General features: G+C 67.1%; 52 protein-coding genes, 2 tRNA genes and 2 riboswitches. Of the genes, 21 read left to right on the plus strand and 33 right to left on the minus strand.

Annotated elements, in window-relative coordinates:
- Positions 1-104: 104 nt before the first annotated feature.
- The 7 genes from RTK35_RS03495 to RTK35_RS03525 form a co-directional block, all read right to left on the minus strand.
- A tRNA-Thr gene (locus RTK35_RS03495) sits at positions 105-180 on the minus strand.
- A 234-nt stretch (positions 181-414) separates the two neighbouring features.
- On the minus strand, positions 415-1674 hold the full coding sequence (locus RTK35_RS03500; RefSeq protein WP_316907401.1) for a methyltransferase: 1260 nt from the start codon (positions 1672-1674) through the stop codon (positions 415-417).
- Positions 1675-1743: 69 nt separating this feature from the next.
- Positions 1744-2433 carry an ABC transporter permease gene (locus RTK35_RS03505; RefSeq protein WP_044405365.1) on the minus strand — a complete coding sequence of 230 codons (690 nt, stop codon included), beginning with the start codon at positions 2431-2433 and terminating at the stop codon, positions 1744-1746.
- Positions 2430-3125, minus strand: coding sequence for an ABC transporter permease (locus RTK35_RS03510; protein WP_044405367.1), 696 nt, complete (start codon positions 3123-3125; stop codon positions 2430-2432). Before RTK35_RS03510 ends, RTK35_RS03505 begins: the two co-directional genes overlap by 4 nt.
- Before the next feature lie 56 nt (positions 3126-3181).
- Positions 3182-3934 carry an ABC transporter substrate-binding protein gene (locus tag RTK35_RS03515; protein ID WP_316907402.1) on the minus strand — a complete coding sequence of 251 codons (753 nt, stop codon included), beginning with the start codon at positions 3932-3934 and terminating at the stop codon, positions 3182-3184.
- 18 nt (positions 3935-3952) lie between these two features.
- Positions 3953-4726, minus strand: a complete 774-nt coding sequence (locus tag RTK35_RS03520; protein ID WP_044405371.1) for an ABC transporter ATP-binding protein — start codon at positions 4724-4726, stop codon at positions 3953-3955.
- Between the two features lie 238 nt (positions 4727-4964).
- Entirely contained in the window at positions 4965-5372 is a 408-nt protein-coding gene (locus RTK35_RS03525) for a response regulator (RefSeq protein WP_268193484.1), read from the minus strand.
- Positions 5373-5713: 341 nt separating this feature from the next.
- On the opposite strand from RTK35_RS03525, the gene RTK35_RS03530 reads away from it, so the two are divergent.
- From RTK35_RS03530 to RTK35_RS03545, 4 genes are read left to right on the plus strand one after another with little or no spacing between them, the layout of a single operon-like run.
- Complete coding sequence (locus RTK35_RS03530) at positions 5714-9205, plus strand: response regulator (protein WP_316907403.1); 3492 nt, start codon at positions 5714-5716, stop codon at positions 9203-9205.
- Complete coding sequence (locus RTK35_RS03535) at positions 9206-10024, plus strand: CheR family methyltransferase (RefSeq protein ID WP_044405374.1); 819 nt, start codon at positions 9206-9208, stop codon at positions 10022-10024.
- Positions 10021-10605: a chemotaxis protein CheB gene (locus RTK35_RS03540; RefSeq protein WP_316907404.1), complete on the plus strand. Its 585-nt coding sequence runs from the start codon at positions 10021-10023 to the stop codon at positions 10603-10605. The genes RTK35_RS03535 and RTK35_RS03540 overlap by 4 nt, the downstream gene beginning before the upstream one ends.
- On the plus strand, positions 10595-11779 hold the full coding sequence (locus tag RTK35_RS03545; RefSeq protein WP_316907405.1) for a hybrid sensor histidine kinase/response regulator: 1185 nt from the start codon (positions 10595-10597) through the stop codon (positions 11777-11779). The genes RTK35_RS03540 and RTK35_RS03545 overlap by 11 nt, the downstream gene beginning before the upstream one ends.
- A gap of 6 nt (positions 11780-11785) precedes the next feature.
- On the opposite strand, the gene RTK35_RS03550 is transcribed toward RTK35_RS03545, so the two are convergent.
- The 11 genes from RTK35_RS03550 to RTK35_RS03600 all read right to left on the minus strand — a co-directional run bounded on the left by RTK35_RS03550 (position 11786) and on the right by RTK35_RS03600 (position 21977).
- Positions 11786-13165: an ATP-binding protein gene (locus RTK35_RS03550; protein ID WP_142013631.1), complete on the minus strand. Its 1380-nt coding sequence runs from the start codon at positions 13163-13165 to the stop codon at positions 11786-11788.
- Positions 13162-13824, minus strand: a complete 663-nt coding sequence (locus tag RTK35_RS03555) for a response regulator (protein ID WP_044405381.1) — start codon at positions 13822-13824, stop codon at positions 13162-13164. The genes RTK35_RS03550 and RTK35_RS03555 overlap by 4 nt, the downstream gene beginning before the upstream one ends.
- Before the next feature lie 2 nt (positions 13825-13826).
- The gene (locus RTK35_RS03560) at positions 13827-14468 is read right to left on the minus strand and encodes a tetratricopeptide repeat protein (protein ID WP_044405383.1); all 642 of its coding nucleotides are present in this window, start codon (positions 14466-14468) and stop codon (positions 13827-13829) included.
- Positions 14465-15271 (minus strand): SDR family oxidoreductase, encoded by an 807-nt coding sequence (locus RTK35_RS03565; protein WP_316907406.1) that lies wholly within the window; start codon positions 15269-15271, stop codon positions 14465-14467. Before RTK35_RS03565 ends, RTK35_RS03560 begins: the two co-directional genes overlap by 4 nt.
- A complete protein-coding gene (locus RTK35_RS03570; RefSeq protein WP_282887425.1) occupies positions 15258-15944 on the minus strand; it encodes a TenA family transcriptional regulator in 687 nt (228 codons plus the stop codon). Before RTK35_RS03570 ends, RTK35_RS03565 begins: the two co-directional genes overlap by 14 nt.
- Before the next feature lie 11 nt (positions 15945-15955).
- Complete coding sequence (locus RTK35_RS03575; protein WP_222900490.1) at positions 15956-17422, minus strand: AMP-binding protein; 1467 nt, start codon at positions 17420-17422, stop codon at positions 15956-15958.
- Entirely contained in the window at positions 17412-18086 is a 675-nt protein-coding gene (locus RTK35_RS03580) for a thermostable hemolysin (protein ID WP_253122142.1), read from the minus strand. The genes RTK35_RS03575 and RTK35_RS03580 overlap by 11 nt, the downstream gene beginning before the upstream one ends.
- 194 nt (positions 18087-18280) lie before the next feature.
- Positions 18281-18356 (minus strand) — tRNA-Phe (locus RTK35_RS03585).
- A gap of 77 nt (positions 18357-18433) precedes the next feature.
- Entirely contained in the window at positions 18434-18706 is a 273-nt protein-coding gene (locus RTK35_RS03590) for an oxidative damage protection protein (RefSeq protein ID WP_044405395.1), read from the minus strand.
- Positions 18703-19770: an A/G-specific adenine glycosylase gene (mutY, locus tag RTK35_RS03595; protein WP_044405396.1), complete on the minus strand. Its 1068-nt coding sequence runs from the start codon at positions 19768-19770 to the stop codon at positions 18703-18705. Before mutY ends, RTK35_RS03590 begins: the two co-directional genes overlap by 4 nt.
- Complete coding sequence (locus RTK35_RS03600) at positions 19767-21977, minus strand: AsmA family protein (RefSeq protein ID WP_316907407.1); 2211 nt, start codon at positions 21975-21977, stop codon at positions 19767-19769. The genes mutY and RTK35_RS03600 overlap by 4 nt, the downstream gene beginning before the upstream one ends.
- Before the next feature lie 195 nt (positions 21978-22172).
- On the opposite strand from RTK35_RS03600, the gene RTK35_RS03605 reads away from it, so the two are divergent.
- On the plus strand, positions 22173-23387 hold the full coding sequence (locus RTK35_RS03605; RefSeq protein ID WP_316907408.1) for a sterol desaturase family protein: 1215 nt from the start codon (positions 22173-22175) through the stop codon (positions 23385-23387).
- Here RTK35_RS03605 and RTK35_RS03610 read toward each other — a convergent pair.
- On the minus strand, positions 23384-23785 hold the full coding sequence (locus RTK35_RS03610) for an acetyl-CoA sensor PanZ family protein (protein WP_316907409.1): 402 nt from the start codon (positions 23783-23785) through the stop codon (positions 23384-23386). The genes RTK35_RS03605 and RTK35_RS03610 overlap by 4 nt on opposite strands.
- Positions 23786-23955: 170 nt before the next feature.
- Here RTK35_RS03610 and RTK35_RS03615 point away from each other — a divergent pair, with 170 nt between their 5' ends.
- The 9 genes from RTK35_RS03615 (at position 23956) to RTK35_RS03655 (ending at position 30891) form a co-directional block, all read left to right on the plus strand.
- A complete protein-coding gene (locus RTK35_RS03615) occupies positions 23956-25614 on the plus strand; it encodes an OFA family MFS transporter (protein WP_316907410.1) in 1659 nt (552 codons plus the stop codon).
- Positions 25615-25745: 131 nt separating this feature from the next.
- Positions 25746-26339, plus strand: a complete 594-nt coding sequence (gene hisB / locus RTK35_RS03620) for an imidazoleglycerol-phosphate dehydratase HisB (RefSeq protein ID WP_069559962.1) — start codon at positions 25746-25748, stop codon at positions 26337-26339.
- On the plus strand, positions 26339-26977 hold the full coding sequence (hisH, locus tag RTK35_RS03625) for an imidazole glycerol phosphate synthase subunit HisH (RefSeq protein ID WP_044405402.1): 639 nt from the start codon (positions 26339-26341) through the stop codon (positions 26975-26977). The genes hisB and hisH overlap by 1 nt, the downstream gene beginning before the upstream one ends.
- 4 nt (positions 26978-26981) lie before the next feature.
- The gene (locus tag RTK35_RS03630) at positions 26982-27239 is read left to right on the plus strand and encodes a DUF2164 domain-containing protein (protein WP_316907411.1); all 258 of its coding nucleotides are present in this window, start codon (positions 26982-26984) and stop codon (positions 27237-27239) included.
- Between the two features lie 40 nt (positions 27240-27279).
- Entirely contained in the window at positions 27280-28017 is a 738-nt protein-coding gene (gene hisA / locus RTK35_RS03635) for a 1-(5-phosphoribosyl)-5-[(5-phosphoribosylamino)methylideneamino]imidazole-4-carboxamide isomerase (protein WP_044405404.1), read from the plus strand.
- 4 nt (positions 28018-28021) lie between these two features.
- On the plus strand, positions 28022-28318 hold the full coding sequence (locus RTK35_RS03640; RefSeq protein WP_142013648.1) for a chorismate mutase: 297 nt from the start codon (positions 28022-28024) through the stop codon (positions 28316-28318).
- A 22-nt stretch (positions 28319-28340) separates the two neighbouring features.
- Positions 28341-29111: an imidazole glycerol phosphate synthase subunit HisF gene (hisF, locus tag RTK35_RS03645; RefSeq protein ID WP_044405405.1), complete on the plus strand. Its 771-nt coding sequence runs from the start codon at positions 28341-28343 to the stop codon at positions 29109-29111.
- 134 nt (positions 29112-29245) lie between these two features.
- Complete coding sequence (locus RTK35_RS03650) at positions 29246-30001, plus strand: substrate-binding periplasmic protein (protein WP_172434883.1); 756 nt, start codon at positions 29246-29248, stop codon at positions 29999-30001.
- A 134-nt stretch (positions 30002-30135) separates the two neighbouring features.
- Positions 30136-30891: a substrate-binding periplasmic protein gene (locus RTK35_RS03655; protein WP_069559958.1), complete on the plus strand. Its 756-nt coding sequence runs from the start codon at positions 30136-30138 to the stop codon at positions 30889-30891.
- Between the two features lie 46 nt (positions 30892-30937).
- Here RTK35_RS03655 and RTK35_RS03660 read toward each other — a convergent pair whose 3' ends face one another.
- From RTK35_RS03660 to gpmI, 5 genes are all read right to left on the minus strand, one after another.
- Positions 30938-32437: a hypothetical protein gene (locus RTK35_RS03660; protein WP_316907412.1), complete on the minus strand. Its 1500-nt coding sequence runs from the start codon at positions 32435-32437 to the stop codon at positions 30938-30940.
- A gap of 70 nt (positions 32438-32507) precedes the next feature.
- On the minus strand, positions 32508-33491 hold the full coding sequence (locus RTK35_RS03665) for a divergent polysaccharide deacetylase family protein (RefSeq protein ID WP_316907413.1): 984 nt from the start codon (positions 33489-33491) through the stop codon (positions 32508-32510).
- A 1-nt stretch (position 33492) separates the two neighbouring features.
- The gene (locus RTK35_RS03670) at positions 33493-34827 is read right to left on the minus strand and encodes a S41 family peptidase (protein WP_316907414.1); all 1335 of its coding nucleotides are present in this window, start codon (positions 34825-34827) and stop codon (positions 33493-33495) included.
- A gap of 31 nt (positions 34828-34858) precedes the next feature.
- On the minus strand, positions 34859-36121 hold the full coding sequence (locus RTK35_RS03675) for a murein hydrolase activator EnvC family protein (protein ID WP_074973840.1): 1263 nt from the start codon (positions 36119-36121) through the stop codon (positions 34859-34861).
- A gap of 126 nt (positions 36122-36247) precedes the next feature.
- Entirely contained in the window at positions 36248-37783 is a 1536-nt protein-coding gene (gene gpmI, locus RTK35_RS03680; RefSeq protein WP_316907415.1) for a 2,3-bisphosphoglycerate-independent phosphoglycerate mutase, read from the minus strand.
- Positions 37784-37926: 143 nt separating this feature from the next.
- On the opposite strand from gpmI, the gene RTK35_RS03685 reads away from it, so the two are divergent.
- The 3 genes from RTK35_RS03685 to secB are packed head-to-tail and all read left to right on the plus strand — an operon-like array spanning position 37927 to position 39103.
- A complete protein-coding gene (locus RTK35_RS03685) occupies positions 37927-38340 on the plus strand; it encodes a rhodanese-like domain-containing protein (protein WP_044405412.1) in 414 nt (137 codons plus the stop codon).
- Between the two features lies 1 nt (position 38341).
- On the plus strand, positions 38342-38596 hold the full coding sequence (gene grxC / locus RTK35_RS03690; protein WP_044405413.1) for a glutaredoxin 3: 255 nt from the start codon (positions 38342-38344) through the stop codon (positions 38594-38596).
- A gap of 36 nt (positions 38597-38632) precedes the next feature.
- Entirely contained in the window at positions 38633-39103 is a 471-nt protein-coding gene (gene secB / locus RTK35_RS03695) for a protein-export chaperone SecB (protein ID WP_044405414.1), read from the plus strand.
- A 66-nt stretch (positions 39104-39169) separates the two neighbouring features.
- On the opposite strand, the gene RTK35_RS03700 is transcribed toward secB, so the two are convergent.
- Positions 39170-39631 (minus strand): tRNA (cytidine(34)-2'-O)-methyltransferase, encoded by a 462-nt coding sequence (locus RTK35_RS03700; protein ID WP_044405415.1) that lies wholly within the window; start codon positions 39629-39631, stop codon positions 39170-39172.
- Between the two features lie 64 nt (positions 39632-39695).
- Between RTK35_RS03700 and RTK35_RS03705 the strand changes: the two genes are divergently transcribed.
- Complete coding sequence (locus RTK35_RS03705; RefSeq protein ID WP_232060772.1) at positions 39696-40070, plus strand: hypothetical protein; 375 nt, start codon at positions 39696-39698, stop codon at positions 40068-40070.
- 719 nt (positions 40071-40789) lie between these two features.
- Here the strand turns inward: RTK35_RS03705 and ntrC are convergent.
- From ntrC to glnA, 5 genes are all read right to left on the minus strand, one after another.
- Complete coding sequence (gene ntrC, locus RTK35_RS03710; RefSeq protein WP_044405418.1) at positions 40790-42226, minus strand: nitrogen regulation protein NR(I); 1437 nt, start codon at positions 42224-42226, stop codon at positions 40790-40792.
- Positions 42223-43308, minus strand: coding sequence for a nitrogen regulation protein NR(II) (glnL, locus tag RTK35_RS03715; RefSeq protein ID WP_044405420.1), 1086 nt, complete (start codon positions 43306-43308; stop codon positions 42223-42225). The genes ntrC and glnL overlap by 4 nt, the downstream gene beginning before the upstream one ends.
- A gap of 189 nt (positions 43309-43497) precedes the next feature.
- Positions 43498-44115, minus strand: coding sequence for a DUF4124 domain-containing protein (locus RTK35_RS03720; protein ID WP_074973834.1), 618 nt, complete (start codon positions 44113-44115; stop codon positions 43498-43500).
- A gap of 8 nt (positions 44116-44123) precedes the next feature.
- Positions 44124-44663, minus strand: a complete 540-nt coding sequence (locus RTK35_RS03725; RefSeq protein WP_284547413.1) for a DUF4124 domain-containing protein — start codon at positions 44661-44663, stop codon at positions 44124-44126.
- A gap of 197 nt (positions 44664-44860) precedes the next feature.
- A complete protein-coding gene (gene glnA, locus RTK35_RS03730; protein WP_316907416.1) occupies positions 44861-46264 on the minus strand; it encodes a glutamate--ammonia ligase in 1404 nt (467 codons plus the stop codon).
- A gap of 331 nt (positions 46265-46595) precedes the next feature.
- Here glnA and thiI point away from each other — a divergent pair, with 331 nt between their 5' ends.
- From thiI to RTK35_RS03745, 3 genes are all read left to right on the plus strand, one after another.
- Positions 46596-48050 carry a tRNA uracil 4-sulfurtransferase ThiI gene (gene thiI / locus RTK35_RS03735; protein WP_222900480.1) on the plus strand — a complete coding sequence of 485 codons (1455 nt, stop codon included), beginning with the start codon at positions 46596-46598 and terminating at the stop codon, positions 48048-48050.
- Positions 48051-48179: 129 nt separating this feature from the next.
- Entirely contained in the window at positions 48180-49997 is a 1818-nt protein-coding gene (gene typA / locus RTK35_RS03740) for a translational GTPase TypA (protein WP_044405428.1), read from the plus strand.
- 144 nt (positions 49998-50141) lie between these two features.
- The gene (locus RTK35_RS03745; protein ID WP_160480253.1) at positions 50142-50414 is read left to right on the plus strand and encodes a hypothetical protein; all 273 of its coding nucleotides are present in this window, start codon (positions 50142-50144) and stop codon (positions 50412-50414) included.
- A 16-nt stretch (positions 50415-50430) separates the two neighbouring features.
- Here RTK35_RS03745 and RTK35_RS03750 read toward each other — a convergent pair whose 3' ends face one another.
- The 3 genes from RTK35_RS03750 to RTK35_RS03760 all read right to left on the minus strand — a co-directional run bounded on the left by RTK35_RS03750 (position 50431) and on the right by RTK35_RS03760 (position 54663).
- A complete protein-coding gene (locus tag RTK35_RS03750) occupies positions 50431-51051 on the minus strand; it encodes a trimeric intracellular cation channel family protein (protein WP_316907417.1) in 621 nt (206 codons plus the stop codon).
- A 21-nt stretch (positions 51052-51072) separates the two neighbouring features.
- Positions 51073-51172, minus strand: a riboswitch (glycine riboswitch).
- Positions 51173-51263, minus strand: a riboswitch (glycine riboswitch).
- Positions 51264-51310: 47 nt separating this feature from the next.
- Positions 51311-52954 (minus strand): methyl-accepting chemotaxis protein, encoded by a 1644-nt coding sequence (locus RTK35_RS03755; protein WP_316907418.1) that lies wholly within the window; start codon positions 52952-52954, stop codon positions 51311-51313.
- A gap of 224 nt (positions 52955-53178) precedes the next feature.
- A complete protein-coding gene (locus tag RTK35_RS03760; RefSeq protein ID WP_208275219.1) occupies positions 53179-54663 on the minus strand; it encodes a M4 family metallopeptidase in 1485 nt (494 codons plus the stop codon).
- Positions 54664-54797 lie beyond the last annotated feature (134 nt).

Raw genomic sequence — 54797 nt, forward strand, 5'->3', positions numbered from 1 at the left:
TAAGGACGCTACGGGATGGAGTGTGTTCGAGATTTTTTGTACGTCAAATTGTACGTCTAGCGGAAAAAACAAAGGCCTGCATCGCTGCAAGCCTTTGATTTATATGGTGCCGGCACCAGGAATCGAACCCGGGACCTACTGATTACAAGTCAGTTGCTCTACCTGCTGAGCTATACCGGCGAGGGGCGCCATTATAGCGATTGGCTGGGCCGAGTAAACCTCCCTCAGAGGGAGGGTGTGATGTCGGCCGATGCTTATGCACAAAAGGCATGAAGCTGGGACGATCGTGCAGCAAGCCTGTGACGCTGTTCATGGAAATGCCGCAAGTGGCTGTTTCACAGGCGCTTTGCCGACCTGGCCAGAAAATGACCGACTCGACCGGCGTGGCGGCTTGAAGGCGTTCCGGGGTGTTGCTCAGAAAGCATCAACAGAGTTATCCACAGGTCCTGTGGGCAACTTTCCGCGCTCGGCCAGGAGCATCAGGTTGCGTGGGGTCAGGTGGTGGGCGCAGAAGGGGCCGGCCTTGACCCGGTAGCCCTGCTCCTCCAGGTACAGCGCCCGGTCCAGCAGCAGCCAGCATTCCAGGGGACGCCGGTAGAGGGCCCGCAGCAGCTCCAGGTTGCGTACCTGGGCCAGGCGTTGCCAGCCGAGGGCTTCCAGCGCTGCCCAATCCGGTTCGGTGGTGATGGTGAGTGCGCGAAGGGCTGCCAGGTCATGGCAGTACCGGTCGAACGGCTTGTCCAGCCAGGCGACCGGCAAGGAGGGCGTGGTCAGGTAGGTGTCGCTGCCGCGCAGTTGCCGCTGCAGGTGGTCGAAGGCCAGGCGGCGGGCCATGGAGCGGTCGCGCTGGCGGCGGACGCGCGCGCCTGCGGTGACGGTCTCGCTCTGCACCAGGCGCAGGTCCCGGCGGTCCAGGTGGAGTGTGCTGTCCTGCGCGGCGGCGGAGAGCGGGGTGTAGGCCTCGTTGGCGATGCGGTTGTAGCAGCAGGGGGCAATGGCGAGCTGTTGGCAGCCGGCCTGGCTGGCCAGCTGCATCAGGCGCACGTGCAGGTCGCCGCAGGCATGCAGGGCGACGGTGGTGTGTTCCGGAGCCAGGCAATGGCCCGTGTCGGGGGCCAGTACGTCCTGCTGGCGGTGCAGGGCCTTGATCGGTACGCGATCACTCAGGCGTTGCCCGTCCTCCACCAGCTGCGGGTCCAGCTCCAGGGCTGTGAGCTCGCCGTGGCGCCAGGCCAGGGCGCGGCCGAGGTGGCCCTTGCCGGCGCACCAGTCCAGCCAGTGCCGGGGTTGGCGCTGGAAGGCGAGGTGATCGGCAAAGGCGCGGATCTGCTGCCACTTGCGCCCGGGTACATCCAGTTCCAGTTTGGCCGGCCATTCGCCGTTGCCCAGGCTGTCCAGTGGCGGCAGTGCGGTCAGGGCGCGGGCTGTGGCGGCCAGTTCGGCGAAGGGCGTCGGTGCGTCGGGCAGGTCCAGCTCTCCGTGGGCGGCCTCGGCCTGTTCCAGTGTCCGGCAGCGCAGCCAGGCCGCGAGTTCGGGAAGCTCGGACTCCCAGGCCAGGGCGGGCTCGGTGAAGGGCTCGGGTTGCCAGAAGCGCTGCCCGTCGACGAGGAAACGGTCGAGCGCCTGGAAGCGTTCCAGCAGTTCGGCGCCCTGGAGCGGGGCGGGATGAGGCATCTGGGAGGACGTGGGTGATGACGGGGAGCCGGAGTATACGCCGCTCCCGGGTGGGAGCGGCGCTCAGGGTCAGCGGCCCTGGCAGGCGTCGACCCGCAGCCATTTCTCCAACAGGCGGAAGGCGCGGACCAGTACGAAGGCGATCACCAGGTAGAAGACCCCGGCGGCGAAGAAGATCTCCACCGGCAGGTAGGTGCGGGCGATGATGGTGCGCGCCATGCCGGTCAGCTCCAGCAGGGTCACTGTGCTGGCCAGGGCGCTGGCCTTGAGCATCAGGATCACCTCGTTGCTGTAGGCCGGCAGGCCGATGCGCGCCGCGCGCGGCAGGATGATGTGCACCAGCGTCTTGGCCTGGGACATGCCCAGGGCCCGAGCCGCCTCGATCTCGCCCGGCGGGATGGCCTGGATGGCCCCGCGGATGATCTCGGCGATGTAGGCGGCGGTGTGCAGGGTCATGGTGATGACCGCACACCAGAACGGGCTGCGCAGGTACTGCCACAGGTCGCTGTGGCGCACCGCCTCGAACTGGGCCAGGCCGTAGTAGATCAGGAACAGCTGGACCAGCAGCGGCGTGCCGCGGAAGAAGAAGATGTAGCCGTAGGGCAGGGCGCGCACGTACCAGTGGCGGGAGGCGCGGGCGATGCCCATGGGCAGCGCCAGGATCAGCCCGGCGACCACGGCGATGGCCACCAGCTCCAGGGTCAGCAGCGCCCCGTCGAACAGGCGCGGCAGGTACTTGATGATCACGTCCCAGTTCATGCCGCGCTCCTCTTGAAGCCGCGTCCGGCGCGTTTTTCCAGCCAGTGCATGCCGATCATGGCGAGGACGGTCAGGCCCAGGTAGATGAAGGCCGCCACCAGGTAGAAGGTGAAGGGCTCCTTGCTGGCGGTCACGGCGATCTGCGAGCGGCGCATGATTTCCTCGAGGCCGATCACCGAGACCAGCGCGGTGTCCTTCATCAGGATCATGAACAGGTTGCCCAGGCCCGGCAGGGCGATGCGCCACATCTGCGGCAGGATCAGGCGCCAGAGGATGCGCCCGTTGGACAGGCCCAGTGCCAGGCCGGCCTCACGGTGCCCCTTGGGGATCGCCAGGATGGCGCCGCGGAACACCTCGGTGGCGTAGGCGCCGAAGCACAGGCCGAGGGCGATGGTACCGGCGGCGAAGGCCGACAGCTCCAGGCCGGGCACGCCGATCTTGTCGCCGATGGCGCGCATGAGGTTCACGGTGCCGAAGTAGATCAGCAGCACCCAGAGCAGCTCGGGCACCCCGCGCACCAGGGTGGAGTAGGTCCCGCCAAGCCACTGCAGCGGCTTCTTGGGGGAAGTCTTGGCCAGCGCACCGAGCAGACCCAGCACCAGACCGAGCGACAGCGCGCAGAGCGCCAGCTTGATGGTCATGAGGGTGCCGGCCGCCAGGGCGGGGCCGAATCCGTAGAGGTCGAGGTTCATCTGCAAGGCTACTGCTGGGGACCGGCGCCGCGTGGGCGGCGCCGGTCAGGCGGGCATCAATAGATGCTGAAAGGGAAGTACTTGTCGTTGATCTTCTTGTAGGTGCCGTCCGCGACGATTTCCTTCAGGGCCGCGTTCAGCTTCTCGCGCAGGGGGTCGCCCTTGCGCACGGCGATGGCGATCTTGTCGTTGTCGAACACCGGCTCGCCCTTGAATTCGAAGCCCTTGCCGGCATCGCTCTTGAGCCATTCCCAGTTCACGAACTTGTCGGCCAGCACGCCGTCGACGCGCCCGGAGGCCAGGTCGAGGTAGGCGTTCTCCTGGGTGTCGTAGAGCTTGATGTCGACGATGTCCGCCATGTTGTCTTCCAGCCAGGTGCCGGCGATGGTGGCGCGCTGGGCACCGATGACCTTGCCTTTCAGGCTGCCCTTGTCGGTCTTGAAGTCAGCGTCCTTGGCGGCGATGAACTGGAGCTTGTTGGTGTAGTAGGCGTCGGTGAAGTCGACGGCCTGCTTGCGTTCCTCGGTGATGGACATCGAGGCGGCGAGGAAGTCGAACTTCTTGGCGTTCAGGGCCGGGATGATGCCGTCCCAGTCAGAGGTGACCACGTCGCACTCCACCTTCATCTTGGCGCACAGGGCCTGGGCGACCTCGACGTCGAAGCCACCGACCTTGCCGCTGGCGTCGATCAGGTTGAAGGGCGGGTAGGCGCCTTCGGTGCCGATCTTCAGCTTGTCGGCGGCCACGGCGTGGGTGCCGAAGGCCAGGGTGGCGGCAGCGGCCAGCAGGATCTTCTTGTAGTTCTTCATGCGTACTTGCTCCGTGTTTTAGCGATTGCTGGACATGAATTGTTTGCAACGCGCCGAGGTCGGGTTCTCGAACACCTGCTGCGGCGGACCCTGTTCCTCCACCAGGCCCTGGTGGAGGAAGACCACCTCGGTGGACACCTGGCGGGCGAAGTTCATCTCGTGGGTCACCAGCAGCATGGTCCGGCCCTCTTCGGCGAGTGCGCGGATCACGTTAAGCACTTCTTGTACCATCTCGGGGTCGAGGGCCGAGGTGGGCTCGTCGAACAGGATCACTTTAGGCTGCATCGCCAGCGTGCGCGCGATGGCCGCGCGCTGCTGCTGGCCGCCGGAGAGCTGGGCGGGGTAGGCGTGGCGCTTGTCGGCGATGCCGACCTTGGCCAGCAGGGCCTCGGCCACCTCGGTGGCTTCGGCCTTGCTCTGGCCGAGCACGCGGCGCGGCGCCTCGATGATGTTGTCGAGGACCGTCATGTGCGGCCAGAGGTTGAAGTTCTGGAAGACGAAGCCGATCTCGCTGCGCAGGCGATTGATCTGGCGGTTGTCGGCGGCCACCAGTTCGCCGGAGCGGGCGGCCTTCAGCTTGAGTTCCTCGCCGGCCACGATGATCTGGCCCTTGTGCGGGTTCTCCAGCAGGTTGATGCAGCGCAGGAAGGTGGACTTGCCGGAACCGGAGGAACCGAGGATGGAAATGACGTCACCGTCGCGGGCGGTCAGGGAAATGCCCTTCAGCACCTCCAGTTCGCCGTAGCGTTTATGCAGGTCGCGGATTTCTAGCGCGGGCGTGGCCTCGGCCATGGGGGTTCCTCTTATTGTTCGGATGCGCTCCGGCTGCGATCGGCCTTCCTGGCGAGGGGGCAACCTAGCATAGGCCCCAGGGGGCGCCAAGGGCGCTTCCGGGGCGTGACCGGGCGGTTTCGCTGGCTTGTCGCATCATTGCAGGCGATTGTCGCGCGGACGCAAGAAGGCCTGGAAAAGCGGGTGCGGCGCACCCTACGCGCAAACGCCTGGCAATTCCAGTGCCAGGCCGTCGCGGTCAGCGGGCGAGGAGGGCGCTGACCTTGCCGCGCAATTCCTCGATGCCGAAGGGCTTGGCGATCACGTCCTGGAGGGCGGCGCGGGCGGGGTCGGGGCGGATCGATTCGGCGTAGCCGGTGGCGAACAGCACGCGCAATGACGGGTGCAGGGTGCAGGCCCGCGTCGCCAGTTCCTGGCCGTTCATCCCGGGCAGGCCGACATCGGTGAGCAGCAGGTCCACCGACTCATGCTCCAGCAGTGCCAGGGCCTGTGCCGCGTCGCCGGCTTCCAGTGCCTCGTAGCCGAGCTCTTCCAACACTTCCACGGTGAGCATGCGGACCACCTCGGCATCCTCCACCACCAGCACGCGCCCCAGGGGCGGGGTGCCCTGCCCGAGGGCATCGGCGTGACGTTCTTCTATGGGCAAGGAAACCTCCGACGGGTTCATGGCGGGCGCTTGCCGGCGCCGGGCTGGGCGATATAGCACGGTTGGCGCCGTGGCGCCCCCGTGTCCGCGCCGCATCGGTGCGCGGGGCACCCGGACAGTGCGTGACCGGGTACGGCAGTTTAGAAGAACACGGGCAGAAAAAATTCCCACAATTTATGTGAACCTTTCCCACGCTTAAGGTGCTCCAAGCGAAGCGATAATGCGGCACCCCATCGTCGCCCAGGATTCGATTGGTTAATGCAAACACTCGCATTACCATGCCGGACCCGCAGTTTTACCCTTCATATCGGTGATTTTCGGCGCTAAGCCAGGGAAGCCAGATGACCAATGATCTGACAGACGAGACGCGTTTCCGTCGCATCCTCGCGCGCAACGTTGCGTTGCCGCTGGGGGTGGGCGTCGCCGGGGCCGCCCTGTTCGTGGCCCTGATCTCCTACCTGCTCTATGTCCTCAGCTGGGTCGAGCACACCGACCAGGTGATCAGCAATGCCAACGATGGCCTGCGCCTGTCGGTGGACCAGGAATCCGGCATGCGCGGCTACCTGATCAGCGGCAATGCAGCCTTCCTGCAGCCTTACGAACAGGCGCGGCCGCGGATCAAGGCCGCCATGGAGGGGCTGCGCGAACTGGTGGTGGACAACCCCGCCCAGGTCGAGCGGGTGCGCGCCATCGAAGCCCTGCAGGCCGAGTGGGACCGCTTCGCCACCCAGATGATCAGCCGCAAGCAGAACGGCGAGAACGTCTCCGACACCGTCAGCGAAGGCCGTGGCAAGCAACTGGTGGACGCCATCCGCGAGCAGTACCGCACCTTCATCAACATGGAGCGGCAGCTGCGCCACGAGCGCAACGAAAAGGCCAACTCCACCGCCATCTTCACCATCAGCCTCTACCTGCTGTTCAGCCTGACCTTCGCGGGGGCGCTGGCGTACTTCGGGCGCCGTGAGCTGGTGGCGCTGTCCAGCACCTACGGTGAGTCCCTCGCCCAGCAGCGTGCCCACAGCGAGCACCTCACCCAGCAGCGCTGGCTGGGGGACGGCCAGGCGGCCCTGTCGGAGCGCCTGCTCGGCCAGCAATCTCTGCCGGTGATCGGGCGCAACGCCCTGGAATTCCTTGCCGCCTACCTGGGCATGGCCGTGGGCGCCCTGTACCTGCGGGAAGAGGGCGGCACCCTGCGGCGCGTCGCCAGCTACGGCCTGGAGCGCGACGACCAGGCGCCCGACCAGATCCTGCCGGGCGAAAGCCTGGTGGGGCAGGCGGCCCTGGAGAACCGCCTGATGGCCCTCGACGACCTGCCCGCCGGCTACCTCAAGGTCGCCACCAGCCTCGGCCAGACCGACGCCGAAGGCGTGCTGCTGGTGCCCACCCACAGCGACGGCGTGGTCAACGGCGTGCTGGAGCTGGGCTTCCTGCGGCGCCTCTCCGCCCGCGACCAGGCGCTGATGCCGCTGATCGCCGGCAACCTCGGTACCGCCATGGACGCATCCCGCTACCGCCAGCGCCTGCAGGAAGTGCTCGGCGAGACCCAGCAGCTCAACGAAGAGCTGCAGGTGCAGCAGGAAGAGCTGAAGACCGCCAACGAGGAACTGGAAGAACAGTCCCGCGTGCTGCGCGAGTCCCAGGCCAGCCTGGAGGCCCAGCAGGCCGAACTGGAGCAGACCAACGAGCGCCTGGCCGAACAGGCCCAGGAGATGGCCGCCCAGCGCGATGACCTGGACGACAAGAACACCGCCCTGCAGCAGGCCCGCCTGGAACTGGAGGCCCGTGCCGAGGAGCTGCAGCGCGCCAGCCGCTACAAGTCCGAGTTCCTCGCCAACATGTCCCACGAGCTGCGCACCCCGCTGAACAGCTCGCTGATCCTCGCTCGCCTGCTGGCCGACAACCCCGAGGGCAACCTCAATGACGAGCAGGTCAAGTTCGCCGAGTCCATCTATTCCGCCGGCAACGACCTGCTCAACCTGATCAACGACATCCTCGACATCTCCAAGGTCGAGGCCGGCAAGCTCGACCTGCGCGCCGAGAACGCCCCGGTGCGGCGCCTGGTGGACGGCCTGCGCGAGCTGTTCACCCCGCTGGCCGAGCAGAAGGCCCTGGCCTTCAGCGTCGAGGTGGCCGACGACGTGCCCGACCAGCTCTGCACCGACCGGCAACGGGTGGAGCAGATCATCAAGAACCTGCTGTCCAACGCCATCAAGTTCACCGACCAGGGCGCCGTGTCCCTGCGGGTCGAGCGGGTTCCGGCGGGCATCGCCTTCGCCGTGCGCGACAGCGGCATCGGCATCCGCGCCGACCAACTGGACCTGATCTTCGAGGCCTTCCGCCAGGCCGACGGCACCACCAACCGCCGCTACGGCGGTACCGGCCTCGGTCTGTCCATCTCCCGCGACCTGGCGCAGCTGCTTGGCGGCAGCATCCAGGCCAGCAGCGAGCCGGGCCAGGGCAGCCTGTTCACCCTGGTACTGCCGGAACACTGGACGCCGGCCGACGAGCCGCCGGTGCCCTTGCCCGCGCCCAAGCCCAGTGCGCCGACTCCGCCGCCCGCCCGCCCGGCCGTGGCGGCGACCCTGGCACCGGCCACCCACGCGCCGATCCCCACCTTCCCGGACGACCGTGACCAGGCCCCGTCGGATGAGCGCTGCGTACTGGTGATCGAGGACGAGCCCAAGTTCGCCCAGATCCTCTACGACCTGGCCCACGAACTGGGTTACCGCTGCCTGGTGGCCCATGGCGCCGATGAAGGCTTCCACCTCGCCGAGCGCCATGCACCGGACGCCATCCTGCTGGACATGCGCCTGCCCGACGAGCCGGGCCTCTCGGTGCTGCAGCGTCTCAAGGACACGCCCCGCACCCGCCACATTCCCGTGCACGTCATCTCGGTGGAGGACCTCAGCGAGGCCGCGTTGCACCTGGGCGCGGTGGGCTACGCGGTCAAGCCCACCACCCGCGAGCAGCTCAAGGATGTGTTCGCCCGCCTCGAAGCCAAGCTCACCCAGAAGGTCAAGCGCGTGCTGCTGGTGGAGGACGACGCCCTGCAGCGCGACAGCATCGCCCGGCTGATCGGCGACGACGACATCCAGATCACCGCCGTCGAGTTCGGCGAACAGGCCCTGGAACTGCTGCGCAGCACCCTGTTCGACTGCATGATCATCGACCTCAAGCTGCCCGACATGCAGGGCAACGAGCTGCTGCGGCGCATGGGCAGCGAGGACATCTGCTCCTTCCCGCCGGTGATCGTCTACACCGGGCGCAATCTCTCCCGGGACGAAGAGGCCGAGCTGCTCAAGTACTCCCGCTCCATCATCATCAAGGGCGCGCGCTCGCCGGAGCGCCTGCTGGACGAGGTCACCCTGTTCCTGCACAAGGTCGAGTCGGAACTCTCCAGCGAACGGCAGAAGATGCTCAAGACCGCCCGCAGCCGCGACCGTGTGTTCGAAGAGCGGCGGATCCTGCTGGTGGACGACGACGTGCGCAACATCTTCGCCCTCACCAGCGCCCTGGAGCAGAAGGGCGCGCGGGTGGAAATCGCTCGCAACGGACGTGAGGCGCTGGACAAGCTCGAAGCCGTGGACGATATCGATCTGGTGCTGATGGACGTGATGATGCCGGAGATGGATGGCTACGAAGCCACCCGGCGCATCCGCCAGCAGCCGCGCTGGGCCAAGCTGCCGATCATCGCCGTCACCGCCAAGGCGATGAAGGACGACCAGGACCTGTGCATCCGCGCCGGCGCCAACGACTACCTGGCCAAACCCATCGACCTGGATCGCCTGTTCTCGCTGATCCGTGTCTGGCTACCGCGTCTGGAGCGCATCTAGATGGCCGACCGCACCCAGGAAATCGAGCTGCGCCTGCTCATCGAGGCGATCTACCTCAAGTACAGCTACGACTTCCGCGACTACTCGGGCGCTTCCCTCAAGCGCCGGGTGCTCTACGCCCTGCGGCAGTTCGACTGCGCCACCATCTCGGCCCTGCAGGAGCGCATCATCCACGACCCGCAGGCCTTCCACGAGCTGCTGCAGTACCTGACGATCCCGGTCAGCGAGATGTTCCGCGACCCCTCCTACTACCTCGCCCTGCGCCAGGAAGTGGTGCCCATCCTGCGCACCTACCCCTCGCTCAAGGTGTGGATTGCCGGCTGCAGCACCGGCGAGGAGGTGCACTCCATGGCCATCCTGCTGCACGAGGAAGGGCTGCTGGAGCGCACCCTGATCTACGCCACCGACATCAACCCGCGCTCCCTGGAGAAGGCCCGGCGCGGCATCTACGCCCTCGACGACATGCGCAAGTACAGCGAGAACTACCGCCTGGCCGGCGGCCAGGGCTCGCTGTCGGACTACTACACCGCCGCCTACGACGGCGCTCTATTCGACAAGCTGCTGCGCGAGAACGTGACCTTCGCCGACCACAGCCTGGCCACCGACAGCGTGTTCTCCGAGACCCAGCTGATCTCCTGCCGCAACGTGCTCATCTACTTCAACAAGCAGCTGCAGGACCGCGCCCTCGGCCTGTTCCACGAATCGCTCTGTCACCGCGGCTTCCTCGGCCTGGGCAGCAAGGAGAGCCTCGACTTCTCCGCCTACGCCGGCCACTTCGAAGCCCTCAACCGCCCGGAACGGGTGTTCCGCAAGCTATGAACGGGCCCCAGCGCATGGCCGTGGTGGTGGGCGCTTCCGCCGGAGGGGTGGAGGCCCTGCTGCAGGTGTTCGCCGGGCTGCCGGCGGGCTACCCGCTCACCCTGGCCTGCGTGCTGCACCTGCCCGAAGGGCGCGAGAGCCTGCTGGCCGAGCTGTTCGCCCGGCGCCTGGCGGTGCGCGTGCGCGAGGCCCGGGACAAGGAGAGCCTGGCCCCCGGCACCCTCTACGTCGCCCCGCCGGGCTACCACCTGTCCATCGAACGCGACGCCAGCTTCTCCCTCAGCCGCGAGGAGCCGCTGCACTTCTCCCGGCCCTCCATCGACATCCTCTTCGAGTCCGCCGCCGACTGCTACGGCGAGCGCCTGGTGGGGGTGCTGCTGACCGGCGCCAACGAAGACGGTGCCCGCGGGCTGGCCTACATCCAGCAACAGGGCGGCCTCAGCGTCGTGCAGGACCCGCACGACGCCCAGGTGCCGACCATGCCCGAGGCCGCGCTGGCCACCCACCGTCCCGACCACATCCTCCCGTTGCGGGGCATCCGCGACCTCCTGGCACGACTGGACCCATCCCATGCCGAGTAATCCACCAAGCAAGCTGCTGATCGTCGACGACCTGCCGGAGAACCTGCTGGCCCTGGAAGCCCTGATCAAGGAGGACGGCCGCGAGGTGCACCAGGCCGCCTCCGCCGACGAGGCCCTGGCCCTGCTGCTGGAGCACGAGTTCGCCCTGGCCATCCTCGACGTGCAGATGCCGGGCATGAACGGCTTCGAGCTGGCCGAACTGATGCGCGGCACGGAGAAGACCAAGCACATCCCCATCGTCTTCGTCAGCGCCGCCGGCCGCGAGCTGAACTACGCCTTCAAGGGCTACGAGAGCGGCGCGGTGGACTTCCTCTACAAACCGCTGGACACCCACGCCGTGCGCAGCAAGGTGGCGGTGTTCGTCGAACTGCACCGCCAGCGCAAGCTGATGGCCCAGCAGCTGGAAGCCCTGGAGGCGGCGCGCCGCGAGCAGGACACCCTGCTGGCCGAACTGCGCGCCACCCAGGCCGAGCTGCAGCGCGCGGTGCAGATGCGCGACGACTTCATGTCCATCGTCTCCCACGAGCTGCGCACCCCGCTCAACGGCCTGATGCTCGACACCCAGCTGCGCCAGAACCACCTGGCCAAGGGCAACGTCGCGGTGTTCACCGAGGCCCGCCTGCGCACCCTGTTCGACCGGGACGAGCGGCAGATCCGCAGCCTGGTCCGGCTGATCGAGGACATGCTCGACGTCTCCCGCATCCGCACCGGCAAGCTCTCCATCCGCCCCGAGCCCTGCGAGCTGGGGCAACTGGTGCGCCATGTGGCGGAGAACTTCGCCGCGCAGATGGAGGCCGCCGACTGCGCGCTGGACCTGCAGGTGGAGGACGGCGTCACCGGCGTGTGGGATGCCTTCCGCATCGAGCAGGTGGTCAGCAACCTGTTCAGCAACGCCCTGCGCTACGGCACCGGCAACCCGGTGCAGGTGGTGGTGCGGCGTGACGGCGAATGGGCGCGGGTGGAGGTGCGCGACCAGGGCATCGGCATCTGCGCCGAGGACCAGAGGCGCATCTTCCAGCAGTTCGAACGGGCCGGCGGCGCCGACAAGGTGGCGGGGCTGGGGCTGGGGTTGTTCATTTCCGAGCAGATCATGCTCGCCCACGGCGGCCGCATCGAGCTGTGCAGCACACCGGGGGTGGGTTCCACCTTCAGCCTGCTGCTGCCGACTGCCTGAGGCGGTTCAGGCCGCCAGCGGCCGCGCCAGGGGCAGGTGCAGCGTCGCCACCAGGCCGCCTTCCGGCTTGTTGTGCAGGCTGGCGCTGCCGCCCAGGCGCTCCATGATCATCGCCACGATGGACAGGCCGAGGCCGGCGCCGTGGCTGTTGCCCTCGCTGTAGAAACGCTGGAACACCCGCTCCAGCTTGTCCGGCTCGATGCCGGGGCCCTGGTCGTCCACGGCCAGCAGCAGTTCATCCCCTTCGCGCCGCAGTGACACCCGGATCAGCCCGCCGGGTGGCGAATGGTTGACCGCGTTGGCCACCAGGTTCTGCACGGCGATGCCGATCACCCCGGCATCGCTGTCCAGGTGGTAGTCGCCGGGCTCGATCTCCATGGCCGGCTCCATGCCCTTGCCGATGATCCACGGGGTGAGTTCGGCCAGGGTGTCGGTGACCACCTTGGCCAGGTCGATGGGGGTGCAGGGGCGCTGGGCCAGCAGCGGCTCGACCCGGGCCATGGTGAGCAGCTGGTTGACCACCCGGCTGAGCCGGTCCACCCCGCCGATGAGGAAATCCAGCGCCTTGCGCCGGTCCTGTTCGTTCTCCGCCTGCAGGGCGTTCTGCGCGTGCAGCCGGAGGATGGCCAGCGGCGTGCGCATTTCGTGGGCGGCGTCGGCGATGAAGCGGTGTTCACGGCGTAGCAGCGCGTCGATCTGCCCGAGCAGGCGGTTCAGGGCCGCCTGCATGGGTTCCAGCTCCCGGGGCAGCGGCACCAGTTGCAGCGGTTCGAGGGATTCGGCGTGCCGCGCGCGGATCACCCGCGCCATGTTCTGCAGCGGCTTCAGGCCCCAGCCGATGGCCAGCCAGACCAGCAACGCCAGGGCCAGGCTGCCCACCAGGAAGGGCGCCAGGGTGTGGCGGACGATGCGCGAGACCAGGTCGCCGCGCACGTCGTTGCGCTCGCCGACCCAGATCAGCACGTGCTGCTCCGGCACCGGCAGGAGGAAGCCGCGCCACTGGCGGCCGTCCAGGGTCAGGTTGCTGAAGCCCGGCTCGCGCAGCGGCTGGTCGAACTGCGGGGCGCTGGGGGTGCGCACCAGCACGTCGCCGTTCTCCCGCCACACCAGGAAGGCCAGCTTGCTCTCGTAGGGGTGGCCGACACGGTGCTTGCCGGCCTTGGCCAGGGCGTCGTTGTAGGCGGCGTAGAGGGCCTGCCGCTCGGGGTCGGCCAGCGGCATGCTCATCACCCCCTGGAGCAGGCGGGCGTTCTGCGCCAGGTGGGCGTCGTAGATCTCGGCGATCTCGTGGCTGCTGTCGTGGTGGTTGTACAGGGCGAGCAGGCCGGTGCCGAGCAGCAGCAGCGCCATGACCCGCCACAGCGTGCGCTGGCGCAGTGAACTCATGCCTGCCCTTCCACCAGGTAGCCGATGCCACGCACGGTGCGGATCAGCTCGCTGAAGAGCTTCTTGCGCAGGTGGTAGATGTGCACTTCCAGGGTGTTGCTCTCGGCCTCTTCCTCCCAGCCATAGAGCAGCTGGGTCAGGCGCTCGCGGGTGAAGACCTTGCCCGGCTGGGCCAGCAGTTCGTGCAGCAGCAGGTATTCCTTGGGCGTCAGCACCACGGTCTGACCGTTGTAGGTGACCTGCTGGCTGGAGGGGTCGAGGGTGATCCCGGCGTGCTCGATCAGCACCGTGGCGCGGCCGGTGCTGCGGCGCAGCAGGGCGCGCAGCCGGGCCTTCAGTTCGTTGAGGTCGAAGGGCTTGACCAGGTAGTCGTCGGCGCCCGCGTCGAGGCCGGCGATGCGGTCCTCGGTGGCGTCGCGGGCAGTGAGGATGAGCACCGGCAGGGTGGCGCCGCCGCCGCGCAGGCGCTTGAGCAGCTCGATGCCGTCCAGGCGCGGCAGGCCGAGGTCGAGCACCACCAGGTCGAATTCCTCGGTCTGCAGGGCGTGCAGCGCGCTGGCGCCGTCCTGCAGCCAATCGATGGTGTAGCCCTCCTGGCGCAATCCGGTGCGCACCCCTTCGCCGAGGGCGGGGTCATCCTCTACCAGCAGCAGACGCATGCTCAGTCCTGTTTGTCCTTGATGTCCTTGAGTAAAGCATCGATCTCGGCGCGGCGGCCCTTGTCGGCCAGCTCGCGGCCGGGGCGCGGCGCGGCCTGCAGGGCTTTCTGCAGGGCAGCGCGGGCCTCGCTGTAGCGGCCCTGGCGTGCCAGGTGGTCGCCCCAGAAGTAGAGACTGTCGATGCCCTCGGGGTTGATTTGCAAGGCCTTGTTGAGCAGCGCCTCGGCCTTGTCGGCATCGCCGAAGCCGATGGGCCAGCCGGGCACGCGGTCATACAGGGCGGCGAGGCTGGTGTAGGCCGAGCCCTGCAGGGCATTGGGGTCTACGGCCAGGGCCTGTTCCAGGCTGGCGCGGGCGTCCTTCACCTTGCCGAGGGCGCCGAGCCCGCCCTGGGCGCCGGCCCAGCTGCTGGTGACGATGCCGTTCCAGATCCACGCTTCGGCGGCCTTGGGTTGCTCGCGGGTGAAGGCCTGGGTCTCCACCGCCAGCTTCTCGAAGGCGTTGGCGCGCTCTTTTTCGGGCAGGTTGTACTGGATCTCCGCCCAGCGCTGCTGGATGGTGGCCAGGCGCTGGGTGCTGGCGGGGTCGAGGGCCCAGGCCAGCGGGGTGGCCAGGAGCAGGCCGATCAGCATCAGGCGTTTCATTTCGCGTGTTCCTTGTGGTTGGCGTCGCTGTAGCGGCGGATCAGGGGAAGCTGCTTGCGCAGGGCGCGGTCGACCAGGCCGGGCAGCATGCCGTTGAGGCGCACGAAGAGCTTCTCCGGCCAGCCCAGGTAGAGCTCGCTGCGGTTGTTCTGGATGGCCTGCAGCACCGCCGAGGCGACGTCGCGCGGGTCGTCCATGCCCACCTTCAGGGCATCGTTGAGGGCCACGGCGGCATCGCTGTTCATGCTGGTGCGGGTGGCGCGGGGCGCGACGTAGAGCACGTCCACCGGGGTGTCCGCCAGTTCCCGGCGCAGTGCTTCGGAGAAGCCGCGCAGGGCGAACTTGGTGGCGCAGTAGGTGGCGTAGCCGGGGTAGCCGATGGAGCCGTAGGTGGAGCCGACGTTCACCACCAGCGCCTGGCTCTGCTCGCGCAGCAGCGGCAGCATCTGCCGGGTGAGCTGCAGGGTGGCCTTGAGGTTGAGGTCGATCAGGTCGTCCAGGGCGGCTTCGTCGAGCTGGTCGAGCAGGGCGAAGCGGTTGATCCCGGCGGCGTTGATCAGCAGGTTGGCGCCGCCCATGGCGCGCGCCTTCTCGACGATCCGCTGGCGGGCCTCGGGCTCACGCAGGTCGGCACCCAGCCAGCGCAGCTTGTTGGGGTAGCGCTTGAGCAGGTCGGCCAGCGCGTCGGACTGACGACTGACCGCGATCACCAGGGCACCGGCGGCGCACAGCTGCTCGGCCAGCTGCAGACCGATGCCACCGCTGGCACCGGTCAGCACCACGCGGCACTCAGGCAAGCGCATGTCGCACCTCGTTCGGGCTCACCTGGGCACGCGGCAGGCCGAGGAACATGTCGGTGTAGAGGCGATAGACCACCTTGGCGGCATGGATCACGGCGTCCTGGTCTTCCGGGCGGTCCAGGCGGTTCATCAGGCTGCGGTAGGTGGCCATGTGGTCGATGTCCAGGGCGCCGTGGGAGCTGAGGTAGCTGAAGGCGGTGGGCGGCAGGCTCAGGCTCTCGCGGATGGTGCCGGCCGCCTGGGTGGCCAGGGCGATGCTGGTGCCTTCGAGGACGTTGACCATGCCGAACAGGCCCACCGGGTTGTCACGGGCGATCAGGTCGTAGAGGAAGGCCACCATCAGCTCGATGGACAGGGCCGGGCGGCTGTTGCGCACCTGCTCGGCGTCGCCCCCGCAGGCGGCGATGTCGTTGAGGATCCACTGCTCGTGGCCGTATTCCTCCTCGATGTATTCGCACACGGCACCGCGCAGCCATTCCAGGCGGCCCGGCAGTTTGGCGCCGCAGGCCATCATCAGCGGTACGGTGTGGCGCACGTGGTGGTAGGCCTGGGTGAGGAAGGCGACGTAGCCCTCCAGGCTGACGACGCCGGAGAGGGCGTCACGGATGACCGGGGCATTGAACAGGGCCTGGCGTTCCTGGGCGGTGGCGTCTTGCAGGGTGTCGAAGAAAGACATGGTGTCGAACCTCATTCGTTGACGAGTTCAAAAAGGGAATCGCGGTAGTGGGCGAGGATCTCGGCGCGGCGTGGGCGGCCGTTGGCGGTGAGCATCCCGTTGGCGGTGCTGAAAGGTTCCGGCAGGCGCTGCCAGCTGTGGATCCGGGCGTAGTCGGGGAGGGCGGCATTGCTGCGCTGCACGGCCTGCTCCAGGGCATCGTCGCTGGCCTTCGGGTCCAGCGGCCAGAGCAGCGCCAGGTTGTGGTCCAGGCCCTCGCCGTAGACGAATGCCTGGAGGATCACGCCGCCCTGGGTCAGCTCGGCCTCGATCCACTCGGGGTTCACGTTGCGGCCGAAGCTGGTGATGAACTGGTTCTTCTTGCGCCCGGCCAGGTACAGGTAGCCGTCTTCATCGAAGCGGCCAAGGTCACCGGTGGGCCACCACTGGCCCTGGAACGGCGGCTCGCCCAGGTAGCCGAGCAGGGTGCTGCCGCTGACCAATACTTCGCCGTCCTCGGCCAGCATCACCTGCACATGGGGCAGCGGGCGGCCGACGCTGCCGGCACGGTGGGCTTCGGGGCGGTTCAGGCACACCACCGAGGCGCATTCGGAGAGGCCGTAGCCCTCGAACACCGGCAGCCCCACGGCCTCGGCACGCTCCAGCAGGCTCGGGGCGACCCGGGCACCGCCGACGGCGACGAAGCGTAGCGGGCCGACCTTCATCAGGCCGCGTTCGACGGCAGTGACCAGGCCCAGCAGCAGTTGCGGAACCAGGATCATGCTTTCCGCGCCGCTGAGGGCGATGCAGCCCAGCAGGCGCGTCCAGTCGACGCCGCTGGCGCCGTTGATGCCCATCTGCGGCTGCGGCAGAACGGTGAGGCTGGCCCCGGCGATCAGCGCCGCGTACAGCCCGAGGTTTTCCAGCAGCACCGCCAGGGGCAGCACCGCCAGGTACTTGCCCGGCTCGGTGGAGCGGCTGGCCTGCTCCAGCTGATGGGCCACCCGCAGCATGGCTTCGGCCGAGAGGCACACGCCCTTGGGCGAGCCGGTGCTGCCGGAGGTGTAGGTGATCTTCGCGGTGCCGGCCGGCAACTGGCTGGCGCCCGCAACCGGGCGGTGCCAGAACGGCTGGCCCCAGGTGAAGCCGGCGCTGCGCAGCTCGTCGCTCAGTGCGTCACCGGCCAGCACCAGGCTGGCCTGGCTCTGGGCGAGGCAGTGGGCACGCTGGGCGGCGCTGAAGAAGGGCGGCAGGATCACGCAGGGACGCTCGGCGAACAGCGCCGCCAGGTCCCAGAACAGCGCTTCGGGGCCGTTATCCAGGGCGAAGGCGAAGACGCCAGCGGGCTGCTCGCGCAGCAGGGCGACGCGGCTGTCCACTTCGTCCAGCAGCTGGGCGTAGCTGTAGCTGCGCTCGGTGCCGCGGACCGCCACCTGGTGCGCCCGCTCGTGGGCGTGCTGGCTCAGGAGGTCGTGGAACTGTCGGACTTCAGGCTGCATGGCCGGCCTCCGCGAGGAGCAGGGGAAACCCCAGGCGCTGGAACACCCCCTGGCGCTCCAGTTCGTCGTGGCCGTAGCGGATGTCGCCGGCATAGACCCGGGGTTGCAGGGCGTAGTAGCTGCCCCAGCTGGCACCTTCGCCACCCAGGCGTTCCGGGTCGGCTTCGGCCAGTTGCACCGGCTCCAGGCCAAGGCGGCGGAAGCTGTTGATCAGCCCGGCGGCCCCGGTGAAGGAGACCCAGCGCAGGTCGCGTGCTGCCAGCAACCAGGTCACGGCGATGATGATCAGGCGGGCGTTGCCGGCGTTGAGGGAGCTGAGGTTGCCCACCTCCACCAGTTCGACGCGGTCGATCGGGCGGCCGACGGCCTGGGCCACGGATTGCTCCAGGGGCGCATCCAGGTAGCGCTCGAGAAACAGCGGCCCGCTGGCGGCGATGCGCATGCCGGCCACGGCGGTCAGTTGGCCGGCGCCGTCACGCAGGGCCAGCAGCTCGGGCAGGAAGTGCTGCACGTCGGCATCGTGGGCCTGCTCGAAGCGGTCGTGGACGAAGGCTTCCAGTTCGGCACGGGCCGGGTCGTCGGCCTGGTGCAGGGTCAGGCTGTAGCGGCGCTCGCCCAACCCGAAGTGAAGGGGGAACAGGGCATTCCATTCCAGCTCAGTCATGTGGCGCACCCATCGGTTCGTTGGATGGTGCGCAGTATCGGTAGGGATTCTGAAGGCAGTCTTAAGGTGGCTTAAGGCTGGAAAAAAGTTTTTCGAGGGCGGGAAGCGGTAAAACGCAGGCAACAAAAAACCGGCGCTAGGGCCGGTTTTCTGTGTGTTCCTGATGATGCCTGGCACCACCTGGAACTGAATGGTGGTGCCCAGGGACGGAATCGAACCGCCGACACGGGGATTTTCAATCCCCTGCTCTACCAACTGAGCTACCTGGGCAACGGGGCGCTATTAAACGGATTTCGAAGGGGGTAGTCAAGCGTGTCCTGAAAAAAATTTTCAGCCTTTACGGGCGCTTACGCGCTCGGGGGGACATAGCCCTCGGCCTGGGCGTATTCCTCGCCGGAGAGGAACTTGTCCATTTCGGCCTGGAGGAACTTGCGATCCTCGGCGTTCATCATGTTCAGGCGACGCTCGTTGATCAGCATGGTCTGGTGCTTCTGCCACTCTTCCCAGGCTTTCTTCGAGACGTTGTTGAAGATGTCTTCGCCCTTGGCGCCGGGGTAGGGCGGTTTGTCGAGGCCGGGCAGTTCCTCGTGGTACTTGCGGCACTGGACGGTACGGGTCATGGCGAATCTCCTGCATTCAATACGTCGGCGGCGCGCTTGAGCAGCTTCTTGACCGGAGCGGCCAGGCCCAGGCGCGGCGGGGTGGCGAGGTTATACCAGAGCCAGTCGGCATCGGCCATTTCGCGGTGGCTGCCCTCGACGGGCACCAGCCAGGGTTCGATGGCGAGCTGGAAGTGGCTGAAGGTGTGGGTCAGGCCGGGCAGTTCGCGGGCCTGGCCGAGCTGCAGGGCGTGCTGCGTGGCCAGGGGGGCGAGGGCGTCGAGGTCGTCCAGCTCGGGCAGGCTCCACAGGCCGCCCCAGAGGCCACTGGAGGGGCGCCGGTAGAGCAGGATGGCGCCATCGCGGTTGGCCAGGATCGGCATCAGGGTGCGCTTCTGCGGCAGGGCCTTGCGCGGCTTGGGCACCGGGTAGCGGATCTCCAGCCCCAGCAGGTGGGCCTGGCAGCCTTCGCGCAGGGGGCAGAGCAGGCAGCTGGGCTTGCTGCGGGTGCAGAGGGTGGCCCCCAGGTCCATCATCGCCTGGGTGTAGTGGTTGACCCGTTCGTGGGGGGTGAAGCGCTCGGCGACGGCCCACAGCTGCCTGGCCACCTTGGGTTCGCCGGGGTAGCCCTCCTGGGCGACGTAGCGGGCCAGGACGCGCTTGACGTTGCCGTCGAGGATCGGGGCGCGCAGGCCCATGGACAGGCTGGCGATGGCGCCGGCGGTGGAGCGGCCGATGCCGGGCAGCTCGGCGAGCTGCTCGACGTCGCGGGGGAATTCGCCGCCGTGGCGTTCCATGACGATCTTCGCGGTCTTCTGCAGGTTGCGCGCGCGGGTGTAGTAGCCGAGCCCGGTCCACAGGTGCAGGACTTCGTCCTCGGGCGCCTCGGCCAGGTCGCGCACGGTGGGCAGAGCGGCCATGAAGCGGTCGAAGTAGCCGAGCACGGTGCTGACCTGGGTCTGCTGCAGCATGATTTCCGAGACCCACACCCGGTACGGGGTGATGCCCTGTTGCCAGGGCAGGTCGTGGCGGCCGTGGAGGTCGTACCAGGCGAGTACGGCGCTGGAGAACTGCTCGGGTGTCATCGCTTGAACAGCCCCTTCAGTGCGTCCTTGAGTTCCGGGCTGACCTTGTCACCAAGCTTTTCTTCGAGCTTCTCGCTGAGCTTGTCGCCGGCCAGCTTGGCGGCGATCTTGCCCATGCCGTCCTTGTCCAGGCGGCAGGCCTTGGCACCGATCTCCAGCGGGCCGCGGCAGTGCAGCGGCCATTCCAGGCCGACGTAGCGCTGGTTGACCTGGCAGGCCGGGTCGGCCATGGCGCTCTTGTCACCTTCGATGACGATGCCGGCGCGGTAGTCCATACCCAGCACGCGCAGGTCGACGTCGCCGTTGCCGTTGAGGGTCAGGCCGGGGATGCGCGCCTTGAGGTCGGGGTTGCTGGCCACGCCGTTGGTGAAGGTGAGGCTGCCGCGCAGTTCCTGGAAGGGGGTTTCCTTGCCTTCGTAGCTGGTGGTGAGGGGCTTGCGGTTGAGCAGGGCGATGCCCTGGCAGAGCTGCTGCTCCAGGTTGGCGTCGAGCAGGGCGCCGTCGTTGAGGACGAAGCTGGCGGTGCCGTTGAGGGCGTCGATCCAGGCCTTCTCGCTGTTGCCACGGGTGCGCAGGTCGGCGTTGAGGTCCAGGGCGCCGCGAACCGGCGGTTTCTGGTCGAGGGCCTTGAGGATCTTCTCCACCGGCACGTGGCTGATGCGTTTGCGGGCGCTGAGCTGGGGCACGTCGCTGCGCACGTCGAGCTGGGCGCTGGCGTCGAATTCACCACCGTAGAGGCCGCCGCGCAGCTGCTCCAGGGTGATCTGGCCGGCCTTGCCACGGGCCCTGAGGCGGGCGTCGGTGATCGGCAGCTTGTCCAGCGTCAGCTGGCCGAAGGCCAGGTCGGCCTCCAGGTCGAGCTTGCGCAGGCTGTCGAGGGGCAGCAGCGGGGCTTCGCTCCAGGCCTGCTGGGTGGGCTTCTCGGGCAGCGGGGTGGTGCCCTGGCCGGCGCTGGCGACGGTGCCCTGGATCTCGGCCTGGCGGGCGCTGGCGTCGTCCTTCTTCTTCGGCGGCAGGTAGCGGTCGAGGTCGAGCTTGTCGGCCTTGAGCTGGGCGCGCAGGGCCTGGCGCTCGATGTCGGCCACGGCCAGGCGGCCGCTGAAGCTGCTGTCGTCGAGCTTGAGGGTCAGCTGTTCCAGGGCGAGGTCGCTGGGGCTGCCCTTGAGCTGGGTGGCCAGTTCGAAGCGCTTGAGGGTGTTGGCGTCCTGCATGGCCGGCAGTTCGACGCCGAGGCCGGTGAGGAATTCGCGCAGGTCGAGCTGGGCGATGGAGAGGCCGCCTTCCAGGCGCGGGGTCTTGTCCAGGTCGTGGACCTTCAGTTCACCCAGTGCGCGCAGCTGGTTGGCGGAGAGCTTGAGGCTGTTCCATTCGGCGATGTTGGCGCCGAGGTCGGCCAGCAGCTGGCCCTGGGCGCTGAAGGTGAGGGTCTTGCCCTTGAACGGCTCGCCCGAGGCTTCGCCGCCGAGCTTGGCGTCTTCCAGCTGGTAGCGCTTGAGGGCGCGGTCGAAGCGCAGGCTGGCGGTGAGTTCGGTCTTGGCGCGCAGCACCGGCTTGTTGGTGCCGAAGAAGGCGCTGAGCTTGAAGGGGATGGCGGCGCCTTCGCGGATGGCGCCGGTGGTCAGTTCGATGCCTTCGGCGCTGTACTGCTGGCCGGTCTTGGCGTCGGTGTAGTCCACGCGGGCGTTGTTGACGGTGAGGCTGTCGATGTCCAGCTTCAGCGGCCGTTCGTTGCCGGCGGGCTTGGGCTGTTCCGCCGGCGCGGGGGTGCCTTCGGCGGCGGGGGCAGGCGTGCTGGCGGCCTGGGCCGGGCGGCCGATGTCTTCCCAGTTGCCACGGCCCTTCTCGTCACGGGCCAGGGTCAGGTCGAGGCCTTCGACGCGGATGTCGCTCATCTGCACTTCCTTGCGCAGCAACGGCATGACGCGCACGGAGAGGCCGAGCAGGGCCAGGTTGGCGAAGGGCTTGTCGGGGCTGGCGGCGCTGGCCAGGGTGGTGTCGTGCAGTTCCAGGCCGAGCCAGGGGAACAGGCTCCAGCCGATGTCGCCCTTCAGGTCCAGCTCGAGGTTGGCCTTGTCGCGGGCGATCTGGCGGATTTCATCCTTGTAGTCGTTGGGATCGAACAGGTGGGTCAGGGCGAAGCCCAGGGCCACGATGATCAGCAACAGCCCGAGGAGCAGCAGGCCCAGGAGTTTGCCGATGGATTTCATGGACGAGTCCTTGTGATGAGTGCCGGAGGAAGGGCGCGAGTATAGCGCCAGCGGTTGTGCTGTTTGATGGCCAAACGCGGCGGCGGTTCACCGGGCTGGCGCCTGCGGCCCGTCTGACTGGCGCGTGCCGTCGCGTGACGGGGGCGGCGGCTGGTCTAGGCTGCGCTGCACAACGACAAGAACGGGAGATGCGCCATGAACGTGGCGGTGCTGGCCTTTCCGCTGTACATCCTGCTGATCCTGCTGGAGCTGGCCTACGAGCGGCGCAGCGGGCGTTCCACCTACCGCCTGGCCGATGCGGCCACCAGCGTCAACACCGCCGTGCTGCGGGTGGTGCTGGAGGGGCCGCTGCGCCTGTTGCTGGTGCTGCCCTACGCCTGGCTCTACGAGCACGCGCGCCTGCTGGAGCTTGACCCGACCTCGCCCTGGGTGTGGCTCGGGGGCTTCGTGGCGGTGGACTTCTGCTTCTATTGGGCGCATCGCACCCTGCACCGCTACAACCTGCTGTGGGGCGCGCACCAGCCGCACCATTCCAGTGAGGACTTCAACCTGTCGACGGCGCTGCGCAAGGGCGCATTCCAGACCGCCTTCGACTGGCCCTTCTACCTGCCCCTGGCACTGCTGGGGCTGCCGTTGCCGCTGTTCCTGGTGCTGCTCGGGGTGCAGCTGGCCTACCAGTTCTGGATCCACAGCCAGCACATCGGTCGCCTCGGCTGGCTGGAGAAGGTGCTGGTGACGCCGTCCCTGCACCGGGTGCACCACGGGCAGAACCCGCGCTACATCGATCGCAATCACGGTGGGGTGTTCATTCTCTGGGACCGGCTGTTCGGCACCTGGCAGGAGGAGGACGAGCCGGTGGTGTACGGGGTGACCACGCCGGTGCGCACCTTCGACCCGCTGCGCCTGCAGTTCAGCTGGTGGCGCCTGCTGTGGGCCGATGCGCGGGCGACCCGTTCCTGGTGGGACAAGCTGCGGCTGTGGTGGATGCCCACCGGCTGGCGCCCGGCGGACGTGCGCCAGCATCCCTGGCCGTCGATGGACGGGCCCCGCCATGAGCCGTGCCACGGGGCGAGCCTGACGGGTTATGCGCTGGCGCAGTTCCTGGTGATCAACCTGCTGGCGCTGGCGTTTCTGCTCAGCGTGCGCCAGGCCCTGGCCTGGGAACCCTGGCTGCTGGTGCTGGCGATCCTCTGGGGCTGCGTGAGCCTGGGGCTGCTGTTCGATGGGCAGCGCCTGGCCCCCCGGCTGGAGGGCGCGCGGCAGCTGGGGCTGGCCGTGCTGGCGATGGGCTGGGCGCTGTGGGCGGGCGGCCCGGCCTGGGTCGGCTGGGCGCTGGCGGGGTTCCACCTGGCCAGTCTGCTCTGGCTCGGCTGGCTGCTGCGGGAGCGCCCGTCGGGGGTGCCGGCCTAGCAGGCCGGGTCGAGGGGCAGGTGCAGCCGGGCGGCCAGGGCCTGGGCTTCCAGATGGTCCTGGGGGCCCTGCAGGCGCAGTTCGCAGCCGGCCTCGCGGGCCAGGCGGGTGGCCTCGTCCAGCAGGCGGCGGGCCACGCCCCGGCGACGGGTGACGCTGCGCACGCACAGGTGGGAGAGCCGCCAGGCGTCGCGTTCGCAGCGCAGCAGGGCGGCGCCCAGCAGGCGGTCGTTGAAGCGGCCGGTCAGCAGCCAGCCCTGCGCCAGGCCTTGCGCCACCAGGTCCCCGGCGTCGGCATAGGGCGGCAGCAGCCAGGCCGGGGCGTCGGCGTAGATGCGGCCCAGGTCGGTGCGGTCCTGCTCGCTGAGCTGGGTGGGGCGTTCGACGATGACAGGCATGGGTGTCCTTGTTGAGGCCAGGAGGTGGGGTCCGGATAATACGCGCCGCAGGCCGAATCATCGTGGGATTGTTTCGCCTGCTAGTGTGAGTTTGTGGGCGGTGCGTGGGGAGACTGCGCGCACCGCCCGACCCACCTGCGTGCATATCAAAAAAACAGGATAACGACACAATGAGCAGTACCCTGAGCTTGGGCGGCGATGCCGTCCGGCCCGCGTTCCTTTCCAAGGAGCGCACCATCGCCCGACCGGGCTTCAACCGCTGGCTGGTGCCGCCGGCGGCCCTGGCCATCCACCTCTGCATCGGCATGGCCTATGGCTTCTCGGTGTTCTGGCTGCCGCTGTCCAAGGCCATCGGCATCACTGCGCCGGTGGCCTGCTCCCCGGAGATGAGCTTCATCGCCCAGGTGTTCTCCAGCAACTGTGACTGGCCGATCTCCATGCTGGGCTGGATCTACACCCTGTTCTTCATCTTCCTCGGCTGCTCGGCCGCCATCTGGGGTGGCTGGCTGGAACACGCCGGTCCGCGCAAGGCCGGCCTGGTCTCGGCCTTCTGCTGGTGCGGTGGCCTGCTGATTTCGGCCTTCGGCGTCTACATCCACCAGATCTGGCTGATGTGGGTCGGCCTGGGGGTGATCGGCGGCATCGGCCTGGGCCTGGGCTATATCTCGCCCGTCTCGACCCTGATCAAGTGGTTCCCGGACAAGCGCGGCATGGCGACCGGCATGGCCATCATGGGCTTCGGCGGTGGTGCCATGGTCGGCGCGCCGCTGGCAGCCGAGCTGATGAACCACTTCGCCAGCGCTGAAAGTGTCGGTGTGTGGCAGAGCTTCGTGGTGATGGCGGTGGTCTATTTCATCTTCATGGTGGGCGGCGCCCTGGCGTACCGCGTGCCGCCGACCGGCTGGAAGCCCGAGGGCTGGACCGCGCCGGTGAAGAAGGCCAACAACGCGATGATCACCAAGGGCCACGTCCACGTGAACACCGCGTGGAAGACCCCGCAGTTCTGGCTGGTCTGGGCCGTGCTGTGCCTGAACGTCTCCGCCGGCATCGGCATCATCGGCATGGCCTCGCCCCTGCTGCAGGAAGTGTTCGGCGGCAAGCTGATCGGCAACCACCTGAGCTTCAACGAGCTGGATGCCTCTCAGCTGGCGCAGATCGCCGCCATCGCGGCCGGCTTCACCGGCCTGCTGAGCCTGTTCAACATCGGTGGCCGCTTCTTCTGGGCGTCCTTCTCCGACCTGATCGGCCGCAAGGCAACCTACTTCGTGTTCTTCGCCCTGGGCTTCCTGCTCTACGCGCTGGTGCCCTGGACCGGTCACCTGGGCAGCGTGGCGTTCTTCGTCTTCTGCTTCTGCCTGATCCTGTCCATGTACGGCGGCGGCTTCGCCACCGTGCCGGCCTACCTGGCGGACCTGTTCGGTACCCAGATGGTCGGTGCCATCCACGGTCGCCTGCTGACGGCCTGGGCCTTCGCCGGCATCCTCGGCCCGGTGCTGGTGAACTACATCCGCGAGTACCAGCTGAGCGTGGGTGTCGAGCGCGCTGCCGCGTACGACATCACCCTGTACATCCTCGCCGGCCTGCTGGTGCTGGGCTTCCTGTGCAACCTGCTGGTGCGCCCGGTGGCGCCGAAGTACTTCATGACCGACGCCGAGCTGGCCGCCGAGCGCGCCATCGGCCATGACGCCAGCCAGAGCACCCAGGTTCTGGAGTGGTCGGCCGACCCGTCCAGCCGCCCGCTGGTGATTGCCGCCTGGCTGGCCGTCGGCCTGCCGCTGGCCTGGGGGGTGTGGATCACCCTGCAGAAGACCGCCGCGCTGTTCGGCTGATCGTCCCTGCACCGGTCGATGTCGGCGTCTTGCCGGCATCGCCCGGCTTCCTCCGCCGATCGGCTTCAAGCCTGTGGAAAACTCGGCCTATAATGTCGCCCCTTTCGCCCAATGATTTTGCGGAGTTGGTGATGGCCGAACGTAAGGCATCCGTTGAGCGCAACACCCTGGAGACCCAGGTCAAGGTCTCGATCAACCTGGACGGCACTGGCAAGGCCCGCTTCGACATCGGCGTGCCCTTCCTCGAGCACATGCTCGACCAGATCGCCCGCCATGGCCTGATCGACCTCGACATCGAGTGCAAGGGCGATCTGCACATCGACGACCACCACACCGTGGAAGACGTCGGCATCACCGTCGGCCAGGCCTTCGCCCAGGCCATTGGCGACAAGAAGGGCATCGTCCGCTACGGCCATGCCTATGTCCCGCTGGACGAGGCGCTGTCCCGCGTGGTGATCGACTTCTCCGGCCGCCCCGGCCTGCAGATGCACGTCCCCTTCACCCGCGCCACCGTCGGCGGCTTCGACGTGGACCTGTTCCAGGAGTTCTTCCAGGGGTTCGTCAACCACGCCCTGGTGACCCTGCACATCGACACCCTGCGTGGCCACAACACCCACCACCAGATCGAGACCGTCTTCAAGGCCTTCGGCCGCGCCCTGCGCATGGCCATCGAGCTTGACCCGCGCATGGCCGGCCAGATGCCCTCCACCAAGGGCGTGCTCTGATGCAGACCGTCGCAGTCATCGATTACGGCATGGGCAACCTGCACTCGGTTGCCAAGGCCCTTGAGCACGTCGGCGCCGGCCGTGTGCTGGTCACCAGTGACGCCAGCGTGATCCGCGAGGCGGACCGCGTGGTGTTCCCCGGCGTGGGTGCGATCCGCGATTGCATGGCCGAGATCCGCCGCCTGGGCTTCGACAGCCTGGTAGCCGAGGTCAGCAAGGACCGCCCGTTCCTCGGCATCTGCGTCGGCATGCAGGCGCTGCTGGAGCACAGCGAGGAGAACGACGGCGTCGACTGCATCGGCCTGTTCCCGGGCCAGGTGCGCTTCTTCGGCAAGGACCTGGCCGAGGCCGGCGAGCCGCTGAAGGTGCCGCACATGGGCTGGAACGAGGTGCAGCAGAGCGTGGCCCACCCGCTCTGGCACAACATCCCGGACCTGGCGCGCTTCTATTTCGTGCACAGCTACTACATCGAGGCCGGCAACCCCAAGCAGGTGGTCGGTCGCGGCCACTACGGCAAGGACTTCGCCGCCGCGCTGGCCGAGGGCTCGCGCTTCGCCGTGCAGTTCCACCCGGAGAAGAGCCACACCCACGGCCTGCAGTTGCTGCAGAACTTCGCCGCCTGGGACGGCCGCTGGTAAACCCATGAGCCGCGGGAAGAAGGCCCCCGGCCTGCAACTCGACGCGACCCAGACCCAGGACGCCGTACTGGCCATCAAGCGTTTCATGGCCGACCGCTTCGAACTGGAGCTGGGTTCCTTCGAGGCCGAGGAAGTCTTGGACTTCTTCGCCCGCGAATTCGCTCCGCATTTCTACAACAAGGCGATCTCCGACGTGCAGGCGCACCTGAAAGACAGGTTCGACAGCATCGAGAGCGACTTGTGGGCGCTCGAGAAAGCCTGAGCGCACCGCCGACCCCACTGACTTCGAACAGGTTGAACCGATGCTGATTATCCCCGCTATCGATCTGAAGGACGGTGCCTGCGTGCGCCTGCGCCAGGGCCGCATGGAAGACTCCACGGTGTTCTCCGACGACCCGGTGAGCATGGCCGCCAAGTGGGTGGACGGTGGCTGCCGCCGCCTGCACCTGGTGGACCTCAACGGCGCCTTCGAAGGCAAGCCGGTGAACGGCGAGGTGGTCACCGCCATCGCCAAGCGTTACCCGAACCTGCCGATCCAGATCGGCGGCGGCATCCGCTCCCTGGAAACCATCGAGCACTACGTCAAGGCCGGCGTCAGCTACGTGATCATCGGCACCAAGGCGGTGAAGGAGCCCGAGTTCGTCACCGAGGCCTGCAAGGCCTTCCCCGGCAAGGTGATCGTCGGCCTGGACGCCAAGGACGGGTTCGTCGCCACCGACGGCTGGGCCGAGGTGAGCAGCGTGCAGGCCGTGGACCTGGCCCGCCGCTTCGAGGCCGATGGCGTCTCCGCCATCGTCTACACCGACATCGCCAAGGACGGGATGATGCAGGGCTGCAACGTCGAGGCCACGGCGGCCCTGGCCGCTGCCAGCCGTATCCCGGTGATCGCCTCCGGCGGCATCCACAACCTGGGTGACATCGAGAAGCTGCTGGCCGCCAAGGCCCCCGGCATCATCGGTGCCATCACCGGTCGCGCCATCTACGAAGGCACCCTGGACGTCGCCGAGGCCCAGGCCTTCTGCGACAGCTACAAGGGCTGATTCCATGGTCGAGTGCCAGTCCATCGAGCAGGTCAGGGAACAGATCGACGCGCTGGACCGGCGCATCGTCCAGTTGCTGGCCGAGCGCAGCGGCTATGTCCGCCAGGCGGCGCGCTTCAAGACCGACGCGGATGCCGTCCGCGCCCCGCAGCGCGTGGAGCAGGTGATCGCCAAGGTCAGGGCGCTGGCGGCCGAGAACGGTGCACCCGTCGAGGTCGTCGAGCAGGTCTACCGGGCAATGATCAACGCCTTCATCGACGCCGAGCTGGCCGAGCACGCGGCCCTGAATCCTTCCGCCTGAGGGCGGCAGTAGGAGAGAGAACATGGCTTTAGCCAAACGCATCATCCCCTGCCTCGACGTGGACAACGGCCGCGTGGTGAAGGGCGTCAAGTTCGAGAACATCCGCGACGCCGGTGACCCGGTGGAGATCGCTCGCCGCTACGACGAGCAGGGGGCCGACGAGATCACCTTCCTCGACATCACCGCCAGCGTCGACGGCCGCGACACAACGCTGCACACCGTCGAGCGCATGGCCAGCCAGGTGTTCATCCCGCTCACCGTGGGCGGTGGCGTGCGCACCGTGCAGGACATCCGCAACCTGCTCAACGCCGGTGCCGACAAGGTTTCCATCAACACCGCCGCGGTGTTCAACCCCGAGTTCGTCGGCGAGGCGGCCTCGCGTTTCGGCTCCCAGTGCATCGTCGTCGCCATCGACGCCAAGCGGGTCTCCGCGCCGGGCGAGACGCCGCGCTGGGAAATCTTCACCCACGGCGGCCGCAAGCCCACCGGGCTGGATGCAGTGGCCTGGGCGGCGAAGATGGAAGAGCTGGGTGCCGGGGAAATCCTCCTGACCAGCATGGACCAGGACGGCGTGAAGAGCGGTTACGACCTGGGCGTTACCCGCGCCATCAGCGAGCGTGTGCGCATCCCGGTGATCGCCTCCGGCGGCGTCGGCAATCTCGAGCACCTGGCCGCCGGCATCCTCGACGGCAAGGCCGATGCAGTGCTGGCCGCGAGCATTTTCCATTTCGGCGAATACACTGTTCCGGAGGCGAAGGCCTACTTGGCCAGCCGGGGCATCGTGGTGCGCTGAGCACGATTCTTGCCTTCATTTATGCTTTGGCTGCAACCGTGATCCGGTTCGCAGCCTGGGCAGCCGAGGCCGATACCCTGTACCCGGGGTCAGGCCCGTTGGTTTTACCCATCCTCCTTACAAGGTAGTTGCATATGTCGAAACGCCTCCTGCTCGCCCTGGCGAGCACTCTCCTGGTGCTCGCCGGGACCGTTCGCGCCGAAGTGGACGAGAACTACACCGTGGTGCTCCTGACGGAGAACTTCCCGCCGTACAATATGGCGATCAACGGGAAGAACTTCGCCCAGGAAGACAACATCGACGGGATCGCTGTCGACATCGTGCAGGCAATGTTCAAGCGCGCCGGGGTCAAGTACACCATGACCCTGCGCTTCCCCTGGGACCGCATCTACAAGCTGGCGCAGGAGAAGCCCGACTACGGCATCTTCGTCACCGCCCGCCTGCCGGAGCGCGAGGCCTCTTTCAAGTGGGTCGGCCCCATCGGTCCGGACGACTGGGTCCTGCTGGCCCGTGGTGACAGCACCATCAGCGTCAGCAGCCTGGACCAGGCCAAGCAGTACAAGGTGGGCGCCTACAAGGGCGATGCCATCCACCAGGCCCTGACCGACAAGGGCATCGAGGCGCAGGCCTCCCTGCGTGACCAGGAAAACGCCAAGAAGCTGGAGAAGGGCCAGATCGACCTCTGGGCCACCGGCGATCCCGCTGGCCGCTACCTGGCCAAGCAGGAAGGCATCACCGGTCTGAAGACCGTGCTGCGCTTCAACCAGACCCCGCTGTACCTGGCGCTGAACAAGAACGTGCCGGACGAGGTGGTCAAGAAGCTCCAGGACGCCCTGGAGCAACTGCGCAGCGAAGGCTTCGTGGACAAGACCATCAACAGCTACCTGTAAGAACCTCGCGACCGGCCCAACAGCCGGTCGCTTGCCATTGGATGGCAGGACGGGCTGAGTGAACGTCTGTGGGACCGTGCCCACGCAGGGATGCCGCTGGCCATAATCACAACACCAACGCGAGCGGTAGAACGATGCACAAGCTATTCAGACCTCTTCTGGCCCTGGGCCTGATCACCCTTTCCCTGGCGGCTCGCGCCGAGCTTCCGGCCGACTACAAGGTGGTCCTGCTCACCGAGAACTTCCCGCCCTTCAACATGGCGGTCGACGACAAGAACTTCGCCCGTGACGACGGCATCGACGGCATCAGCACCGATATCGTCCGCGAGATGTTCAAGCGCGCCGGCATCTCCTACAACCTGACTCTGCGCTTCCCCTGGGATCGCCTCTACCGCCTGACCCAGGAGAAGCCCAACTACGGCCTGTTCTCCACCACCTACACCGAAGAGCGCAAGCCGCAGTTCAAGTGGGTCGGTCCGCTGGCCAAGAGTGGCTGGGTGCTGCTGGCTGCGCCGGGCAGCACGCTGAGCGTGAAGGACCTCAAGAGCGCCGGGCAGTACCGCATCGGTGCCTACAAGAACGACGCCGTCAGCCAGTACCTGGAGACCCAGGGCCTGAGCCCGCAGAACGCCCTGCGTGACCAGGAGAACGTGAAGAAGCTGGAGAAGGGCCAGATCGACCTGTGGGCGACCACCGACCCGGTGGGACGCTACCTGGCCAAGCAGGAAGGCGTGACCGGGCTGCAGACCGTGCTGCGCTTCAACGAGGTCGAGCTGTACCTGGCCTTCAACAAGGACACTCCCGACGAAGTGATCGAGCGACTGCAGAAGGCCCTGGACCAGATGCGCGCCGAAGGCTTCGTCGAGGAAGCGACCAAGAACTACCTCTGAGTAGCACCTCCAAGCCGGCGCGCCGTAATGGTGCGCCGGCTTCGCCTTACTTCAGGCCGTAGCGATAGATGCGCCGGTCGTTGCTGTCGTACCAGTTGCCCTTGGCCCAGAACACCTGGTCCTGATTGCGGTCCAGCCCGAGCACGCCCAGGTAGCCGGCGATGGCCAGGCGCGACCAGGAGCGGCCGCCGTCGCGGGAATAGAACACCGCATCCGCTGAAATACGCGCCGACTCGCCATCCTCCGTGGGGTACAGCCACTGGGGCACTTCGTAGCGACTGTCGGTATTGGCCAGCAGCACGCCGTTACCCGCCAGGAACCCCCGCAGCCCGCTGGACGCCGGGAGCGGCCAGAAGGGCGTGGGCAACGCGCCGTTGACCTGCCAGGTGCCGCTGTCCCGCTGCCACTCGGCCACCTCCGTGGCGCGTTCGCCCTCCCGGCTGATCACGCCGTACACCTGGCCCTGGCCGGTGCCCACCAGCTCTTCCACCAGCACGCCGGTGTCCCGCTGCAGCGGGCCGATGCGCCATTGCCCGCCTTCGCGGACCAGCTCCGCGCGGGTGGTGACGAACAGCGGGGTGTCGAGGTAGCGCCCGCCGGGCTTGCCGTAGAGGAAGGACTGCCCGATCCACAGCGCCGCGTGGTCGTCGTCGTACTGCCAGACGTGCGGGGTGATGGTGCCGAAGGTCCCGGCGCTGTCGCCCCACTCGGCGTCGGCTGGCGCGCGTTTGCGGATCTCGTCCAGGCCCACCAGCAGGTTCTCCGAAGCGGCCAGAGCCTGGCGGGTACGCCCGCGATCGGGGGAGTAGTAGAGGCCGGCACGGTTGTCGGCGACGGTGTCGGGCTCGTAGTCGTACGCCGCACTGGGGGTGGCGCTCTGCGGCAGGGTGGCCCAGGCCCAGACCTGGTCGGCATCGTGGAAGTAGGGCTTGAGGGACCAGGCCAGGTTGTCGGCCTCGGGGAAGAAGCCGTCCGGCAGCACCTGCCAACTGGCGCCCTGATCGTCGCTGCGCAGCACCACGGTCTGCTGCAGGCCCTCCAGCGGGTCCTTGCCGGGGCGATCCACGCCGGTCAGCAGGAACAGGCTGCTGCCGTCGGCATTGGCCACCAGGCAGGCGGTCTCGTCCAGGCGGGCGACCTGGACGAAGCGGCCCTGCTCATCCAGCCGGGACAGGTAGGTGGTCTGTGCTTCACGGGAAAGGCCGCCGAAGAATGGGGTGAAGGTGCTCGGTTCGTCGCCGTCGTCGGGCTTCTTCTCGCCACGGATCAGTTGGCCGAGGTCCTGGCCGACCGCTTCGTCCTCGGAGCGGTCGCCTTCCATGCGTCCCACCAGCCAGGTATTGCGTGGCGTGGCCACGACGCCGGTGCAGTACTGCTCCATGGCGCGCTGCTCGATGCGTTCGACGCTGCCGACCACGGCCTCGTCGGGGCTGGCGCCACCCAGTTCCAGCTTGGCGCTGGTGATGATCCAGATGAAGCCGAGGGGCACCACGGCGGCAAGGGCCACGGCGGCGAGCGGTACGAAGTGGTCACGGCGGAGGGGCATGGCGGGCTTCCGTTCAGGGCGGGCGGCCAGCCTATAGCCCTGGCGCGCGCTTGCCCAGGCTGGCGCGGTGCTAGCGGTACTGGCCGCCCTTGCCGTGGGCGGCCATGGCGCGGTTGCTGCGCAGGGCGATCATCTGCGGCACGCTCACCAGCTCGAAGCCGCGGGCGGCCAGGCGCGGCAGCTCGCGTTCGAGCAGGGCGAGGGTGGCCGGGTGAGGGTGACCGATCATCACGGCAGTGCCCTGCTTGCGCGCCAGGCTGAGGGCGGCCTCGAACTGCCGGGCGATGGCCTCGGGGTGCTGGTCGTCATCGAGGAACACATCCCGGGAGAGGCTGGCCAGCCCGACCTTCTGCGCTTCGGCGGCGGCGACGGTGGCGGCGCTGGTGCGGCTGTCGACGAAGAAGCGGTGGTCGGCCTGCAGGCGCTTCATCAGCCAGGCCATGGCCTCGGGCTGGGCGGTCATGCGGCTGCCCATGTGGTTGTTCACGCCCTGGCTGTAGGGCACGGCGGCGAAGGCTGCGTCCAGCCGCCGGGCCAGCTCGGCCTCGGGCAGGCCGGGGTGCCAGGCGAAGGGGCCGCCGGCGGGGTCCATCGGCAGGTGCAGCATCACCGTGCGGCGGGCGTCGTGGGCGCGCCGGGCCAGGTCGGTGGCGTGAGGGGTGTCGGGGATGATCGCCAGGGCGACGGTGGCCGGCAGGGCGAGGACGCGGCGGTCGCGCTCAGGGGTCTGCCCCAGGTCGTCGATGATCAGCGCCAGGCGGGGCCGAGCGTGACTGGCCGGTGCAGCGGGCTTGGCCGAGGGTTTGGCCGGAGATGGCGTGGGTTGTGTAGGGGCTGGAACAGGGACAGGTGCGTGGGCGGGTGCCGGTGAGGCACCGACAGCAGGAGCCCGCGGGTTGAGGACCAGCGGGCCCGGCCGGATCGGCTCCGGCTGGGCCATCGGCGCCTGCTCCGGCGCCGCCAGGGGCAGCCGGGGCAGGGGTGGCAACGGCTCGCGGGCCTCGGCCACCAGCGCGCCGAACAGCAGCGCGAGCAGCCAGGCACGGCGACGCACCCTACTCTCCGCGGGTGACGTTGAGCCCTTTGAGCAGGTTGAGGGCCTGGTTCAGCTGGAAGTCGTCGTCCTGCGGGCGCGCGGCGGCAGCCTTGCCCTTGCTGGAGCTGGGACGGTCGGCGCCGCCGTTGCCGTTGCCCAGGTGGCCGGCCAGGTCCGCTTCCTTGAAGTTCTCGGTGTCCTGCTCGCGGGTCACCTTGGCGCGGCTGACCTCGATGTCCGGGACGATGCCCTGGGCTTGGATGGAGCGGCCGTTGGGGGTGAAGTAGAGCGCGGTGGTGAGCTTCAGGGCGCGGTCGTTGTTCAGCGGCAGCACGGTCTGCACCGAGCCCTTGCCGAAGCTGTCGGTGCCCATCAGCACGCCACGCTTCTGGTCCTGCAGGGCGCCGGCGACGATCTCGGCCGCCGAGGCGCTGCCGCCGTTGATCAGCACCACCAGCGGTACGCCTTCGCTGGCGTCGGCCGGGTCGGCGGAGAAGCGCAGCTCGGAGTTGGCGATGCGGCCCTTGGTGTAGACGATCAGGCCCTTGGTGAGGAAGTGGTCGGCCACTTCCACCGCGGCCTGGAGCACGCCGCCGGGGTTGTTGCGCAGGTCCAGCACGAGGCCGGCGAGCTTCTTGTCGCCGTTGTCCTTGCGCAGCTTGGCCAGGGCCTTGCCCACTTCCTCGCCGGTGTTGACCTGGAACTGGGTGATGCGGATGTAGCCGTAGTTCTTGTCCAGCAGCTGGCTCTTGACGCTCTTGACCTTGATCACCGCGCGCTTGAGCTCGACGTCGAAGGGCTGGCCGCCCTCGCGCACGAGGGTCAGGACGATGGGGCTGCCGGCCTTGCCGCGCATCTTGTCGACCGCTTCCATCATCGACAGGCCCTTGGTGGGCTGGCCGTCGATCTTGACGATCAGGTCGCCCGGCTGGATGCCGGCCTTGGAGGCGGGGGTGTCGTCGATGGGGGAGACGACCTTGATGAAGCCGTCCTCGGTGCCCACTTCGATGCCCAGGCCGCCGAATTCACCGCTGGTGCTTTCCTGCAGTTCCTGGAACGCCTCGGGTTCGAGGTAGGCGGAGTGCGGGTCGAGGTTGCTGAGCATGCCCTTGATGGCGTTCTCCAGCAGGGTCTTGTCGTCCACCGGCTCGACGTAGGCCGATTTGATGCGGTCGAGCACCTCGGCGAAGGTGCGCAGCTCGTCGAGGGGCAGGGGCGCCTTGCCGGGGGCCGGGGCCGTTGCGGCTGCAGCGGGCGCGGCGGCTTTGGACTCCTGGGCGGCGTGGATGAGCGGCGAGCCCACGAGCAGCGCCAGGGCCATGGCCAGGGGGGTAAGGCGGGACAGATGCGGCATGCGTATCAACTCCTACGGGATTGGGTGGCGCTTATCCTTGCGCTCGGCACCACTGCGCGGGGTCGCTGGGGCGCCCCTGCTGGCGGATGGCGAAATACAGCGCGGGTGTGTCCTGGCCGCCGGTGGTGCCGACGGTGGCGATGGACTCACCGGCTTTGACGACGTCGCCGGCGTTCTTCAACAGGCTCTGGTTGTGGCCATACAGGCTCAGGTAGCCGTTGCCGTGGTCGAGGATGACCAGCAGCCCGGCGCCGCGCAACCAGTCGGCGAACACCACGCGCCCGCCATGGATGGCGCGCACCTGGCTGCCGGCGGAGGCTCCGATGAGCACACCGTCCCACTTGGTTCGTTCGTCTTCGCCGCGCGGAGTTCCAAATCTCGCCACCAGGCGACCATTCACCGGCCAGGGCAGCTTGCCCCGGGCGCTGGAGAACGGGCCGCCGTAGGAGGTGCCGGCGCTGGAGACCAGCGGGCCTTCGACGGTGCGCGGCGGGGTACCGGGGGTGCGCTTGAGGGCTTCTTCCTGGCGCTGGCGCTCGGCCAGCTCGCGCTTGCGCGCTTCCTCGGCTTCGCGGGCCTGGCGGGCCAGGGTTTCCTCGATGGTCTTGAGCACGCGGCCGAGCTCGGCCTGTTCCTGCTCGCGGGCCTTGAGCTTGCGGTCGCGGTCGCTGACGTCGCGGTTGAGCTTGGCCAGAGCCAGCTGGCGCTCCTTGCGCAGGGCAGCGAGCTGCTCGCGGCGGCCGTCCAGGGCGCTTTTCTGCTCGACGAGGGCGGCCTGCTGGGTGGCGATGTCGCGCTCGACGTTGGCCAGCTGGCGCAGGGTCTCGTTGAAGGTGGCCAACTGCTCCATGCGCGCCTGGCTGAGGTAGTCGTAGTAGGTGAGGGTGCGGGCGAACTTCTCGGGGTTCTGCTGGTTGAGCAGCAGCTTGAGGTATTCCTGCTGGCCGCTCTGGTAGGCGGCGCGGGCCTGGATGCCGATCAGCCGCTGCTGTTCAGCGCGTGCGCCCTGGAGTTTTTTTTTCTCCTGATCCAGGCGCTTCACCTCGCCTTCGCCCTTGTCCAGCTCCTGCTGGAGGTCCTTGACCTGCTTCTCCAGCTGGCCCATGTCGGACTCGGTCTTCTTCAGGTCGGCCTGGACGCCGGATTTCTCCTCCTGCAGCTGCTTGAGCAGCTTCTTCAGCTCGGCGACGTCCTTGGCGGCCTGGTCCAGCTGCTGCTGGGTCTGGGCGCGTTCGTCGGCGAAGGCCGGTGCCAGGAGGCAGGCGCAGAGGAGGAACGTGAAGGCGCGGAACATGAGGGGTGCGTCACCAGGCGGGAGGACCGGCCTAGTATGCCCGTCACGCTCTGTAAAAAAAACGCCCCGGGGCCTGCGCACCGGGGCATTCGGACCAATCCGAGGGGCCGGCGGTCGGCCCCGGGGTCATTTCAGCTCGACGATCGGGGTGCCGGTCATCTCGGGCGGCACCGGCAGGCCCATCAGGGTCAGCACGGTGGGGGCCACATCGGCGAGGACGCCGCCTTCGCGGATGCGGGCGGGGCGCTTGCCGTAATAGATGAAGGGCACGGGCTCGCAGGTGTGTGCGGTGTGGGCCTGGCCAGTGGCTTCGTCTTCCATCTGCTCGACGTTGCCGTGGTCGGCGGTGATCAGCGCTTCGCCGCCGACCTTGTCGAGGGCGGCGGTGATGCGGCCCAGGCAGGTGTCCAGGCACTCGACGGCCTTGACCGCGGCCTCGAACACGCCGGTGTGGCCGACCATGTCGCCGTTGGCGTAGTTGACGATGATCACGTCGTAGCGCTGGTGCTCGATGGCGTCGACGATGCGGTCGGTGACCTCGGGGGCGCTCATCTCCGGCTGCAGGTCATAGGTGGCGACCTTGGGCGAGGGGATGAGGATGCGCTCTTCGCCGGCGAAAGGCTCTTCGCGGCCGCCGGAGAAGAAGAAGGTGACGTGGGCGTACTTCTCGGTCTCGGCGATGCGCAGTTGGGTCTTGCCGTTGTTGGCCAGGTATTCGCCGAGCACGTTGTTCAGGGATTCGGGCTTGAACGCGCTGGGGGCGGGGATGCTGGCGGCGTATTGGGTCAGCATCACGTAGCCGGCCAGGGCGATCTCGCGGGCACGGGCGAATTCCTTGAAGCCGGGCTCGACGAAGGCGCGGGACAGCTCGCGGGCGCGGTCGGCGCGGAAGTTCATGAACACCACAGCATCGCCATCTTCCACCCGCACCGGCGCGCCGATGGTGGTGGCCTTGACGAACTCGTCGCTCTCGCCGCGCTCATAGGCGGCGGCCAGGCCTTCGCCGGCGGTGGCGGCGGCGAATTCGCCACGGCCTTCGGTGATCAGGTTGTAGGCGGCTTCGACGCGGTCCCAGCGGTTGTCGCGGTCCATGGCGTAGTAGCGGCCGATCAGGCTGGCGATGCGGCCCTTGCCGAGGCGGGCGAAGGCGGCGTCGAGTAGTTCGATGGAGGGCTGGGCACTCTTGGGCGGGGTGTCGCGGCCGTCGAGGAAGGCGTGCAGGTAGATCTTCTCGGCGCCGCGCTGGGCGGCCAGTTCGGCCATGGCGACCAGGTGATCCTGGTGGCTGTGCACGCCGCCATCGGAGAGCAGGCCCATGAAGTGCACGGCCTTGCCGGCGGCGACGGCCTTGTCCACGGCGCCGACGATCACCGGGTTGGTGAAGAACTCGCCGTCGCGGATGGCCTTGGTGACGCGGGTGAAGTCCTGGTACACGACGCGGCCGGCACCCAGGTTCATGTGGCCCACCTCGGAGTTGCCCATCTGCCCGTCGGGCAGGCCCACGTCCATGCCGGAGCCGGAGATCAGCCCGTTGGGCTGGGTCGCGCGCAGGTGGTCGTAGACCGGGGTGCGGGCGGCGTGGATGGCGTTGTAGTCCGGGCTGTCACTGTGACCGAAGCCGTCCAGGATGATCAGGACCAGGGGTTTGGGCGTGGCTGTCATGGCGTCCGACTCGCAAGGGGGCGTGAGCAAAAAGGGAGCGGCATTTTACGTACAAGTTCCTTGTACGTCACCGCTGGCCGGGGTTTGGTGGACCTGTGGCGCTGTGTATACTGGCCGGCATTTTACCGCCCCGGGACCCGTCGATGCTTGCCCACCTGATTGAATTTGCCACTAACCACTATGTGCTGAGCGCTATCTTCGTCGTCCTGCTGGTGCTGCTGATCGCCCATGAACTGCGCCGCAGCGGTCGTGCGGTGAGCACCCGCGAGCTGACCGCGCTGGTCAACGCCGGCCAGGGCCTGGTGCTGGACGTTCGCTCGGTGAAGGACTTCGGCACCGGCCACATCGTCGACTCCCTGAACATCCCCTTCGAGAAGCTCGCCGCCCGCATGGCCGAGCTGGAAAAGCACAAGGACAAGGCCATCATCGTGGTCGATGCCATGGGCCAGCACGCTGGCACCGTTTGCCGTGACCTGAAGAAGGCCGGTTTCAATGCGCTCAAGCTGTCCGGCGGTATCGGCAGCTGGCGCGGCGAAAACCTGCCCCTGGTGAAGTGAAATGCCGAACGTCGTCATCTATTCCAGCGACTGGTGCCCCTACTGCATGCGAGCCAAGCAGCTGCTGCAGAGCAAGGGCGTCCAGTACGAAGAGATCAAGGTGGACGGGAAGCCCGATGTACGCGCCGAGATGACCCGCAAGGCGGGCCGCACCTCGGTGCCCCAGATCTGGATCGGCCCGACCCATGTGGGCGGCTGTGACGACCTCTATGCCCTGGAGCGGGCCGGGAAGCTGGATGCCCTGCTCGAGGCTTGACCCTCCGGTAACGGACGAACAAGAAGGTTCTGCCAAATGACTGAACAAGCAAACGGCGCTTCCCAGGAAGCCGCACCGCAATTCTCCCTGCAGCGCATCTACGTGCGTGACCTGTCCTTCGAGGCCCCCAAGAGCCCCGAGATCTTCCGCCAGGAGTGGTCCCCCAGCGTCGCGCTGGACCTGAACACCCGCCAGAAGAACCTGGACGGCGACTTCTACGAAGTCGTGCTGACCCTGTCCGTGACCGTGAAGAACGGCGAGGAAACCGCCTTCATCGCGGAAGTGCAGCAGGCCGGCATCTTCCTGATCAAAGGCCTGGATGCGGCGTCCATGAGCCACACCCTGGGCGCCTTCTGCCCGAACATCCTGTTCCCCTATGCTCGCGAAACCCTGGACAGCCTGGTGGTGCGCGGCTCCTTCCCGGCGCTGATGCTCTCCCCGGTCAACTTCGATGCCCTGTACGCCCAGGAAATGGCGCGTATCCAGGGTGGTGAAGCCCAGGCCTGAGCCGTTCCGGCTCCATGAAAAAGCGCCCCTCGGGGCGCTTTTTTATTGGCGGCGACCGGCCTGGGGTCAGTCCAGGCAGAAGCCGTGCTGGCGCCAGGCCTCGTAGACCGCCACGGCGACGCTGTTGGAGAGGTTCAGGCTGCGGCAGCCCGGGCGCATCGGCAGGCGCAGGCGCTGGGATTCGGGCAGTGCGTTGCGCACGTCGTCCGGCAGGCCGCGGCTCTCCGGGCCGAAGAGAAACGCGTCGCCCTTCTCGAAGGCGACATCGTGGAACAGCCGGCTGCCCTTGGTGGTGAAGGCGAACACCCGGGGGTGGCCGAGGCTGGCCAGGCAGCTGTCCAGGTCGGGATGACGCCGCAGGGTGGCGTACTCGTGGTAGTCCAGCCCGGCACGGCGTAGGCGCTTGTCGTCCAGCTCGAAGCCCAGGGGCTCGATCAGGTGCAGGTCGCAGCCCGAGTTGGCACACAGCCTGATAATGTTGCCCGTGTTTGGCGGGATTTCCGGTTGAAAGAGGATGACGTGGAACATGCGTGGCCCCGAGCCCGAAACAGGGCGGCATTCTAGCGCCGAAAAGGACGAGCGTAGGCGTCTGTTGCCGCGCTTCATCGGCTCGCTGGCGATCTTCGGCCTGCTGCTGGGAATGATGATCGGCCGCCTCACCGAGCCCGAGCCCACCCGCCTGGAGCGCATCGAGGTGGCCGAGGGTGGCCTGGTGCTGTGGTTCAACCGCACGCCGCGCCAGACCGCCGAGCACCGTGACGGCGCACTGGCCTTCGTCTTCGAAGCGCGCGCCCAGTCGGCCCAGGGGCGCCTGCAGATGGCGGGGCGACCGGTGAACTGGCGATTGCAGATGACGCCCGCCGGGGCGGTGCTGCACTTCGTGGCCATGCGCCCGTTGAAGGGCGAGTGGCAGGGGGCTTGGGTGGACGGCCAGTGGCGCCTGTCCATCGACCTGCACGAAGGGTAGTGAAAAGAAAAGGGCTCCGGGCCTGCCTGTAACCCGAAGCCCCTGGAGGCTGCTCGCCACGGTGCGTGGCTGGAGCGCTACAAGAAAGGGGATTCCCCGGCCTGCCTGTACCAAGGTCCCCGAAAGGGTTTGCCCGTTGCCGCGCCTGGGGCGGCGGCTGCGAGCGGCTGTAAGAAGGGGGATTCCCCGGCCTGCCTGTACCAAGGTCCCCGAAAGGGTCTTGCCCGTTGCCGTGCCTGGGGCGACGGCGGCGAGCGGTTGTAAGAAAGGGGAATCCCCGGCCTGCCTGTACCTGGGCCCCCGAAAGGGTTTGCCGCTGTTCGGTCGCGGAGCGGGGCTCGACGCGGGACCGGGCAGCGGGTGGTGCATATAAAGAGGGGGCTTCTCGGCCTGCCTGTACCAAGGGCCCCTGAAACTGTACGTACCAGGACCAATGCAGAGGCTGTGCCAAGTTGCGTTTCAGCGTGGCTCTGTCGGCTGTGGATAACGCCGAAAGCCAGTGGATACGCGGCCTTCAGCCTTTCAGGCAGCGCCTTCGCGGAGAGCTGAAAGGGGTTCTGACAGGTAGACGCTGAGCCCGCGCTTCGGCACAGGGCTGGGGCATCCGATCGAGCGGTTGCACAGGTGCGGGGCAAGGGCCTGTTGCGCTGAAAGACCTGCTGCAGAGCGATTGCCAATGAAAAGGCCGCCCGCAGGCGGCCTTGGAGGGCGGGGAGGGGTCAGGCGTCGTCGCCGTCGTCCTCGTCGGCACCGTCCACTTTCATGCCCAGTTCCTTGATCTTGCGGGTCAGGGTGTTGCGCCCCCAGCCCAGCAGCACGGCGGCGTCGCGGCGGCGGCCGGCGGTGTGCTTCAGGGCGGTCTCGATCATGATCCGCTCGAAGGCGGGCACGGCGGTGTCCAGCAGGCTGGACTGGCCACGGCCCAGGGCCTGGTCGGCCCATTGGCGCAGGGCCTGCTCCCAGTTAGTGACCGGGGCGGCATCCTGAGGCTGGGTGAGCAGTTCCGGCGGCAGGTCGTCGACATGCACCTCGCGGCCCGAGGCCATTACGGTGATCCAGCGGCAGGTGTTCTCCAGCTGGCGCACGTTGCCCGGCCAGGGCAGGTTCTTCAGGTATTCCTCGGTCTCCGGCTTGAGCAGCTTGGGCTCCACGGCCAGTTCCTGCGCCGCGCGGGCGAGGAAGTGGCGGGCCAGGGCGGGGATGTCCTCGCGGCGGTCGGACAGCCGAGGGATGTGGATGCGGATGACGTTGAGGCGGTGGAACAGGTCCTCGCGGAACTTGCCGGCCTGCACCAGGTTTTCCAGGTTCTGGTGGGTGGCGGCGATGATGCGCACGTCCACCTTCACCGGGGTGTGGCCGCCCACGCGGTAGAACTCGCCATCGGCCAGCACCCGCAGCAGGCGGGTCTGGGTGTCGGCAGGCATGTCGCCGATCTCGTCGAGGAACAGGGTGCCGCCATCGGCCTGCTCGAAGCGGCCACGGCGCTGGTTGGCCGCGCCGGTGAAGGCGCCTTTCTCGTGGCCGAACAGCTCGGATTCCATCAGGTCCTTGGGGATCGCCGCCATGTTCAGTGCGATGAAGGGCGAGGCGGCGCGCGGGCTGTGGCGGTGCAGCGCATGGGCCACCAGTTCCTTGCCGGTGCCAGATTCGCCGTTGATCAGCACGGTGATGTTGGAGTGGCTGAGGCGGCCGATGGCACGGAACACCTCCTGCATCGCCGGCGCTTCGCCGATGATTTCCGGGGTGCGCGGCTGGTTGGCCGGGGCCACCAGGTTCTGCTGTTCCTGGGCGTGCTGGAAGGCGCGCTTGACCAGGGAAACGGCCTCGTCGACGTCGAACGGCTTGGGCAGGTACTCGAAGGCGCCGCCCTGGTAGGAGGCGACTGCGCTGTCCAGGTCGGAATGGGCGGTCATGATGATCACCGGCAGGCGCGGGTGCATCTCGCGGATGCGCGCCAGCAGGTCCAGGCCACTGGCTCCGGGCATGCGGATGTCGGAGATGATCACGTCCGGCTGCTGCCGGGTCAGGCGGCTGAGCACGCTGTCGGCGCTGTCGAAGCTCTGGGTGGTCATGCCTTCCTGCTGCAGGGCCTTTTCCAGCACCCAGCGGATGGAGCGGTCGTCGTCGACGATCCAGACGGTTTCACTTCGGGTCATGAGGATGCGGCTCCTTGTTCCAGCGGCAGGAAGAGCGAGAAGACGGTGTGGCCGGGGTGGCTCTCACACTCGATCAGGCCCTGGTGCTGGCTGATGATGTTCTGGGCGATGGCCAGGCCGAGGCCGGTGCCGTCCGGGCGCCCGCTGACCATGGGGTAGAAGATGGTGTCCTGCAGCTCGGGGGGGATGCCCGGGCCGTTGTCGATGATCTCCACCTTGGCCACCAGGCGATGGCGGGTGTGGCCGATGGTGAACTGGCGCAGGGTGCGGGTGCGCAGGGTGATGCGGCCCAGGCGCAGGTCGTTCTGGCCGGACAGGGCCTGCATGGCGTTGCGCACGATATTGAGCACGGCCTGGATCATCTGTTCCTTGTCGATGAACACGTCCGGGATGCTCGGGTCGTAGTCACGCACCAGGTTGACGCCGCCCTGGCTCTCGGCCTCCACCAGGCTGCAGACGCGCTCCAGCACTTCGTGGACGTTGGTCATGGCCAGCTGCGGCAGCTTGTTGGAGCCGAGCATGCGGTCCACCAGGTTACGCAGGCGGTCGGCCTCTTCGATGATGACGTTGGTGTAGTCCTTCAGGCTTTCCTCGGGCAGCTCCCGGGCCAGCAACTGGGCAGCGCCACGGATGCCGCCGAGGGGGTTCTTGATCTCGTGGGCGAGGCCGCGCACCAGCAGCTTGGTGGTTTCCTGCTTGGAGAGCTGGGCCTCTTCCTTGGTGATGCGCAGCAGGCGGTCGCGGGGGTGCACTTCCAGCAGCAGCAGGGTGGCGCCCTTGTTGAGGATGGGCGTCACCGCGTAGTCCACCGTGATGGTCTGCCCGGAGAGCGAGGTCAGCATGGCCTCGCGCTTGGTGAAGGGGTGGGCCTGTTCCACGGCCTGGCGCAGGGACGCCAGGGCTTCCGGAGATTCGGTGAACAGCTCGCTGATGAACTGACCGTGGCTGCGCTGGCCGCTGACGGCCAGGAGCATTTCCGCCGCCGGGTTCATGTACTCAAGGCGCAGGTCGGCATTGAGCAGGATCACCGCGGTGGTCAGGTTGTCGAGCAGCAGTCGATGCAGGGCGTCGTTGATGGTCATGAGTCGGTCATCTCGGCGATGCGCGGGAAAATGCAAGAAGCAAACCAAGCCCTGAAAAGACGCGCGGAATGCCGCCCACAGCGGTGCCCGGCCACGCGACGGCGCATGCCGGGGCGCAGCGGGCGAACCAAAATGGGGAGAGTATAGAAAGTGGTGCGCCTGCTCGCACCGAAATGGTGCGAGGCGCGATCAGAGGAACGGCAGGATGCCGATGATGCCCTTGTCCGGCTCTTTCGGCTTGTCCTTCAGCGGGCATTCGGGGCGCACGCCCCAGTCGGCTTTCTTGCAGGGTTTCACACGGCGCTTCTGGTCGAGGGACACGCGTTTCACGTGCACCGGCTGGTTGGGGGTGCGCTCCACCACGCGGCCCTGCGTGTCGATGATCTCCACCGCCAGCTGGTGGGTGCCCCGGTCCAGGTTGCTGAGGGGGAAGACCGGGCTGCGGCCGGGCTCGCCCTGGACGTTGCCGTCGAGCACCAGGCGGTAGTTGTGGCCGTCGCGCAGTACCGGATCGCTGGTGGCGGTGACGATCAGGCCGCCGTCGCCGGTGACGGTGGCATCAGGCTCGGGGATCAGGATGCGCAGCACCTGGTAGCCCTGCTCCCGTGGGATGGGGGCGGGCGGCGCCACCAGTGGCGCACCGCGCTGCGGGGTCATGGCGTTGGAGGGTGCCAGTTCGATGCGCTTGGCATTGCCGGGCTTGGGCTGGTCGGTGAAGACGCGGTTTCCCTCCTCGTCGACGTAGGTGTAGACCTGGGCGACGGCGGGCAGGCTGGCGAGAAGCAGGCAGAACAGGAGCGTGCGCATGGGGCGGGCTAGGTTCTCGGCGTGGGTTTCGGGCGCATGGCAGGGCTGTTGGTATCGACCCGCTGCAGGGTGAAGGTCTGGGTGTCGCTCTGCTGCACCACCTTCTCGCCCTCCAGCACCTGGACGGACACGCTGTGTTCGCCACGGCTGGCGTTGGTGACCTGCAGGCGCGGGACATTGGCGGGGCTGCCATAAGGCTTGCCATCCATCACCAGGCGCAGACTGTGGCCGGGCTGCAGGCGCGGTTTGATGCGCACATCGAGGGTGAACGAGCCGTTGTTGGCGCGCAGGGCTTCGTCGCTGGGCAACACCAGGCTCAATTGCTCGTAGGCGGCGCTGACCTTCTTCTCGGGTTCGGCCGGCGGTGGGGCAACGGGTTTCTGGGCCTCGACGGTGTTGGTTGGCGGCAATTCGACGGCTTCGACCTTGCCCCCTTCCGGCGGCTGGTTGGTGAACACGGTGTGGCCGTTGGCGTCGGTGTACTTGTAGATCTGCGCGCTGGCGGGCAGGGCGAGCGTCAGCAGCAGGCAGGCGAGCATGGGGCGCATGGCCGGTCTCTCCGGATGGGAATGGCGCTAAGCCTTGCACCGGTAGGCGGTGCTGGCAAGTTCGGGCTGCCGGTGCTGTGCGGTGTCGCCGAAAACCCGGGCCGGGAACGGGGTTGCGGGGATGAAAAAAGGCCTCCCGAAGGAGGCCTCTCGAAACGTGCCGCTGGTGCGGCACGCTGCCTGGGCAGGCGACTGGATCAGACGCTGTAGTACAGGTCGTATTCCAGCGGGTGCACGAAGGTGCGCACTTTGATCTCTTCTTCGCTCTTCAGCTCGATGTAGGCATCGATGAAGTCGTCGGAGAACACGCCGCCCTTGGTCAGGAAGGCACGGCCCTTGTCCAGCTCTTCCAGGGCTTCCTTCAGGCTGCCGCACACCTGCGGGATCTCTTTCGCCTCTTCCGGCGGCAGGTCGTACAGGTTCTTGTCGGCGGCATCGCCGGGGTGGATCTTGTTCTGGATGCCGTCCAGGCCGGCCATCAGCAGGGCTGCGAAGCACAGGTAGGGGTTGGCAGCCGGGTCCGGGAAGCGCGCTTCGATGCGGCGGGCTTTCGGGCTGTTGACGTACGGGATGCGGATCGAGGCGGAACGGTTGCGGGCGGAGTAGGCCAGCATGACCGGGGCTTCGAAGCCGGGCACCAGACGCTTGTAGGAGTTGGTGGACGGGTTGGTGAAGCCGTTCAGCGCCTTGCCGTGCTTGATGATGCCGCCGATGAAGTACAGGGCGGTATCGGACAGGCCGGCATAGCCTTCGCCAGCGAAGGTGTTCTTGCCATCCTTGGAGATGGACATGTGAACGTGCATGCCCGAGCCGTTGTCGCCGTACAGGGGCTTCGGCATGAAGGTCACGGTCTTGCCGTAGGCGTCGGCGACGTTGTGCACGCAGTACTTCAGGGTCTGGACTTCGTCAGCCTTGGCAACGAGGGTGTTGAACTTCACACCGATCTCGTTCTGGCCGGCGGTGGCCACTTCGTGGTGGTGAACTTCGACCACCAGGCCCATTTCTTCCAGGGCGTTGCACATGGCGGTACGGATTTCGTGGTCGTGGTCGACCGGCGGTACCGGGAAGTAGCCGCCCTTCACGCTCGGACGGTGGCCCTTGTTGCCGCCTTCGATGTCGGCGTCGGTGTTCCAGGAGGCCTGCTCGGAGAAGATCTTGAACATGGAGCCGGAGATGTCGGACTTGAACTTCACTTCGTCGAAGATGAAGAACTCGGGCTCCGGACCGACGAATACGGTGTCACCGATACCGGTGGACTTCAGGTATTCCTCGGCGCGACGGGCGATGGCGCGCGGGTCGCGGTCGTAGCCTTGCATGGTGCTCGGCTCGATGATGTCGCAGACCAGGATCAGGGTCGGCTCTTCGGTGAAGGGGTCCAGGACGGCGGTGCTGTCATCCGGCAGCAGGATCATGTCGGAGGCTTCGATACCTTTCCAGCCGGCGATGGACGAACCGTCGAACATCTTGCCGTGTTCGAAGAAATCGTCGTCGGCGTCACGGGCCGGCATGGTCACGTGCTGCTGCTTGCCTTTGGTGTCGGTGAAGCGCAGATCAATCCACTTCACGTCGTGTTCTTTAATCAGTTGAAGCGACTTCGACATGTTGTCCTCCAGGTGGATGAGGGCGGCATTCATGCGACCCCCAATAAAGGTGAAGCCGGGGCGGGATAGTCCGCCAGGGCGACCTGCCTCACAAGGGAGCAATTTGCGTGCCAGTGCCCAGGAATGGGCCGGAGCCCCACAGCTCAGGCGGGGCGGGGACTGCGGCCGGTTTGTGCACAGTTTTGCGCACCATAAACGTGCCAGTTTGATGTGCTGTGCACCTTATTGGTGCTCGATTGTGGTGCGTGATTGATTTTGGTCAAAGCTTGAACAATTTCCGCTATAATCCGCGCCCCTCTTTTTCCGTCGCCTTTGCGGGCGCAGTTTTTCCATGAAACTCATCATCAAGGTCTTCCCAGAAATCACCATCAAGAGCCGGCCGGTGCGCAAGCACTTCATCCGCCAGCTCGCGAAGAACATCCGGTCCGTGCTGCGCGACCTCGACCCGGATGTCGAGGTGTCTGGCGTCTGGGACAACCTGGAGCTGGTGACCCAGTGCACCGAGCCCAAGCTGCTGGCCGAGATGATCGAGCGCCTGAGCTGCACGCCGGGCATCACCCATTTCCTGGAAATCAACGAATACCCGCTGGGTGATTTCGACGACGTCTTCGAGAAGTGCAAGCTGCACTACGCCGACCAGCTGCCCGGCAAGATCTTCGCCGTGCGCTGCAAGCGTGCCGGCAAGCACAGCTTCAGCTCCATGGAGCTGGAGCGCCACGTCGGCAGCCGCCTGCGTCGCGAATGCGGTGCCGCCGGCATCTCGCTGAAGAACCCGGAAGTGGAAGTGCGGATGGAAGTGCGCGACCAGCGCCTGTTCGTCATCCACCACCAGCACGAAGGCCTCGGCGGCTACCCGCTGGGCTCCCTGGAGCAGACCCTGGTGCTGATGTCCGGTGGCTTCGACTCCACCGTCGCCGCCTTCCAGATGATGCGCCGCGGCCTGATGACCCACTTCTGCTTCTTCAACCTCGGCGGCCGTGCCCATGAAGTGGGCGTGATGGAAGTGGCCCACTACCTGTGGGAGAAGTACGGCCGTTCCCAGCGAGTGCTGTTCATCAGCGTGCCCTTCGAGGAAGTGGTCGGCGAGATCCTCGGCAAGGTCGACAACAGCCAGATGGGCGTGGTGCTCAAGCGCATGATGCTGCGCGCCGCCACCCACATGGCGAAGAAGCTGCACATCGATGCCCTGGTGACCGGCGAGGCCATCTCCCAGGTGTCCAGCCAGACTCTGCCCAATCTCTCGGTGATCGACTCGGCCACCGACATGCTGGTACTGCGTCCGCTGATCGCCAGCCACAAGCAGGACATCATCGACACCGCCACCCGCATCGGCACCGCCGAGTTCGCCAAGCACATGCCCGAGTACTGCGGCGTGATCTCGGTGAACCCCACCACTCGCGCCAAGCCGGGCCGCATCGAGCACGAGGAAGAGCAGTTCGACATGGCCGTGCTGGAGCGCGCCCTGGAGCGCGCCCGCCTGGTGGCCATCGACCGCGTGATCGACGAGATGGGCCAGGACCTGCAGGTGGAGGAAGTGCGCGAGGCCCTGCCGGGGCAGATCATCCTCGACATCCGCCACCCCGACGCCCAGGAAGACGAGCCGCTGGCGCTGGAAGGCATCGACGTGCAAGCGCTGCCCTTCTACGCGATCAACAGCCGCTTCAAGGACCTGGACGCCAACCGCCAGTACCTCCTGTATTGCGACAAGGGCGTCATGAGCCGCCTCCACGCCCACCACCTGCTCAGCGAGGGGCATACGAATGTGCGCGTTTATCGCCCGGCTTAAACAGCCCGGGCTCTACGGCGGCAGCATCCGTCACCGCCCCCCCGACCGGCGGCCGCGCCGAATCGACTGATCTTCATACAGGCCGCCTAGACTCAGCGGCACACCGAATCCCCTGATCGAGATACACCCGTGATCGAAAAACTGCGCAACATCGCCATCATCGCCCACGTCGACCATGGCAAGACCACCCTGGTAGACAAACTGCTGAAGCTCTCCGGCACCCTCGACCGCAAAGAAGCGGAATCCGAGCGCGTGATGGACTCCAACGACCAGGAGAAAGAGCGCGGCATCACCATCCTGGCGAAGAACACCGCCATCAAGTGGAACGGCTACAACATCAACATCGTCGACACCCCCGGCCACGCCGACTTCGGTGGCGAGGTGGAGCGCGTGATGTCCATGGTGGACTCCGTGCTGCTGGTGGTCGACGCCCAGGACGGCCCCATGCCGCAGACCCGCTTCGTGACCCAGAAAGCCTTCAAGGCCGGCCTGCGTCCGATCGTCGTGGTCAACAAGATCGACCGTCCGGGCGCGCGTCCCGACTGGGTCATCGACCAGATCTTCGACCTGTTCGACAACCTCGGCGCCACCGACGAGCAACTCGACTTCCCGATCGTCTACGCCAGCGCCCTGAACGGCATCGCCGGCCTCGACCACGAGAAGATGGACGACAACATGGACGCCCTGTTCCAGGCGATCATCGACCACGTCCCGGCCCCGGTGGTGGACACCGAAGGCCCGTTCCAGATGCAGATCTCCCAGCTGGACTACAACAGCTTCCTCGGCGTGATCGGCATCGGCCGCATCGCCCGCGGCAAGATCAAGACCAACACCCCGGTGGTGGCCGTCAGCGACGACGGCAGCAAGCGCAACGGCCGCGTCCTGAAGATCATGGGTCACTCCGGCCTGCAGCGCGTCGAAGTCGCCGAAGCCGAAGCCGGTGACATCGTCTGCGTCAGCGGCATGGACGAACTGTTCATCTCCGACACCCTGTGCGACCCGCAGAACGTCGAAGCCCTGCCGCCGCTGACCGTCGACCAGCCCACCGTGAGCATGACCTTCCAGGTCAACGACTCGCCCTTCGCCGGCAAGGAAGGCAAGTTCGTCACCAGCCGCAACATCAAGGACCGTCTGGAGAAGGAACTGCTGCACAACGTCGCCCTGCGCGTCGAAGCGGGCGATTCCGCCGAGAAGTTCAAGGTCTCCGGTCGTGGTGAGCTGCACCTGTCCGTACTGATCGAAACCATGCGCCGTGAAGGCTTCGAGATGGGCGTAGGCCGTCCGGAAGTGGTGATCATCGAGAAGGACGGCGAGAAGCAGGAGCCTTACGAGAACGTCACCATCGACATCGAAGAGCAGCACCAGGGCTCGGTGATGGAGCAGATGGGCCTGCGCAAGGGCGATCTGACCAACATGATCCCCGACGGCAAGGGTCGCGTCCGCCTTGAGTACACCATCCCGGCGCGTGGCCTGATCGGCTTCCGCAACAACTTCCTGACCCTGACCTCGGGCACCGGCATCCTGACCTCGACCTTCAGCCACTACGGCCCGATCAAGGCCGGCGAAGTCACCAACCGCCAGAACGGCGTACTGGTCTCCATGGCCACCGGCACCGCCCTGACCTACTCGCTGGAAACCCTGCAGAGCCGCGGCAAGCTGTTCCTCGCCCCGGGCGACGAGATCTACGAAGGCCAACTGTGCGGCATCAACAGCCGTGACAACGACCTGGTGATCAACCCCACCAAGGGCAAGAAGCTCGACAACATGCGCGCTTCCGGCAAGGACGAAGTCATCGCCCTGGTTCCGCCGATCAAGTTCACCCTGGAACAGGCGCTGGAATTCATCGCCGACGACGAACTGGTGGAAGTGACGCCGAAGTCCATCCGCCTGCGCAAGAAAATGCTGAACGAGAACGACCGCAAGCGCTACGAGCGCAGCAAGGTCTGATCTCCGATCAGTAACTGAAAAGCCCCCGCCGGATCGCTCCGGCGGGGGCTTTTTGTTGGGTGTGTCGCGGTGCTGTCCAGGTGTTGTGCGCTGGCTGTACCGTATGCGTCGGTCTTCCGATCAACGTGACTTGCAAGGGACTGTATGGACTCTCCCAATTTCCTCATGCCCATGCTGGTGGTCAGCTCTCTGATCGTCGCCAGCCTGATCCTGCTTCCTTTCATGGTCGTACGGCTGACTCAGCCCCGTTGGGCGCTTTTCAAGTCTGCAATCGAGTTCGTCATCATGGCCTGCCTTCTTTCGGCCCTGTTTACCGGGGCTGTCGGCGTACCCGTTGCACTCGCTCTTGCGGTGCTCAGCCACCGCCGCCGTGCTTCACGATACGCCGCGTCCTCTCCCGGTCCGGAGGAGAGCTGAGGCGGCACCGAAAGGGCTAGTACTCCCACCGTCCCGGCGCATAGGAAAACATCGGCAGCGACCAGCCGAAGCGGATCGCCGACAGTCTCAGCAGCAAGCCGACGCTGAAGGAGGCGAGCAGGTTGATGTCCTCGTTCACGCCCTGCTGGCGCAGGCCCAGGTAGAGCAGGGCGACCAGCAGGGAGACGCTGGCGTAGAGCTCCTGGCGCAGCACCTGCGGGGTGCGGTTGCAGAGGATGTCGCGGAGGATGCCGCCAAAGATGCCGGTGATGATCCCGGCCATCGCCACCACTGGCAGCGCGTAGTCCAGGCCCAGGGCGACGTTGCAGCCGATCACCGTGAAGGCGATCAGGCCCATGGCATCGAGCACCAGGAACAGCTGCCGCAGGTGGTGCATGAAGCGTGACAGCAGCATGGCCATTAGGCCGGCGCCGATGGTGAGGAAGATGTACTCGGGGTGCTGGGTCCAGCTCACCGGGTAGTGGCCGAGGAGGATGTCGCGGACGGTGCCGCCGCCCAGGGCGGTGAGGAAGGCGATGAGGCTGACGCCGAACAGGTCCATGTTGCGGCGACCGGCAGCGAGGGCGCCGGACATGGCTTCTGCACAGATGGCGATCAGGTAGACAGAGGTAAGCACACAGAACTCCTGCGTTGTGCTGCCCCTCCCCCTGTCCTGTGTACCTGAGAGTTTCTACGGCGCGTGCCGTTTGCCCCTTCGGTGGGCCGCTCGCCGGCGGCCGCTCTCCAGTTGGCGATCATGGAAATCCGCAGTGACTGCTGCCTGAGCGATTATGGGAGTTTGCGCCTTCGGCGGGAGCGCATGGCGCCCCTCTCTCCTGCGGGGCGCGGAGTATATGCGTTGCACCAAAGTTGTGCGAGCAGTCAGCTTCCCTGTGTCAGGTGCGGAACACGCCCAGCCCGCTCTTCAGGGCGCGGGCCGTATCGCCCAGTTCGGCGGCGGAATGGTTGATGGCGTCCACGTCCTGGCGGGTGTGCTCGAAGGCGCTGCGCATGTCCCCCAGGCGGCCGGACATGTCGGCCACCGCGTGCTGGATGTGCTCGCTGCTGGCCAGGGCCTGCTCGACGTTGGCGTTCACCTCGCCCATCTGGCGCACCAGGGTGTCCAGGGCGTCCAGCGCTTCGTCGGCATTGCCGGCCAGGGCGCGGGAACGCTCGGCGGTGCTGCCCATGCGCTGGGCGATCTGGCGGATGGCGCCGGTCACCTGGTCGATCACCCGGTGGGCGTCGCTCAATACGCTCTTGGTCTGCCCCGCCAGCTTGCGCACCTCGTCGGCCACCACGGCGAAACCCCGGCCGGCGTCCCCGGCGCGGGCGGCTTCGATGGCGGCGTTGAGGGCCAGCAGGTTGGTCTGTTCGGAGATGCCGGCAATCATCTGCAGCACATGGCCGATCTGCTCCGCTTCGCGGCTGAGGCCGTCGAGGTCAGTGGCCAGTTCGATGTTGGACGAGGTGCTGCCGTGCACGTCGGCGATCAGCTGCTGCAGCTCCTGGTGGGCCCGGCTCAGCTCGCTGCTGGTGCGCTCGAGGTTGCTGCGCACCGCGCCGGCCAGGTTGGAGGATTGCCCGGCGGCCTGCTGGATGGACTGGCCGTGATGATCCACGTCCGCCAGCTGGTGGGCGGCCTGCTGGATCTGCTGGGTGATGTCGTCGGCGCGGCGGAGGAAGGTTTCCGCCAGCTGTTGGTTGCTGTCGGCCATGCCGAGGGCGCCGGCGAGGGTCTGGCGCAGGTCCTGCAGCAGGCCGGAGAGGCGCGTGCCCATCTGCCCCAGCTCGTCCTCGCTGGTGACGGCCAGCGGACGGGAGAGGTCGCGGTTCTGGGCGATCTGGTTGAGCTGGCCGGTCAGGCCGCGAATGGCGTGCACCAGCATGCGGGTCACCAGCCAGGACAGCAGCAGGCCGATGCCCAGGGTCACGCTGCCGATCAGCAGCAGGCTGTGCAGGCTGTCGGTGATGGCCTGGTCGAGGCTGGTCAGGGTTACGTCCACGCCGACGACATAGGGCTGGCCGCTGGCAGTGCGCATCGGCAGGAAGATGGAGCGGAAGGTCCCGTAGCTGTCGGTGTATTCGTCGAACTGCGCCTGGCCGCTGCGGGCTGCCTGGATAACCGCCGGGCTGGCGTCCTTGTACTCCTCCAGGTGCTTGGCGTAGCTGTCGCTGGCGATCTCGTCGCCGCTGGCGCCGTCGGAGAGGTAGAAGACCCGGCCGCTGCCGTCGACCATCAGGGTGTAGGCGAACTTCAGGCCCACCTCGCCGGCGTACTCGCCCAGGTTGCGCACCTGCTGCAGGTACTCGCCCTCGCGCAGGCCGTCGGCGGTGCGCGTGCGTTCCAGGTAATCGTTGCCCAGCAGGCGCGGCACGGCATGGGCGGCGGCACGCAGGCGGTTGTCCATCTGCTCGCGGATGTCCAGCGACTTCACGTACTGCGCGTAGCTGATGAAGGTGGCGATGCTGATCAGGTTGACCAGGGTGATGGCCAGCAGAATCTTGGTCTGCAGGCTGACAGAACGCAGCGACGGCATGAGGTCAGTTCCATCCGAGAGGGGAGTCCGGCCGTCGTTGCGCCGGCCTACATTTTGTTTCGGAATACTCTGACAGAACTTGAATGGCAAGTGGCCAGGTCGTGCCTGGGTTTTCTGGAATTTTCTTGTCTGCCGGGAGCCGGAGATTTCATTCGCCGGGCTTTGCCTCGGTTGAGAAATGACCCCGGCAGGCGAACCTGCCGGGGTCATGCGTCAGGCCGGGATTACAGCGCTGTCTTGCAACTCACGCCCACGGCCTTGAACGCGGCGATCACGTCCGCCGTCGACCGGCTGCGGTTCTGTGCCGAGCGGATCACGCCGCAGGCCCCCTGGTCGTAGGTGCTGGTCTCGGTCCAGTAGAAGCGGTTGGCGTCGACGAACACTTCGAAGGCCTTGCGGGTGTTCCAGCCGGTGGACTTGGCCAGCAGGTAGAAGGCCCGGTTGTACACCCCGCTGGCGTGGTGCACGTCGATGCCGTCGTAGTAGTCGCTGGCGTTGTCGATGGAGCTGCCGTCACGGCTCGGCTGGTCCATGTAGCGCAGTGAGCCGGTGCCCTTGAAGATCTCGGCGCCCACCTTCCAGTCGTTCTGGCCCTTCATGTAGTACTCGGCGGCCTCGCCGGCCATGTCCGAGAAGGCCTCGTTCATGCCGCCCGACTGCCCCTCGTAGACCAGGCCGGAGTTCAGCTCGGTGAAGCCGTGGCTGACCTCGTGGGCCGACACGTCGAGGGAAACCAGCGGGTAGAAACGGTTCTTGCCGTCGCCGAAGGTCATCGCCTGGCCGTCCCAGAACGCGTTCTCGTAGCCGTTGCCGTAGTGGACCTTCATGTACAGCTTCTTCTCGTTCAGCGGGCGCAGGCCGCCGAACCAGTTGCCATACATCTGGAACACCACGTTGCCGAAGTAGTGGGCGTCGTTGAGGGGCGAGTAGGCGCCGTTGGTCAGCTTGTACTCGTTGTACGGGCAGGCGAAGCGGAAGGGCTTGGTGCTGGTGTTGCTGGTGCTGTTGCCGAGGTTCACGGTGATCACGTCGCCGCTGTTCATCTCGCAGCGGTCATTGACGATCAGCGGGCCGTACTGGGTGCCGTACAGGTAGCGGCCGGTCTTGGTGTTGCCACCCGGGCCGGTGGCTTCGGCGTGGGCCAGGCCCTCCCAGCGGCGCAGCACTTCGCCGGTGTTGGCCTCGATCATCACATGGGGCCGTGACGGCTCCGGCCCGCCGACGAAGAACGAGACCACATAGGCCAGCTGGGCCTGCTTCTGCTCGTTCAGGCGCACCACCAGTTCGCTCTGCTCGTTGCTCACCGGCTGGCTGGTGTTCACCAGGCTGCGGGCCTGCTGCAGGGCCTGCTCGGCGCTGAGGGTCGGGGTGGCGTCGCGCACCAGGTCCTGCTCGATGCCGGCCACCAGTCGCCCGGCGCGCCGGGGCTGGCTGCCGGTGGCGGCCTCGGTGATGGCCTCGCCCCAGACGCGGACGCCCTTGTAGTACTGCTGGTAGCGGGTGACCTGCGTGCCGCTGGGCAGGCGGGTGCTCGACTCCTTGACCAGGTCATCGTCCGCCACGCCGAGGGCGGCGCGGATGTCGCCACCGGCCAGGCCGGAGCGCGGGGTGGGGAGGGTGGATACGTCGATCAGTTCCGCCGCGAATCCCATCGCGGGGGTGGCCAGGGCAGCCACGATCAACGAGTGCTGGAACAGTTTCCTTTGCATGGCGTGGTTCTCCTTTTTTGTTGGGAAACGGAGGGTGACTCCGTGTTGCTCCGGCGGCCTTGTGGGGGTGAGAGCGGAGCGAGACACCGCGCTGGCCCGGTGGGTGGCCCGGGCCAGGGCGATGAGCGCTTAGA

Origin of the sequence: Pseudomonas sp. zfem003 (assembly GCF_032621675.1) — a bacterium.
Lineage (GTDB): Bacteria > Pseudomonadota > Gammaproteobacteria > Pseudomonadales > Pseudomonadaceae > Metapseudomonas > Metapseudomonas otitidis.

What these genes read in the sequence shown, in the direction of transcription:
- RTK35_RS03610 (WP_316907409.1), bottom strand. Translation starts at nt 23,785, where the DNA reads ATGCCTGTCATCGTCGAACGCCCCACCCAGCTCAGCGAGCAGGACCGC.
- RTK35_RS03600 (WP_316907407.1), bottom strand. Translation starts at nt 21,977, where the DNA reads ATGAAATCCATCGGCAAACTCCTGGGCCTGCTGCTCCTCGGGCTGTTG.
- RTK35_RS03540 (WP_316907404.1), top strand. Translation starts at nt 10,021, where the DNA reads ATGAACGGGCCCCAGCGCATGGCCGTGGTGGTGGGCGCTTCCGCCGGA.
- RTK35_RS03650 (WP_172434883.1), top strand. Translation starts at nt 29,246, where the DNA reads ATGTCGAAACGCCTCCTGCTCGCCCTGGCGAGCACTCTCCTGGTGCTC.
- RTK35_RS03590 (WP_044405395.1), bottom strand. Translation starts at nt 18,706, where the DNA reads ATGACCCGTACCGTCCAGTGCCGCAAGTACCACGAGGAACTGCCCGGC.
- RTK35_RS03675 (WP_074973840.1), bottom strand. Translation starts at nt 36,121, where the DNA reads ATGTTCCGCGCCTTCACGTTCCTCCTCTGCGCCTGCCTCCTGGCACCG.
- RTK35_RS03615 (WP_316907410.1), top strand. Translation starts at nt 23,956, where the DNA reads ATGAGCAGTACCCTGAGCTTGGGCGGCGATGCCGTCCGGCCCGCGTTC.
- RTK35_RS03500 (WP_316907401.1), bottom strand. Translation starts at nt 1,674, where the DNA reads ATGCCTCATCCCGCCCCGCTCCAGGGCGCCGAACTGCTGGAACGCTTC.
- thiI (WP_222900480.1), top strand. Translation starts at nt 46,596, where the DNA reads ATGAAACTCATCATCAAGGTCTTCCCAGAAATCACCATCAAGAGCCGG.
- RTK35_RS03725 (WP_284547413.1), bottom strand. Translation starts at nt 44,663, where the DNA reads ATGCGCCCCATGCTCGCCTGCCTGCTGCTGACGCTCGCCCTGCCCGCC.
- RTK35_RS03685 (WP_044405412.1), top strand. Translation starts at nt 37,927, where the DNA reads ATGCTTGCCCACCTGATTGAATTTGCCACTAACCACTATGTGCTGAGC.
- secB (WP_044405414.1), top strand. Translation starts at nt 38,633, where the DNA reads ATGACTGAACAAGCAAACGGCGCTTCCCAGGAAGCCGCACCGCAATTC.
- RTK35_RS03530 (WP_316907403.1), top strand. Translation starts at nt 5,714, where the DNA reads ATGACCAATGATCTGACAGACGAGACGCGTTTCCGTCGCATCCTCGCG.
- hisF (WP_044405405.1), top strand. Translation starts at nt 28,341, where the DNA reads ATGGCTTTAGCCAAACGCATCATCCCCTGCCTCGACGTGGACAACGGC.
- RTK35_RS03760 (WP_208275219.1), bottom strand. Translation starts at nt 54,663, where the DNA reads ATGCAAAGGAAACTGTTCCAGCACTCGTTGATCGTGGCTGCCCTGGCC.
- RTK35_RS03515 (WP_316907402.1), bottom strand. Translation starts at nt 3,934, where the DNA reads ATGAAGAACTACAAGAAGATCCTGCTGGCCGCTGCCGCCACCCTGGCC.
- RTK35_RS03655 (WP_069559958.1), top strand. Translation starts at nt 30,136, where the DNA reads ATGCACAAGCTATTCAGACCTCTTCTGGCCCTGGGCCTGATCACCCTT.
- ntrC (WP_044405418.1), bottom strand. Translation starts at nt 42,226, where the DNA reads ATGACCCGAAGTGAAACCGTCTGGATCGTCGACGACGACCGCTCCATC.
- RTK35_RS03580 (WP_253122142.1), bottom strand. Translation starts at nt 18,086, where the DNA reads ATGACTGAGCTGGAATGGAATGCCCTGTTCCCCCTTCACTTCGGGTTG.
- hisA (WP_044405404.1), top strand. Translation starts at nt 27,280, where the DNA reads ATGCTGATTATCCCCGCTATCGATCTGAAGGACGGTGCCTGCGTGCGC.
- RTK35_RS03575 (WP_222900490.1), bottom strand. Translation starts at nt 17,422, where the DNA reads ATGCAGCCTGAAGTCCGACAGTTCCACGACCTCCTGAGCCAGCACGCC.
- RTK35_RS03670 (WP_316907414.1), bottom strand. Translation starts at nt 34,827, where the DNA reads ATGCCGCATCTGTCCCGCCTTACCCCCCTGGCCATGGCCCTGGCGCTG.
- RTK35_RS03505 (WP_044405365.1), bottom strand. Translation starts at nt 2,433, where the DNA reads ATGAACTGGGACGTGATCATCAAGTACCTGCCGCGCCTGTTCGACGGG.
- RTK35_RS03565 (WP_316907406.1), bottom strand. Translation starts at nt 15,271, where the DNA reads ATGCGCTTGCCTGAGTGCCGCGTGGTGCTGACCGGTGCCAGCGGTGGC.
- grxC (WP_044405413.1), top strand. Translation starts at nt 38,342, where the DNA reads ATGCCGAACGTCGTCATCTATTCCAGCGACTGGTGCCCCTACTGCATG.
- hisB (WP_069559962.1), top strand. Translation starts at nt 25,746, where the DNA reads ATGGCCGAACGTAAGGCATCCGTTGAGCGCAACACCCTGGAGACCCAG.
- RTK35_RS03700 (WP_044405415.1), bottom strand. Translation starts at nt 39,631, where the DNA reads ATGTTCCACGTCATCCTCTTTCAACCGGAAATCCCGCCAAACACGGGC.
- RTK35_RS03720 (WP_074973834.1), bottom strand. Translation starts at nt 44,115, where the DNA reads ATGCGCACGCTCCTGTTCTGCCTGCTTCTCGCCAGCCTGCCCGCCGTC.
- RTK35_RS03550 (WP_142013631.1), bottom strand. Translation starts at nt 13,165, where the DNA reads ATGAGTTCACTGCGCCAGCGCACGCTGTGGCGGGTCATGGCGCTGCTG.
- RTK35_RS03535 (WP_044405374.1), top strand. Translation starts at nt 9,206, where the DNA reads ATGGCCGACCGCACCCAGGAAATCGAGCTGCGCCTGCTCATCGAGGCG.
- RTK35_RS03630 (WP_316907411.1), top strand. Translation starts at nt 26,982, where the DNA reads ATGAGCCGCGGGAAGAAGGCCCCCGGCCTGCAACTCGACGCGACCCAG.
- glnL (WP_044405420.1), bottom strand. Translation starts at nt 43,308, where the DNA reads ATGACCATCAACGACGCCCTGCATCGACTGCTGCTCGACAACCTGACC.
- RTK35_RS03545 (WP_316907405.1), top strand. Translation starts at nt 10,595, where the DNA reads ATGCCGAGTAATCCACCAAGCAAGCTGCTGATCGTCGACGACCTGCCG.
- RTK35_RS03660 (WP_316907412.1), bottom strand. Translation starts at nt 32,437, where the DNA reads ATGCCCCTCCGCCGTGACCACTTCGTACCGCTCGCCGCCGTGGCCCTT.
- RTK35_RS03640 (WP_142013648.1), top strand. Translation starts at nt 28,022, where the DNA reads ATGGTCGAGTGCCAGTCCATCGAGCAGGTCAGGGAACAGATCGACGCG.
- glnA (WP_316907416.1), bottom strand. Translation starts at nt 46,264, where the DNA reads ATGTCGAAGTCGCTTCAACTGATTAAAGAACACGACGTGAAGTGGATT.
- RTK35_RS03570 (WP_282887425.1), bottom strand. Translation starts at nt 15,944, where the DNA reads ATGTCTTTCTTCGACACCCTGCAAGACGCCACCGCCCAGGAACGCCAG.
- RTK35_RS03520 (WP_044405371.1), bottom strand. Translation starts at nt 4,726, where the DNA reads ATGGCCGAGGCCACGCCCGCGCTAGAAATCCGCGACCTGCATAAACGC.
- RTK35_RS03755 (WP_316907418.1), bottom strand. Translation starts at nt 52,954, where the DNA reads ATGCCGTCGCTGCGTTCTGTCAGCCTGCAGACCAAGATTCTGCTGGCC.
- mutY (WP_044405396.1), bottom strand. Translation starts at nt 19,770, where the DNA reads ATGACACCCGAGCAGTTCTCCAGCGCCGTACTCGCCTGGTACGACCTC.
- gpmI (WP_316907415.1), bottom strand. Translation starts at nt 37,783, where the DNA reads ATGACAGCCACGCCCAAACCCCTGGTCCTGATCATCCTGGACGGCTTC.
- RTK35_RS03745 (WP_160480253.1), top strand. Translation starts at nt 50,142, where the DNA reads ATGGACTCTCCCAATTTCCTCATGCCCATGCTGGTGGTCAGCTCTCTG.
- hisH (WP_044405402.1), top strand. Translation starts at nt 26,339, where the DNA reads ATGCAGACCGTCGCAGTCATCGATTACGGCATGGGCAACCTGCACTCG.
- RTK35_RS03605 (WP_316907408.1), top strand. Translation starts at nt 22,173, where the DNA reads ATGAACGTGGCGGTGCTGGCCTTTCCGCTGTACATCCTGCTGATCCTG.
- RTK35_RS03555 (WP_044405381.1), bottom strand. Translation starts at nt 13,824, where the DNA reads ATGCGTCTGCTGCTGGTAGAGGATGACCCCGCCCTCGGCGAAGGGGTG.
- RTK35_RS03510 (WP_044405367.1), bottom strand. Translation starts at nt 3,125, where the DNA reads ATGAACCTCGACCTCTACGGATTCGGCCCCGCCCTGGCGGCCGGCACC.
- RTK35_RS03560 (WP_044405383.1), bottom strand. Translation starts at nt 14,468, where the DNA reads ATGAAACGCCTGATGCTGATCGGCCTGCTCCTGGCCACCCCGCTGGCC.